This window comes from Chitinophaga barathri (genome assembly GCF_003807585.1).
GTDB classification, from domain to species: Bacteria; Bacteroidota; Bacteroidia; order Chitinophagales; family Chitinophagaceae; genus Chitinophaga; species Chitinophaga barathri.
On the sequence record NZ_RMBX01000013.1, the window covers coordinates 173,015 to 230,561 of the forward strand.

Genomic DNA, 57,547 nt, shown 5'->3' on the forward strand with positions numbered 1-57,547 from the left:
AATCCCCGGCCATAGGGCCGGGGACCTGGAAAATATATGGATCAGCCAGGGAGCAACTGTGGCAGCTCCCGGCTACTTAGCTTCGTTATCAGCTGAAGATATCCTTCACTTTTTCGAAGAATCCTTTCTCGCTTTTTTCAGGGTTCGGCTTGAAGTTGCCGGATTCCTGCATTTTTTCGAGCATGGCTTTTTCTTCGGAAGTAAGGGCCTGCGGGGTCCATACGTTCACATGGATCAGTTGGTCGCCTTTTTCGTAGCTGTTCACGGAAGGGAAACCTTTGCCTTTGAGGCGGAAGATCTTACCGCTTTGTGTGCCAGGCGGTACTTTGATCTTGGCTTTCCCGTCTATGGTGGGCACTTCGAGCGATACGCCAAATGCCGCGTCGGGGAAGGAGATGTGCAGGTCATAGGCCACGTTCAGCCCATCGCGCTGCAGCTCCGGGTGCGGCTCTTCCTCGATGAGGATGAGCAGGTCGCCGGGTGCGCCGCCTCTTTCGCCGGCATTGCCTTTGCCGCTCATGCTCAGCTGCATGCCTTCCATTACGCCCGCCGGGATGTCGATGGATACGGTCTCTTCCCCGTATTGACGGCCTTCGCCTTTACAGGTCGTACATTTATTGGTGATCACCTGGCCTTCCCCGTTACAGGTGGGGCAGGTGGTAACGGTCTGCATCTGGCCCAGGAAGGTCTGGGTCACTTTGCGTACCTGGCCGGAGCCCTGGCAGGTGGTACAGGTCTGGAAGGAGTTGCGGTCCTTCGCGCCTAAGCCGCTGCAGGTGGTACAGGTCACATGTTTTTTAACCTTGATCTTTTTATTGGAGCCTTTGGCGATTTCTTCGAAGGTGAGTTTGATCTTCACGCGGAGATTGCTGCCGCGGGTGCCCCGGCTTCTTCTTGCTCCACCGCCCTGCGCCCGGCCGCCCCCGAAGAAGCTGCCGAAGATGTCTTCACCGAAGATGTCACCGAAGTTGGAGAAGATGTCGTCCATGTTCATATGGCCGCTGCCGCCGTAGCCGCCACGGTTGCCCATGCCTGCATGCCCGAAGCGGTCATACTGCGCGCGTTTGTCCGGGTCGCTCAGCACTTCATAGGCTTCCGCCGCTTCTTTGAATTTTTCTTCCGCCTCTTTATTGCCTGGGTTACGGTCAGGGTGGAACTGCATGGCCACCTTGCGGTAAGCCTTTTTAATTTCATCCTGGGAGGAGGATTTGGAAACCCCGAGTATTTCGTAATAATCTCTTTTGGTGGACATGTTTATACACTTGAATAGCCCACTCCTCTGAGCGGGCTGTGATAGTTATTTACTGCGGTATGCTGATGCGCCGTTATTTTCCAACAACAACGCGGGCATGGCGGATGATCTTGTCATTCAGGTAATAACCTTTCTGTAATACATCCAGCACTTTCCCTTTCAGCTCTTCTGTCGGGGCGGGTATTTCCGTGATGGCATCGTGCAGGTCCGCGTCAAATTCCTGGTGCAGGCTGTCCATAGGCTTCAGCCCTTTGCTTTGCAGTATACTGCTCAGTTTGTTGAACACCAGCAGCACGCCTTCTTTTACGGTATCCACACCGGTGGCCGTTTCAAGCTGTTTGGCGGCTCTTTCGGAATCGTCCAGCACGTCCAGTAAGGCAATGATCACTTCCTTGTTGGCGGTATTTATCAGTTCGATACGCTCTTTGGCGTTACGTTTTTTGAAATTGTCGAAATCGGCGTTCAGGAGCAGGTATTTTTTACGCAACTCTTCCAGTTCACCCCGTAATTTGTCCGCCTCTCCTTCTTCAGTCAGGGCATCATTCAAATGGGTGGAGCCGGCCTGGTTCTCATCAGCATTGATGTCGATGTCATTTGGCCCGTTCTGCCCTTTTGCCTGCATATCTTTGTCTTTTTCTGTCATGATGGTATAAATTATCTGCAAATTTACCATCGTCAATAATTTTGCCAAGGGGTAAAGTGGGGACAATTTGGCAGAAATTTAGGGGACTCCGGCCGTGATTGCCGCTGTTAAAGGGATGTATTACCTTAATTCGTAATGACATGGCATCCGTTTCTTTAGCCTGAGAGTTGTATTTTTGTGCCCGAATTGCAATAAATGACTAAAGTTTTTTTAAAGAAGAAGATACAGAACCGCGTGCTGCTTGGGCATCCATGGGTTTTCGGGAATGAAGTAGGCCAGATCGAAGGCGAAGTGAACGCCGGGGATACCGTGGACGTATTCCTGCACAACGGCTCTTTCCTCGGCAGGGGCTACATCAACCCCCAGAGCCAGATCCTCGTGCGCCTGCTCACCCGCGACCGCAAAGAAGAGATCAACGAACAGTTTTTCCTGAACCGCCTCCAGAAGGCCTGGGATTACCGTAAAAAGATCGGGTATGTGGAAAACTGCCGCCTTGTTTTCGGCGAAGCGGATGAGCTGCCCGCCCTCGTGATCGACAAATTCAACGATTATCTCGTGATCCAGACCCTCGCATTGGGGATAGACCGCTGGAAACCGGCCATCGTGGACGCATTGAACAAAATATTCTCCCCCAAAGGCATCTACGAGCGCAACGACGTGCCCGTACGTGAACTGGAAGGGCTGCCCCAACAGAAAGGGTTCCTCAGCGCCCCCTTCGATACCAACATCATCCTGAACGAAAACGGCCTCAAATTCCATGTGGACATCGAAAATGGCCAGAAAACCGGCTATTTCCTGGATCAGCAGGACAACCGCCGGGAGATCAAAAATATCGTGAAAGGGGCGGACGTGCTGGAGGCTTTCTGCTACACCGGCACCTTCAGCTGCCATGCCGGCCATTACGACGCCAAAAGCGTGCTCGGGCTGGATATTTCCGAACATGCCGTGGCCACCGCCCGCCGCAATGCCGAGCTGAACAACCTGCAGGATATCTGCAAATTCCAGGCGGTGAACGCCTTCGACCAGCTGAAACAGTGGACCAAAGAAGAAAAGAAGTTCGATGTGGTGATCCTGGACCCCCCGGCCTTTACCAAAAGCCGTGAGAACATCCAGAAGGCCATTACGGGATACAAAGAGATCAACCTGCGCGGGATGAAGTTGTTGAAGCCGGGCGGCTTCCTGGTGACCGCCAGCTGTACGAACCTGGTAAACCCTTCCATGTTCCTCGAAACCATCGATATGGCGGCGAAGGATGCGCGGAAGAAGCTCAGGCAGGTTACTTTCCAGACGCAGGCGCAGGATCATCCCATTCTTTGGAATATTGAGAATACGACGTATCTGAAGTTCCTGGTTGTTGAGGTACAGTAAACAAAGGGAAGGTAGGATTGGGGTACACTGGTGATATTTTCACCTGTTTCACGAAGCGCTCTCCTATATCTCTCGTATAAGTATCCTATATCTATCGTATATGCTCGCCGGTTTGGTTAATATAATATTAAAAAGGCCGTCACTGATTGTCAGTGACGGCCTTTTTGTTTATAAAGAGTAAATTATTTCACAACATTAAATTTCCCCGATTCTACCAGCGTTCCGTTCTTCTCACGTAACTGGAAAATGTATAGTCCGCTGTAGTAATTGTCGAGGGGTACCTCAGTCCTGCCTGCCAGATTTTTGATGTGATCCATTTTTTTGCCAAGGAAGTTGTATACAATAATCTCATAAACCTTGTCGTTATTACGCTGGATTTCGAAATAGATCTTGCTGGTTGCGGGATTAGGATATGCCTTAACAACTTTACTCGCACCCTCCGTCGTTTCTGGAAGGGATTTGCTTTGAGACCAGGCCGGGAAGGACAAGGTACAGAGCACAATAAATATGATGAGAGTAGAGTTTCTTAACATAGTATCCAAAGATAATGATTTTTTTAAATATTAAGCCAAATGTTTCTGGTTTTGGTTCTATTATAAAGATAACAAACGGCGAGCCAAATTGTGTGGATAAATTGTGCTTTTTTTGAAAAATTTAACGCTTGTTAACGGAACCGCCCCAAATCCTCATTTCTTCAAATAAACCGCCCTTTCCTCTCCTTAAATTAACAATCGCAAAGTGTTTTAGAAGCTCGGGCAGGTGACGCTGTTCAGCGTTGTGTTCCTGCTATTGAGGAAATTTTTGAACACCATGCTGATTTCAAAACCACCCATTGCCTGGCTGGCGGTCCGCAGTTTGGACACGTTCACGTCATAACTCAGCCCGATCTCGTAAGCCCCCATATCCAGCCTGATCACCGGCACCACGGCATCGTTCCAGCGGAAGAACAGGCCGCCGTAAAAGCCCCTGTCCGATTCCAGCCCCTGGTCCATCAGCCCGTAGCCCAGCAGGGCCCCGCCGATAAACTCCGAGTAGGCGCCCTGGTGGATCTGGTTGTAATGCGCCACCACCTTCACCCTTTCGGACACGGGGATGGTTATACCCATATTAAAGCTCAGCTTCGCATCCAGCTCCACTTCTGAGTCGTTGTAGAAAGACACCTTGGGGTTGTTGAAATGATAATAAGCCGCCCCGATGTAATAAAAAGTGCCTTCACTCAGCTCGCTGTTATAACTCATGCCCACACCCATATCCCAGTACCCGTAACCGATCTTGGCCAGCCTGCCTTCTTCGCCGGTAGGGGCAAAGGGGTCGAAGCGGCCCGCGGTGTACTGGTTGTTGAAAGTGAGGTGCGTGGGGTCAAACTGGCGCTGTACGAAGCCACCCATAAAACCCAGGGAAAGGAAGCTGGCTTTGTCTTCATTCAGCGATTTGTGGTAGTTGATGGCGGGGAGTATCTGTACGGAACGCAGGTTGGACGCGCCTGCCTTGTCGTAGGTGAGCTGCAGGCCGGCCGTTACGTGGTCGTTGTAGTTCCCTACCGGGAATTTCATTTCCCCGCTCACGGTGCCCGTTTGGTACGGAATGGTCACACTGTTCCACTGGTTGCGGTATACGCCCTGTATACGCACGTCCCCCTTAAAGATCCCGATCAGCCCCGGGTTTCGCAGGATGGGCGTTTCCGCGAACTGGGACAAATGGATATCCTGCGCCTGCGCACCCAGTGCTCCCGTTGCCAGGAGGGCGCTTAACCACAGTTTTTTCATGCTTTGCAGCGTTTTCATGTTTATCGTAATAAGGTTACATTTCCTTTTAATTCAAACCGCTCTCCTGAATCGCACAGGCCGTCGAACAGCCAGATGAACACATCCGAAGCCAGCGGCTGGCCTTTAAAAGTGCCGTTCCAGCCCTGGCTGATATCGTCAATATTGAAATTTTCTCTCCTGAATACTTCCTGCCCCATGCGGTTGTAAATGCGCAGGGAATGGATGATGCGGATGCCTTTGCCGCGGGGGTAAAAGATATCGTTTATGCCGTCCCCGTTGGGCGAGAAGCCGTTCGGGAAAAACACCACGCCCTGGTCGCAGAGCAGCTTTACGTTCATTACATCTGTTTTTTTACAGCCCTGGTTGTTCGTCACCTCGAAGGCATAGTCCGTCGCGATACGCGGCGTGGCCACGGTCTGCGGGCAGGTGGCGCAGTCGATGTTCGTATTGGGTTTCCATTCGCCGCTGATTACGTCCGCGCTGAAAGTGGCGGTGAGGTACACCACGCTGCCTACGGTCACTACCTGGTCCGGGCCCGCATTTACGGTAGGCGCCGGTTTCACGGTTACGGTCACCTGTGCCGCCGCGGAGGGGCAGGCGGCGTCATGGCCCGCTGTTACGGAATAAGTGGTCGTGGCTTCGGGTGTTACGATGGGCATCGCCGTGTTCGCCCCGCTGATGGTGTTGGGCGTCCAGCTGTAGAAGGTGGCGCCGGCCGCGCGCAGCTGTGCGCTGGTGCCCTGGCAGATGGCCGTATCGGGGCTCATCACGAGGGTTACCGTGGGCACTACTTTGATCTGCACCGTGTCTTCGGTGGTGCAGCCGAAGTTGTTCGTGGCGATGGCTTTGTAGACCGTGTCTGTCAGCGGGGTGGCTACCGGGTTCGGGCAATTGGTACAGCTCAGCTGGTAGGCGGGTTGCCATTGTACGTTGCCGTTACTTACCCCGGTGAGCTGTACGCCCGAGCCTTCGCATATTTTGGATTGTGAAGCCACAGCGTTGATAAAAGGAGTGGGGTTCACGGTGATCTGCCGGGTGGTGGAATCCATACAATTCCTGGCGTCCGTTACCACCAGCTTCACGGTGAAGTTGCCGCTGGCATTGTAGGAGGTGGCCACCGGTACGGATTGGGTGGACTGTGTGCCATTCCCAAGGTCCCATTTCCAGTTGGACAAAGGGATGTTCGGTGAAGGTTGGGACAGCTGGCTGAATGTAACCGCCTGGCCTTCACAGGGATTGGCGGCCAGCGCAAAGTCCGCCACCGGCGCGATCACCTGGAGGTGATTCGTTTTGATGATCGTATCCGGGCAATAAGCAGGGTCCTTGTACCGGATGATCAGCATATCGGAAAAAGTACCGGTCACTTCCACTTTTTTCAGGATGTCCACATCGGTGGTCACCAGTGTGGTGCCGTCCCCGAATCGCCAGTCGTAGCTCTCCACCAGCGTATGCGGCACATGTACCACGCCGTAAGGCACGTTGCTGCTGCGGCAGATGGTGCCCACGCCGGTATGGAAGTCCGCGGAGAATACCTGTATGGTATGATAGATGGAGCTGATGCAGTTCTGCGCCGTGTTCCGCACGGTCAGCCGCACGTTGTAGGTACCGGGCTGGCTGAAAGTGTGGATGGGATGCGCAGCGTTGTCCACCGGTGTATTATCGTCGAAGTACCATTCATAGGTATCTGTGGGAGAGCCGGAGGAAGTATTGGTAAAGTTGAAGGTGTTGCGCATATCGCAGCGGCGCGCAAAGCTGAAGCTCGCCACAGGCCCGGTGCTGCTGACGGTTACGGGCACGGCCTGGGTATAACATCCATTGGAGCCCGCGCTCAGCCGGATGGTCACGTTGCCGGCTGTACGGAAGGCGTGGTTCACATCGTTTTCCGGCCCGTCGTATGCCGTGCCGTCCCCGAAATCCCAGCGGTAATAATTGGCGTTGGTGGCAGTGGCCAGCAGCCGGGCGCTGGTGCCGGCACAGTTGTCCGGCCGGGTAATGGAAAAACTTACGTTCTGCGGCGCTACACCCGCTTTTACATGCTGCGGGAAGTTTTTCACCACGGTGCAGCCCTGCCGGGTGGTCACGGTCAGGCTTACATTAAAGGCGCCGGCCGTATTATAAACGTGAGAAACATCCGCGGTAGGGGAGTTGATGCTCTGCCCGTCCCCGAATATCCAGGAGTATTGTGTTACAGGATCGTTGTTGCTGGAAGTAACGGTTACGTCCATGTTCGCCGTGAAAGGGATACATCCTTCCAGCGGCAGCGTGTTCATGCTGATCACCGGTGAGGCAATCATGATGTAGCCGTTTTTGGTAAGGGTGGAGGAACAACCGGTGGCGTTCGCCACGGTGAGTTTTACGTCAAACGTATCTACCCGGGTGTACTGGTGCTGCACTACCGCGTCTGTAGTCGTCACTGGCGCGGAGCCGTCCCCGAAATCCCAGGTGCGGTGATGCCCGCCCGGGGTATTGTCTGTAAAAGTGGCGGTATAAGGCCCGCAGCCTTTCTGGTTATCTACCGAAAATGCCACCATGGGCATCGGGTATATGTCAAAGTTCCTGGTAGCTGTGGCGGTAGCCAGCTGGTAATAGGCCGTCAGTTTTACGGATACAGGCCCTGGTGTGGTAAAGGTGATCATCGGGTTCGTTTCGGTGGACGTGCGTCCGTCTCCGAAATCCCAGAGATAGTTGAGCGGGCTGCCGGTACTGGTATTCTGAAATGTGACCTTTACCGGGGCGCATTGGCTCACGGGTTCGGCAGTGTAGGTAAATCCCGCCTGCTGGGCATGCAGCAGGGCCGGACAGGCCAACAGGCTGAAAATGAGTGCATAGAGGTTTTTCTTCTTAGGTAACTTCATTTTTCACGGATATGGGATACTATAGGTTATGGATTATACAAATCTATAATATTATTTCTATATAACCATCAGTTATCGCAACAGCGTTATATTTCCCTTCAAAAGCATCTGTTCATTCCCGTTACAAACCACCTCCACGTAATAGATGTACACGTCCGGGTTCAGCAGGGCACCTCCAAACTTTCCGTCCCAGCCGCAGGAGGCGTCGTCGCTCTGGCAGTTGTTCCTTTCAAATACCATCTGCCCCCAGCGGTTATAGACCCTGAAGGATTTCACCGCGCTGATACCTTTGCCGCGCACATAAAAAATGTCGTTCTGGCCGTCCCCGTTCGGGCTGAACGAGTTGGGAATAAACGCGCTGCTGCCGTCGCAGATCAGCCTGACGGACAGCGCCGTCACCGAGGTGCATCCAAACTGGTTAGTGGCGGAGATATTGTAGGTCACATTGGATTGAGGCGTCACTTCCGGGTTCGGGCAGGTATAACAATCCAGGTATTTTTCCGGGAACCAGCTCCAGCTGGTGATGTCATCGCTGCCATTTACGTTCAGCACCAGGGATGTACCGGCGGCTACGATTTTTTCCGGCCCCGCATTGATTACGGGGGCCGGGTGTACGGTCACGGTTACGAGGGCGGTGTCTGTAAAACAGGCATCATGTCCATAACCTACTAACTGGTAGGTGGTGGTTTGGGCCGGGCCGGCCATCGGGCTGGCCACATCGCCGCGGCTGAGGCCCGTAGCAGGTATCCAGCGATAATGTATTGCGCCGCTGGCGTGCAGTTGTGTGCGCTGGCCTTCGCAAAGCACTGCGCTGGTGGACTGCACGTCAAAAGGATGGCTCACGACCACCCGCATGGAATCGCGGCGGATACAGCCAAAGCTGCTCACCGCCAGTACCTTGTACATGGTATCCTGTACAGGGCTGATGGAAGGATTGGGGGCTGCAGGGTCTGAGATGTTGTAATCTGTCCAGCTGTATTGGGCGGGTGAACCATGGGATTGTAACTGGAGGCTCTGGCCTTCGCACACCACTGCGGTCTTCGGTGTCACGTTCAGCGTGGGCAGCGGGTTCACGGTGATGTTCAGTTCCGCAATGTCCGGGCAGGTGCCTTCATCGTTGCGGATCACCAGTTTCACATTATGGGTGCCCGGTTGGTCAAAAGTAATTTTTGGTCCCGCCGGGCCGGTCACGGATGGTACATCGTTCACCAGCCAGCTCCATTGTGTGTTCGGCATGTTTTTGTTTTCCAGGCCGCTGAACACAAGGGTCTGCCCTTCGCATACCGGCCCTACAGGGCGGATGGACGCATCGGGCTGCGGGGCTACTCTTACCGGCATCGTTTTGCTGTCCACACAGCCATACCGGCTGGTGGCGGTAAGGGTGACGGTGTAAGAGCCCACGGCGGTATAAAGGAACGCCGGGTTTTCGTCCCCGCTCACGTCGTCTGTGCGGTTGGTTACTCCAAAATCCCAGGCATAGGTAAGCGGATCGCCATGGTTGTCTTTGGACAGTGCGGTGGTGGTGTTGTTGAACATGATCCGCGCCTGGTCGCATGCCTGGCTGTCGTCCAGCGTGAAGGATACTTTTACGTCATCCACAATGACGCTGTCCCGCGGCCCTTGTGCGGGCACTTTGCAGCCCTGTGCGTCTTCCAGCACCACGCGCGGGTAATACACGCCGGGATTGTCGTATTTGTAGGTGAAAGAGCTGGTCGTTGTCGTTTGTACGGTACCGTTGTCCAGGTCCCAGATGTATTTGACGGTATTGGGCGAAGCGGCGGTAAGCGTGATGTCGTGCGGTGCGCAGCCCGTGAGCGGCGAAACGGTTTTGGTGCCGATAGGGCCGTCTATTTTGATCTGCTGTGTGCTGGACGAAGGGCAGTCCCCCTCTGAATATACCTGGAGCGTGATCGTGTAAGTGCCGGGGAGGTTGTAAATATGCGAGGGTTCTTCCAGGTCTGAACGGCTGCCGTCGCCAAAGTCCCATACAGAACGGTCAAATTCGGTGCTTTCATTTGTTAGCTGCACCAGCGCGGGCGGGCATACATTTAGTGTGGACGGTACCGTGAATTTCGATTGCGGGTCGGGCACGGTGATGTATTCGTCTTTCTGGATGGACGAAGAGCAGCCTTCGTTGTCCGAGATATTCAACTTCACGGTGTATTTGCCGGGCGCGGTGTAGGTCTTTACCGGATGCAGCGCATTGTCGGTCGTGCCGTCCCCGAAATCCCATGCGTAGGTAAGGTTGGCGCCGCTGGACTGGTTGCTGAACTGCATGCCGGTGTTCTGGCAGGCGATCTGTGATGCAGTACCGAACTGTGCATTCACCGCGATCACGGCAATGGGTTTGGTGATCGTGGTTTCGCAGCCTGCCGCGTCTTTTACGGTGAGTGTCACATCATAGGTGCCCTGGGTGTTGAACACGTGTTCGTAATTCTCTGGTTTCACGGTTACATTCTCAGCCGGTGTGCCGTCGCCAAAATTCCAGGCCCAGGAGGTGATGCCATAACCGTGCAGCGCGGTGGATGCGTCCGTGAACAGCCTGTCTTCGTTTACACAGCGAAGGCCGCTGGCATTGAAGTTCGCTATGGCGCCATTCACCTGGATGGCCAGTGTGTTGGATTCGGATAAACAGTTGTTGCGGTCCATGATACGCAGCACTACGTTGTAAGTGCCGGGATTGCGATAGGTTTTTGAAATATCGTTGCCGCCGTTGGGGGAATAGGTGCCGTCACCCCAAAGCCATTCCCAGCGTTCGATCAGATCTTCATTGAGGTCGTTGCGAGAGATCACGACAGACTCTCCCGCGCAGATCTCCCCTTTATCGCTGGTGATCACCGGTTTTTCGTCTATCACTTCCAGGGCCAGGCGGGTAACGGATTCGCAGTTCCCGTCGGACACGGTGAGGGTGATCTCGTACAGCCCCGTTTGTGCGTATACGTGAGTAGGCGATTGTGCGGTAGAAGTGTTCCCATCCCCGAATTCCCACTTCCAGGATCGTGGTGAACCGACGATCGGGCCAAAGTCCGACCGGTCCACGAACTGTACGGAGTAGCGGTCGGCGCAGCTGCGGGTGAACGTGAAATCCGCCACGGGCGGTAATATCCTGATGAAATCTGTTTTGGTGAGGCTTCTGCGGCAGCCGAAGTTGCTTACTTCCAGCGTTACGTCGTGGAGGCCGATGCGGCGGAAGACGTGGGAAGGGTTTTCGGCGGTTTCCGTGCTGTTGTTGTCTTCCGGGAATGTCCACAGCCATTCCGTTCCGCGGGGGACGGAAAGGTTCGTGAACACAACCGGCACATCCGCGCAGGGCGCTTTGGGCGTTGCATCAAATTCCACGACGGGTATCTCGCCCGCGCGCACGGTACCCTGCGCTACAATGCGGCAGCCGCCGCTGATCTCCAGCGTTACGGTGACGTTGTAAATACCTTGAACAGTATAAGTATGCGAGGGGGTAGGCAGGTTGGATGTGGTGCCATCGCCAAAATTCCAGGTATACCCTACAATGTTTCCTGCTGTGGTAAGGAATGCGCTGAAGCTGGTGGAATGTGGGAGGCAACCCTCGGGTTGACTGATGAACATCTGTCCCTGCGGCTCTTCCAGCCTGATGTAATCCATCAGCGTTACTTCATCCGTACAGCCTTGTGCGCTGGTAACCAGCAGCGTTACATCGTAAGAGCCGAAGGCCTGATAGGTATGGCCTGGATTGGCGCCTGTGCCGGCCGTCTGCCCGTCTCCAAAATCCCAGCGGTAGGTGGCTGCGTCAATGGATTGGGAGGAGAACTGTGTGGTGAAAGGCACGGCGCATCCCTGTTGGGGATTGGCGGTGAAGCTGGCCTGCGGGCCGGGATGTACGGTGATGGTTTTTGTGATGGTTTCCTCGCAGCCGGGAGGGCCGGAGGTAAGCGTCACGTTATAGCTGCCGGGTGTGGCAAAGGAAAACGATGCATTGGTGGAGCTGGAAGTACGTCCGTCGGGCAGCGTCCAGAGGCTGGTGGTGGCCGCGGGAGTGGTGGTGTTGCGCAGTGTCACGATGGATTCCGCGCAGGCGGTGCCATCCACCACAAAGTCAGGTTTCGTTTTTTCTATGATGATGTAAGCCGGTTTGGTCACTACTTTTTCGCAGCCCAGGTTGCTCCTGGCGGTGAACGTAACGGTGTATCGGCCTTCACTTTGGTAAGTATGGGAGGGGAACTGGTCCGTGGAGGTATTGCTGCCGGAAGCGGGGTCTCCGAAATCCCAGGCGAAGGTGGCGCCGCCGCTGCCCAGGCCGCGGAAGTTCACGGCATGCGGGGTGAGGCAGCTGCCGGTGGCGTCCGCTGTGAAGTCCACATCGGGCGTTTCGTCCGCCTTGATGATATTGGGGAGGGTCACGCTTTTTTTACAGCCGAAGCTGTTTTCCACGATCGTGGTCACGGAAAAGCTGCCGCCCACGGTATAAGTGTGCGACGTTGCGGCTCCCTGCGCCGTATTGCCATCGCCAAAATCCCAGGTGATACTGCTGATGGTGCCTGAGCCGGGTGTGCTCTGGTCCGTGAAAGAGACGGCCAGCGGGGTACAGCCGGTGGTGATGGAAGGCGTGAAGGCGGGTGCGGGTACGTCGTGTACCGTGATGAGGGTGGAAAAGGTCCGGGCGCCGCCGGGATATGTAACTGTTAATGTAACGTTATACGTGCCGGGGTCCGTGAATACTTTACTGGCATTACGCGTGGTGGCGTGCGCACCAAGGCCGAAGTTCCAGTCGTAGGCGGTGGAGCCGTTATCTGATTGATTTGTAAATGAAACGGTAAGAGGGGCGCAGCCTGAAGTCACATCCGCGGTGAAGCGTGCGGTTTGTGCATAGGCGGGCGAAACAGCAGTCAGGATGGCCAGCAGGAAGCCCAGCAGGGACATCTTCCAACGGCCAGGACGAAGTTGGTAGTTCATAGGTTGATCCTGGTGTGTAGGTGTATGGTCGCAGTATTCCTGCCGATTATAAAAGCTAAAAGTAATATTTAAAAAACAATTATCTGTTTATATTAACATTATGTTTTCAATGTGTTAACTGATTTATTACTTATTTGCCAAAGGGTAGGAGTGTACTATTTACATGAACGCCCATAAAGCAATCAGTACAAACAGTATATGGATATGCAAGCATTGGACAAAGCTTATTGGAACGCACGCTACGAACGCGGCGAAACGGAATGGGATATGGGGACCGTATCCCCCCCGTTGAGAGACTATATCGATCAGTTACCGAACAAGAACCTGCGCATCCTGATCCCCGGCGGCGGCAACAGTTACGAGGCCCGTTACCTGTGGGATAATGGCTTCAGGGACATCACCGTGCTGGACATTTCGTCCGTGGCCGTAGAGCGCCTGAAACGTGAGCACCAGGGCACAGGCATCAAGTTTGAAGTGGGCGACTTTTTTGAACACGAAGCGGAGTACGACCTGATCATCGAGCAAACCTTTCTTTGCGCTTTGGATCCCGCTTTGCGCCAGGCTTACGCGCGGCACATGTACGATCTTCTCTGGGAAGAAGGCCGCCTGGTAGGAGTGCTGTTCAACCGGGAGTTTGAGCAGCCGGGCCCTCCTTTCGGTGGCGGCATCAAGGTATACCGCCGGATGTTCGAACCATATTTTAATTTTAAAACCTTCGCTCCCTGCTACAATTCACACCCCGCCCGCCAGGGTAAAGAGGTGTTCATCAATTTCAGGAAGCTGGACGGCCTCGCAAGACGGCGCAACTGATACCCGCAGCAAATTGCTTACCTTTAGGGGTGTTATTATTCTCCATTAAAAGACAAAACCAGGATGAAAAGAATGATATGGACCGCCTGCATTATGCTGGCCTCAGTGGCTGCATGGGCGCAGGAATCGGTCAAACCTGACGCATTTGAAAAAGGTATGAAGCAACCGGGTGTACAACTGCTGGATGTACGTACCGCGAAAGAATTCAGTACCGGCCACCTGCCGGACGCGCTACTGGCGGACTTCACCAAAAAAGACGAATTTTTCCACCGCCTGGAATCTGTGGACAAAACAAAACCCGTATACATATACTGTCTCAGCGGAGGCCGCAGCACGGCTGCCGCTAAATGGATGCGTGAGAACGGTTACAAAGAAGTGATTGAGCTGGATGGCGGCGTAATGGCCTGGAAGCAGGAGGGCAAGCCGCTCAGCGGCACGGAAAAAAGCGGCCCGCAGATGAGCACTGCCCTCTACGACAAATCCGTTGCCAGCGGCAAATGGATACTGGTGGACGTTGGCGCGGGATGGTGCCCGCCCTGCCGTAAGATGGCGCCGGTGGTAGCGCAGTTCGTAAAAGAAAATAAAGTGAAACTGGTGAATGTGGACGGCGAGCACGATACGCATGTCATGCAGAAGATCAACGCGATAACGCTGCCAACATTTTTGCTGTATAAAGACGGGAAGGAAGTGTGGCGGAAAGAAGGGATCGTGAGCCTTGAAGAGTTTAAGGCAGCGATGAAATAATTAAAAAGGCGCTTCGTTTGAAGCGCCTTTTTAATCAGTCAAATCCTTCGAGATCGGGATAATACACAACTATTTTCGAAACCGCATTTCCTGCTTTATTGATGCCGGTAATCCGGAGGTATATTTTGTGCAGCACCACAACGGCCGCTCCTTCCGGCAGGGTCTTGATATCCTTTACCAGATCGTAATATTCCTGCCCGCATCCCGTCAATACTTCATTCTTCAATTCGTCAATATTTACGTCGGGGAACAGCTTATGTTCGTCTTCCGTATATGTCTTGAGGGTATACGCATCGCGTTCGTCGGGTATTAATGTCTGCTCTTCCGACTGGTATACTTTCCAGCCTTCCAGGAGGCAGGGCTCTTTTCCGGCTACACCGGCCACCGTTTCGTAAGACTGTGCAACGATAAGGTCTTCCAGGCTGTCTGAGGCGACCATAAACTCATCGCCGTTTTCCATGGAAACTCCGTATTCCTTTGTGGACAGGAAGATGGTGTCTTTATTCTCCCGTATATCCATTTCAATATCGCAGGAAAATACAAGTGATCTATCCGCGAAATGGATCTTGTGAGCGCCTGTCACATAAGCTGCCTGCTTTGCGGAAGCGTCAAAATCATCATCGTCTGTGCTTGCGGAATCCATCGTTTCCACAGTGAGCGTATCCGTTTCTTTTGCAGCAGGTTGCGCGGAATTACAGGCGGTTATTGTTACCGCAAGGCATAGGTATAGGATAGTTTTCATACTACAATTTATAAATCCCGCCGAACTTCTCAGAGGCATATTCCAGGAAATAACGGAAATCCAGTTTTTCCCCCGTCACTTTTTCGCATAACTCATTGGAAGTCCAGAACCTGCCGTGACGATGGATATTTTCACGCAGCCAGTGCAGCAGGGTATCGTACACGCCGGATGCAATATCGTTCTCCAGGTTCGGTATCTGTTTTTTGGCGGAAGCAAACAGCTGGGCCGCGTAAAAACTGCCCAGGGAATAAGTGGGGAAATAACCGAAGCTGCCGTGGCTCCAGTGGATATCCTGCAAAATGCCGTGCATATCGTCCGGCACTTTTACCTGTAAAAAATCTTCATAGTATTTGTTCCATACGTCCCGCAGATCGCTGGTTTTGAGATTGCCCGCGATCAGTTCTTTTTCAATTTCATAACGGATCATCACATGGAAGTGATAAGTGAGCTCATCCGCTTCCGTCCTGATCAGCGAAGGCTGCACAAGATTGATGGCCCTGTAGAAATCCTGGATGGGCACGGCCAGCAGGTTGCTGCGGAACAGGCCCTGGAGCTTACCGTAGTGATGCTGCCAGAAAGTGAGGCTGCGGCCTACATTGTTTTCCCAGAGCCTGGACTGTGATTCGTGAATGCCCAGGCTGGCGGCTTCGCCGCATGGCAGGCCATATTCTTCGATGGGCAGGCCCTGCTCATAAAGGGCGTGACCGCCTTCGTGGATGCAGCTCCAGGTCATATTGCCAAGGTCCTGCTCGTCTATCCGCGTGGTGACGCGTACGTCCTGCGGGTTGAAGCTGGTGGTGAAGGGGTGTTCGGACACGTCTTGCCGGCCCGCTTTGAAATCATAACCCATGTCCTTCAGCAGACCCAGCCCAAATTCCCATTGCTGGTCTTTCGGGTAATGGCGGGAGAGGAATTTCCGTTCCGGCACATCCTGCAAGGCGATCTTTTGCAGCAGCGGCAGCAGGGAGCTGCGCACGCTGCTGAAAATCGCGTCCAGCATGGCTACGTCCGCGCCTTTTTCATATTCGTTCAGCAGGGCGTCGTAAGGATGGCCGGTGAAGCCCAGGATGGCGGCTTCCTGCTGTTTGAGGGCGACCATCTTTTCAAGCGCCGGTTCAAAGACCGCGTAGTTTTTTTCCTTGCGGGCGCGTATCCAGGCATGGTAGGCGGTATTGGTGGCGTTGGAAAGCTCGGCTACAAAAGCGGCCGGATATTTCCGATTCTTTTCATAATCTTCCAGCGAAAGGGTCACATTCCTTTTCTGGATGGCGGTAAGGTCGTGACGCCCATGCAGTTCCCGCAACAGGTTGCCCAGGTCTTCCTGGCTGAACAGCTCGTGTGCGAGGCTGCTGAGCGTGGTGAGCTGCTGGCCCCTGAAGGCGGCCCCCTTTTCCGGCAGGTAGGTTTCCTGGTCCCAGCCTAATACGGCCATGGCGTTGCGTACATCCGCTATCTGCTGCATCTTTGCTTTGTACTGTTCGTAAAGCTCCGCTGAAGTTTTTTGCACTGTCATGAAAAGGATTTTATTTTACAAATCTATCAACCTGCCTGCATAGCAACAAAAGGCATGGCAGAATGTTGATAACAATTAAGATATGACCATCCGCGATATTATACAAGTCATAGAAACATTTGCCCCCCTGAGTTACCAGGAACACTACGACAATGCGGGCCTGCTCTTCGGGCGGCCGGAATGGGAGGTGAAAGGCGTGCTGCTCACGCTGGACGCCACAGAAGCCGTGCTGGACGAAGCCCTGGAAAAGGGTTGCAACCTCGTTATTGCCCATCACCCGATCGTGTTCGGGGGGCTTAAAAAGATCACCGGCCGCAATTACGTGGAAAGAGTGGCCATCAAAGCGATCAAAAACGACATTGCCGTATATGCGGCGCATACTAACCTGGACAATGTAAGGGCCGGCGTAAGCGCCATGATGGCGGGCCGGCTGGATCTCACCCATACCCGCGTGCTGGATCCGAAAAGGGAGCTGCTGCGCAAACTTTTCACCTTTGTGCCCGTTGCGGACGCGGAGATCGTACGAGGCGCCCTGTTTGCCGCGGGAGCCGGGCATATCGGCAAATACAGCGAGTGTTGTTTTTACCACGAAGGCACCGGCACCTTCAAAGGTGCGCCGGATACGGACCCGTATGTGGGCAAGCCCGGAGAAAGGCACTCTGAAGGGGAGGTAAAGGTGGAAGTGATCTTCCCGGCCTGGATGGAAGGGCAGGTCGTGCAGGCCATGCTCAAGCACCACCCCTACGAAGAGGTGGCGTACGATATCGTGAAGCTGGAAAACAGCTACGCCGAGGTAGGCTCCGGCCTGGTGGGCCTGCTGCCGGAGGAAATGGACGAAATGGACTTCCTGCGGCTCGTAAAGGAGCGTTTCCAGACCGGCTGCGTGCGGTATACCCCCCTCAGGGGCAAAAAGGTGCATAAAGTGGCGGTTTGCGGCGGGGCGGGGAGCTTCCTCCTGAAACAGGCCAAAGCGGCCGGTGCGGACGCTTATGTGAGCGCCGACTTTAAGTATCATGAGTTTTTTGATGCTGAAAATCAATTAATTATAGCAGATGTGGGACATTTTGAGAGCGAACAGTTCGCGGTAGACTTATTTTATCATATATTGACCGAAAATTTCCGTAACTTCGCGCCTCTAAAATCTACCATCAACACAAACCCGGTAAATTATTTGTAATACATGGCTACTGTTAAAGAATACAACGTTGAGGAAAAGCTGGTTTCTGTAATGCGGTTACAGAAGTTCGATTCCAAGTTGGATGAAATCCAGATTCTGAAGGGTGAGTTGCCGATCGAAGTGCGGGACCTGGAAGATGAGATTGAAGGTTTGAACCACCGCCAGGCTCACATCGAAGACGAAGTGAAAGGTATCCAGGATTTCGTAGCTGCCAAAAAAGCTGCCATCAAGGAAGCTGAAGCGCTGGCTAAAAAATACGAAAAACAACAGGATAATGTAAAAAACAGCCGCGAGTTTGAAGCCATCTCCAAAGAGATCGAGATGCAGAACCTGGAGATCAAACTGGCTGAGAAACATATCAAAGACGCCAACGAAGAGATAAAGGAAAAGTCCCGCTCCCTGGAAGTGGCCAAAAAGGCTGTGTCCGACAAGGAACTGAACCTGAAGCACAAAAAAGGCGAACTGGAGAAGATCATCGGTGAGACTGAAAAAGAGGAGAAAGCATTCGAGAAACAATCCCAGGATGCCCGCGAGAAAGTAGATCCCCGCCTGCTGGCTGCATACGAGAAGATCCGTAAAAACTACCGCAATGGCCTGGCTGTTGTAACCGTTATGCGCGACTCCTGCGGCGGCTGCTTCAACGCTATCCCGCCGCAAAGGCAGGCTGAGATCCGCCAGCGCAAAAAGATCATCGTTTGCGAACACTGCGGCCGCATCCTCGTGGACAACGACCTGGAAGCTACCGTGAGCATCTAAACGATCCGCAAAAAGATTATAAAGGAACTCCGCGCATCTCCATTGCGCGGAGTTCCTTATTTTTGTCCCTATGCGTTTCATTTTCCTTATAGCCTTCTTTTGCAGTATATCCATCAACGTGAGTGCGCGGCAAAAGAAGTACGAATTTAATGCCCGTTGCCAGCAAGCTTACAACGCTATCATGCAGCTGCGGCTGAGCACCGGCAAAAGCCTCCTCGAAGAAGAGAAACGCGCCAACCCGGACAATCTCATCCCTTATTTCATCGAGAACTACGCGGACTTTTTCACCCTCTTTTTTAACGAAGACCCGGCCGTATACGCCCGCCAACGTAAGCAACGCGCCGCCCGGCTGGACCTGCTGGCCCAGGGCCCCGAAGATTCGCCCTATTATCTTTACACACAGGCCGCTGTCAAATTCCAGTGGGCCATGGTGAGAGTGAAGTTCGGCGAAAAGTGGGATGCCGTATGGGAGATCCGCAAAGCATACGTCACCCTGAAAGACAACCAGCGCAAATTCCCCGGCTTCCTGCCGAACAATATGCTCACCGGCTCCATGCAGACCGTATTCGGTACTATTCCCGAAGGGTACAAATGGATCACGAACATCCTGGGGTTAAGGGGCAGCATCAAAGAAGGCATGGCCTCGCTGCAAACCGTGATCGACAGCAATGACCCCACCGCCCTGCTTTTTAAAGAAGAATCCTACTATTATTACTGTTACCTGAAGCTGTTCATCGAAAACAAACCCGAGCAGCTCTGGGCTTTTATACAACGCAAGCAGCTGGACACCAAAAACAACTACCTTTTTGCGCTTATGGTGGCCAACCTGAGCCTGAACAACCAGAAGGCGAGCCAGGGCATCAAAGTGCTGGAAGAACGCGTACAAAGCCCTGAATACGCCGAAATCTGGTACAAGGAATATGTGCTGGGCCTCATGAAGCTGGAGCGGCAGGATGCGGACGCCATTGCCCACCTAGAGCGGTTTGTGAACAACTTCAAAGGGAAATTCTACGTAAAAGAGGCCCTTCAGCGCCTTAGCTGGGCCTATTACATGAAAGGCGATATGGCCTCGGCCAACCGGTACCGCAGTCTTATTTCCCAACGCGGCAACACGGAAACCGATGCTGACAAACAGGCGCAGAAAGAAGCCAAAAGCGGCAAATGGCCGGACCCCGTGCTGCTGAAAGCCCGCCTCCTCAGCGACGGCGGTTTTTACGAACAGGCGAGGGAGCTGCTGCTTACCAAAAGGGCGAACGACTTCCAGACAGTGGAGCTGAAGCTGGAATATGCCTACCGCCTCGCCCGCATCTATGACGAAATGGGGATGGATACCAGCGCCATCAAACTATACGACGCCACGATCAAAATAGGCAGCAACCGGCCTGAATATTTCGCCGCGCGCGCGGCACTGCAATTAGGCTATATTTATGAAAAAATGGGGGATAAGGCCAAAGCGAAACAAAGTTTCCAGACCTGCCTCGATATGGAAGGCCATGATTACAAAAATTCGCTCGACCAGCGCGCAAAATCCGGGATGCTTCGCCTGGAAGGGAAATAATTCGCAATTAATTAAGAACTTAGACCTGGAAAATCTTATATGCTATACCGCTTAGTAATTCAGAATTATGCGATCATTGACAACCTGGAGGTGGATTTCTCCCGGAACCTCAATGTGATCACCGGTGAAACAGGCGCCGGGAAATCTATCCTGCTGGGCGCGCTCAGCCTCATCCTGGGGGAGCGGGCGGACCCGGCGGTACTGTTTGACAAAACACGTAAATGTGTGATCGAAGGCATGTTTAAAGTAAAGCCGCAGCAGGTGCAGGCTTTTTTTGAAACAAACGAGCTGGATATGGAAGAGGCGGTGATCATCCGCCGTGAGATCAGCTCCGCCGGCAAAAGCCGCGCTTTTGTGAACGATACGCCCGTGAACCTTTCCCAGCTGAACGAGCTGAGCAGTTTGCTCGTAGACCTCCACCAGCAGTTCGATACGCTGGAGCTTGAAAAATCCGGCTTCCAGCGCGAAGTGATAGACGCTTTGGCCGGCCACCAGGAACAATTACATGCGTATACCCGCCAGTATCAGCAATATGCACGCCTTCTGAAGGAACTCAAAGACCTTCAGCTTCAGCGCGAGAATGCGAACAAAGAATCAGACTACAACAAATTCCTCCTGGACGAGCTGCTGGAAGTAAATCTCCGGGAAAATGAAATAGAAACGCTGGAAGCCGAACAGCAGGTGCTCAGTCATGCCGAAGAGATCAAAGGCACGCTGAGCCGGGTCTATTTCCAGCTGAAAGAAGACGAAACGCCGGTATTGCAGCAGTTGCGGCAGTTACAGACATCGCTGCAAACGCTGGTCGCCTTTCACAAAGATGTGCCCGCGCTGGCGGAACGCCTGCAAAGCTCTTACGTAGAGTTGCAGGACATTGCCTCCGAAGTGGAGCGGTTGAACGACCAGGTGCAGTACGACGGGGAGCGGATGGAACAGTTGAACGACCGGCTGGCTGCGGCTTACAGGCTTTTAAAGAAACATAACGCGCACAATACGGCGGAGCTATTGCAGATCCGGGACAATCTTCAGCAAAGCCTGGAAGGCGTGCTGAACCTGGATGACCGCATCCTGGCGCTGGAAAAACAAAGCGCCGAGGCATTTGCGTCGCTGGAAAATACGGCGGTACAGTTGTCTGAACAGCGCAAAGCGCAGACCGCGCCGTTTGAACAGAAGGTGAACGCCTTGCTGGCGCAGGTTGGTATGCCGAACGCCCGCATAAAAGTGGACATACAGGAATGCCCGCTGCACGCTTACGGAAAAGATAACATAGAATTTCTCTTCGACGCCAATAAGAGCAATAACTTCGGGCCTATCCGGAAAGTGGCGTCAGGTGGCGAGCTGAGCAGGCTGATGTTGTGCATCAAGAGCCTGGTGGCGCGTTCCGTAGCCCTGCCCACTCTCATATTCGACGAAATCGACACCGGTATTTCAGGAGAAGCCGCCAAACAGGTGGGCGTGATCATGAAAGAGCTGGCCCGCGGCCACCAGGTGATCTGTATCACGCATCAGCCGCAGCTGGCGGGTAAAGCCGATGCGCATTACTTTGTGTATAAACATATGGAGGAAGACAAGGTGAAGACGCACGTGCGGCTGCTAACGCAGGATGAAAGGATCACAGCCATCGCCAAAATGCTGGGCGGCGAACAGCCCACAGCCGCCGCGCTGGAGAATGCGCGGGAGATGGTTACGCAATAACATTTCAATTTTCGACTTTAACTGCTAAATTTGCCCAAATTTTAATCAATGGCCCACAACTTATTACAAGGGAAGAAAGGTATCATCTTCGGCGCGCTGGACGAGAATTCCATTGCCTGGAAAACTGCAATGCGCTGCGTAGAGGAAGGCGCACAGATCGTGCTCACCAATGCGCCTATCGCATTGCGTATGGGCGAGATCAACAAGCTTGCCGAAGCCTGCAAAGCCCCGGTAATACCGGCTGATGCGACCAGCCTGGATGACCTGAACAATCTCTTCACCAAATCCATGGAGCACTTTGGCGGCAAGATCGATTTCGTGCTGCACTCCATTGGTATGAGCGTGAACGTAAGAAAAGGCAAACCCTATACAGACCTGGATTACGACTTTTTTCATAAAGGGCTGGACATCTCCGCGATGTCTCTCCACCGTGTGTTGCAGACCGCTTACAAGCTCGATGCGCTGAACGAATGGGGATCTGTGGTGGCGCTCACTTACATCGCCGCACAGCGTGTATTCCCCGACTACAGCGACATGGCCGACGCCAAATCCATGCTGGAATCCATTTCCCGCAGCTTTGGTTATCACTATGGCGTGAAAAAGAAAGTACGCATCAACACCATTTCACAGTCCCCCACCCGGACCACCGCAGGCAGCGGCGTGAAAGGTTTCGGCGATTTCATCAGCTACGCTGAAAAAATGAGCCCGCTGGGCAATGCTTCCGCGGACCAGTGCGCTGATTACACCGTAACGCTGTTCTCAGACTACACCCGCATGGTAACCATGCAGAACCTGTTCCACGATGGCGGTTTCTCCTACACGGGCGTATCCCAGGCCGTGATAGAATCCATGGGCGAATAAGACACGAAAAGGCTTAGTCCTGAAAAATAAAAACCGTCCCGGTAGTTCTTTACCAGGACGGTTTTTATTTTTTCCAGCATAGGCACACGCTGAAGGGGTAAATGATAACGGGGCGCAGGGGTACGGGACTAATACTCGTCTTCGTTGAAGAAGAAGTCGTCTTGCGACGGGTAGTCAGACCAAATATCCTCTATGCCTTCATAAATTTCACCCTCATCCTCCAGTTCCTGCAGGTTTTCGATAACTTCGATGGGTGCACCGGAACGGATGGCGTAATCTATGAGTTCGTCTTTTGTGGCTGGCCATGGAGCATCCTCCAGGTACGAGGCCAATTCTAAGGTCCAGTACATCGTATATAAATTTTTACTTTTCCAAATTTTCGCAAAAGTATTATTTAATTTGAAATAAACAACTATTACTATTTTAACGGCTAATTTACTTCGCTTGGTTATGCTTACTGCTCGCAATGTTACCAAAAATTATTCCAACCTGCAGGTATTACGGGGGGTGGATATTTCTGTCAGTAAAGGAGAGATCGTTACCATCGTAGGATCGTCCGGTGCGGGCAAAAGCACCCTGCTTCACATCCTTGGCACGCTGGACAGCCCTTCCGGCGGCGATATCTCCATCAACGGGGTACAGACCAGCACTTTGCAGGGCAGGCGCCTGGCGGACTTCCGGAACCGGCATATCGGTTTTATTTTCCAGTTCCACCACCTGCTGCCGGAATTCAACGCGCTGGAGAATGTATCCATACCAGGCTACATTGCCGGGGCGAAGAAAAGCGCGGTAAAGGAGCGGGCGGAATACCTCCTGGAGACCCTGGGCCTGAAAGACCGGATGGATCACCGGCCCAAGGAGCTGTCCGGCGGGGAACAGCAGCGGGTGGCCGTAGCCAGGGCGCTGATCAACAGCCCCGCAGTGATCATGGCAGACGAGCCTACCGGCAACCTGGACTCGCGCAATGCGAGGGAGCTGCACCAGCTTTTCCTCCAGCTCCGCGACCAGTTCAACCAGACTTTTATCATTGTGACCCATAACGAGGAACTGGCCACGCTCAGTGACCGCCAGCTCGTAATGAAAGACGGGAAAATAGTCAGCTAACCCTATTCCCGCGGATAAAACCCTTGCAAAACCAGCCCGGTTTATTTTTTCCGGGTGAGGGCAGATCGTCAGCCCGGGGATCACTTCCCGAGGCAGACTGCCAAACTGTCCTTCCAGTAGGGTATCTCCAGTCCGAAAGCCGATTTGATCTTTTCCTTGTTTAAGACGCTATAAGCGGGTCTTGGTGCCGGGGTGGGGTACTTGTCCGAAGTGATGGGATAAACCGCGCATTTGGCCCCTGTGAGCTCTTTTATGGCTATTGCAAAGTCGTACCAGCTGGCCACGCCTTCGTTGCTGTAATGGTATATCCCTCCTTCCGCGGCGGCGGGATGCCCGAGAATGGTCAGGATAGCGGCGGCAAGGTCCGGCGCGTAGGTGGGGGTGCCCGTCTGGTCAAATACGACGTTCAGGCTTTCTTTTTCCTGCATCAGCTCCTGCATGCGCAGCGCGAAATTTACACCGGTGCGGGAATACAGCCAGGACGTGCGGATAATGATGGCACCCGGGTGGTAGCCCAGTACCGCAGCTTCCCCGCGGACTTTGGACGCTCCGTATATGCTCTGGGCGGAAGTTTCGTCTGTTTCAGTATAAGGCCTGTTGCGCCGCCCGTCAAAAACATAATCCGTTGAAACATGGATAAACGCGCTGTTGTGCTGCACTGCGGCTTCCGCCAGTATCAGCGGCGCCTGGAAGTTCAGCAGGAAAGCGGTTTCCTCATCCTGTTCCGCTTTATCCACAGCTGTGTAGGCGGCACAGTTGATCACCGCGTCCACCTGGCGGCCGGCAAAAAAAGCATTCACCGCGTCTGCGTCCGTGATATCCAGCTCCTCCTTGTCTGTGAGGATCAGTTCGAAGTCAGGATACTGAGCGGCGGCGGATTGCAGCGCCTGGCCCAATTGGCCTTTGGCGCCTGTTACCAGGATATGTTTCATGTTTTCGTTTATTGCTGATAGGTAAAATTATGTTGAACGTTTGCGAAGAGCGGCAATACTTTGTCTTTTTCAGACACCACCGCGTCAGAAAGCGGTATGCCCCAGTCTATCCCCAGCGCGGGATCATTGTAAAGAATGCCTCCTTCGCTGGTTTTGTTGTAAAAGTTGTCGCATTTGTACATCACTTCCGCGGTGGGGCTCAGTACGGAATACCCGTGGGCAAAGCCCTGGGGTACCAGCAGCTGGAGTTTGTTCTCGGCGGACAGTTCGATGGAAAATACCTTGCCGTAAGCGGGCGAGCCGGTGCGAAGGTCCACCACCACATCCAGGATGCGGCCTTCCAGGGTGCGTATCAGCTTGGTTTGCGCATACGGGCCTAACTGGAAGTGCAGGCCGCGTAACACACCATAGGTGGAGCGGGCCTGGTTGTCCTGTACGAATTGAATCTTGATACCTTCGTCACCAAAGGTATTGGCGTTGTAGCTCTCGAAAAAATAGCCTCTTTCGTCCCCGTGTACCCGCGGTTCGTACACAAGGAGATCGGGAATTCCTGTAGGTCTGAATGGCATTATCGTTGCTGGTATTGTTCGTTGTAATATTGTTGATAAGCTCCGCTGGTAACGTGTTGCAGCCATTCTTCGTTGGCTAGGTACCAGTCTACGGTTTTTTCCAGCCCTTCTTCGAATTGCAGGCTGGGCGCCCAGCCCAGTTCCTTGTTCAGTTTGGTGGCGTCTATGGCGTAACGGAGATCGTGGCCCGCCCTGTCCTTTACAAAAGTGATCAGTTTTTCCGAAGTGCCGTCCTCACGGCCCAGCTTGCGGTCCATTACCTGGCAGAGCAGGCGTATGAGGTCGATGTTCTTCCATTCGTTGAATCCACCGATGTTGTAGGTTTCGCCAAGGCGGCCGTTGTGAAAGATGGTATCTATTGCACGGGCATGATCTTCCACAAACAGCCAGTCACGTACATTTTCACCTTTGCCGTAAACGGGCACCGGTTTATTGTTTTTGATATTGTGAATGGCCAGGGGGATCAGCTTTTCGGGGAAGTGATTGGAACCATAGTTGTTAGAGCAGTTGCTCAGCACCACGGGCAGATGATAGGTGTGGTAATAGGCTTTCACAAAGTGGTCTGAGCTGGCTTTGGAAGCGGAATAGGGAGAGCGCGGGTCATAAGCCGTCTCTTCCGTGAAGAAACCTTCTTCGCCAAGCGAACCAAACACTTCGTCTGTGGATACATGATAGAAACGTTTGTTCTCCATGTTGTCTTTCCAGTATTTCCGCGCGGCGTTCAGCAGTACCGCAGTGCCCAGCACATTGGTCCTGATAAAGGCGAGGGGATCGAGGATAGAGCGGTCCACGTGGCTTTCGGCGGCGAGATGGATCACTCCGTCGAACTGGTATTTTTCAAAGAGCGCGTTCACGGCATTTTCGTCCGTGATGTCCACTTTTTCAAAAATATAATTAGGACGGTCTTTCACGTCAGCCAGGTTTTCGAGATTACCTGCGTAGGTGAGCGCGTCGCCATTCACAATAGTGTAGGCGGGGTATTTATTCACAAATAACCGGATCACATGGGAGCCGATAAAACCGGCTCCACCTGTGATCAGCAATGTTTTTTTCATACGGAAGTTATTTTCCAAGTGCCTGTTTGAAGTATTCGTACGTGATCTTTAATCCTTCCTTACGATCCACTTTAGGTTCCCAGCCCAGCAGTTGTGAAGCTTTGGTGATATCTGGTTTCCTTTGTTTCGGATCATCTTTGGGGAGCGGGTGAAACACGATCTTCTGTTTGGTGCCGGTGAGGGAAATGATCTCTTCGGCGAATTGCAGAAGAGTGATCTCTGCCGGGTTGCCGATGTTCACCGGCATATGGTAATCGCTCAGCAGGAGGCGGTAAATACCTTCCACGAGATCGTCCACATAACAGAAAGAACGCGTTTGTGAGCCGTCTCCGAACACGGTAAGGTCCTGGCCGGTGAGCGCCTGGCTCATGAAGGCGGGCAGTGCGCGGCCGTCATCGAGGCGCATACGGGGACCGTAGGTATTGAAGATACGGATGATGCGGGTTTCCACGCCATGGAAATTATGATAAGCCATGGTGATGGATTCCATGAATCGTTTAGCTTCGTCATACACACCACGGGGGCCTACGGGGTTCACATTGCCCCAGTATTCCTCCGGCTGCGGATGCACGTTCGGATCACCGTATACTTCCGAGGTGGACGCCACCAGGATGCGCGCGTTCTTTGATTTGGCCAGGCCCAGCAGATTGTGTGTGCCCAGGGAACCTACTTTGAGGGTCTGGATGGGCATCTTCAGGTAATCGATGGGGCTGGCGGGGGAGGCGAAATGAAGGATATAATCCAGCTCGCCCGGCACATGTACGAACTTGGTCACGTCATGATGATAATATTCAAAATCCTTAAGCGGGAAAAGGTGCTCAATGTTTTTGATGTTACCTGTCAGGAGGTTGTCCATGCCGATTACATGATAGCCTTCTTTAATGAACCGGTCGCAGAGGTGAGAGCCCAGGAACCCGGCAGCACCGGTGATCAGTACGCGTTTTTTTGTCATAGTTTTTAGGGTTTAGTGTTCGCCGGCTGGCGGCCTACGCTTTCATAATGAAAACCAAGTTCCTCCATGCGCGTCACTTCAAAAAGGTTACGGCCGTCGAAGATGGTGTTGTTTTTCAGGCCGCTTTGTATTTTATCGAAGTCAGGTGTGCGGAACACGCTCCATTCTGTAGCGATGATCAGCGCATCTGCATCCTGCAATGCTTCGTACTGGTGTTCCGCGAATTTGATCTTATCGCCCACTACCTGTTTCACGTTCGCCATGGCTTCAGGGTCGAAGGCGGTAACGGTGGCGCCCGCGGCTGTCAATGCATCGATGATGTATAAGGCCGGCGCTTCGCGGATGTCGTCTGTATTGGGTTTGAAAGCCAGGCCCCACAGTGCGAAGTGTTTCCCTTTCAGGTTGTTCCCGAAATAGGCTTCGATCTTGGGGAGGAGGAACAGTTTTTGTTTTTCGTTCACATCCATCACTGCTTCCAGTATCTTAAAATCATATTTTGCTTCCTGTGATGATTTCACCAGCGCCTGCACGTCTTTCGGGAAGCAGCTGCCGCCGTACCCGATGCCGGGGAACAGGAAACGTTTGCCAATGCGGTCGTCGCTGCCGATGCCGCGGCGTACCATGTCCACGTCCGCGCCCAGCTTTTCGCAAAGGATCGCGATCTCGTTCATGAAGGAGATCTTGGTGGCGAGGAAGGAGTTTGCGGCGTATTTGGTGAGCTCGGCGGACTTTTCATCCATGTAGATCACCGGGTTGCCCTGGCGTACAAAAGGCGCATACAGGTCGCCCATGATCTTGCGCGCTCTTTCGGACTGGGTGCCTATCACCACGCGGTCCGGCTTCATAAAGTCTTCCACGGCCACGCCTTCACGGAGGAACTCGGGGTTGCTCACCACATCAAATTCCACGCTGGCGTGTTTCGCGATAGCGGCGTGCACTTTGTCCGCGGTTCCCACGGGCACGGTGCTTTTGTCCACGATCACTTTGTAATCTTTCAGGATCTTGCCCAGCTGGTCCGCTACGCCCAGGATGTAGGAAAGATCGGCGGAGCCGTCTTCTCCCGGAGGGGTGGGCAGTGCCAGGAAGATCACCGCCGCGTCACTGATACCTTCCTCGAGGTCGGTCGTGAAATGCAGGCGTTCTTCTTTCAGGTTACGTTCAAATAACTTTTCCAGCCCGGGTTCGTAGATCGTGATCTGGCCGGCGGAGAGTTTGTTTACTTTGTTGACATCTATGTCTACACAGGTTACATCATTGCCGGTCTCGGCAAAACAGGTACCGGTAACGAGTCCTACGTATCCGGTGCCTACTACGGTAATTTTCATGCGGGGGCTAGTTTAAAAATGATTTAATCGAATAAATGATATGGTCTAACTGGTCACGATCCATTTCCGTGTGGACGGGCAGGGAAATACATTTCCCGGTCAGGGTGTCTGTTACCGGCAGGTGCTGGTTGATAGCGGTCATGCCTTCGAACATTTTCTGACGGTGCGCCGGAACAGGGTAATAGATCATGGACGGCACTTGTTTTTCTGCCAGGAACGACTGGAGCTTGTCGCGGTCCGCTCCTTCCAGCTGAAGGGTGTACTGATGGAAAACGTGCAGCTGGTTGGGCGCCTGGTAGGGTGTTATGATCTGCGGAATGTTGGCAAAGGCAGTATCATAAGCGTTGGCAACTTCCCTTCTGGAAGCGATATATTGATCGAGTAATTGCAGTTTGATGCGGAGCACGACGGCCTGCATGGTGTCCAGCCTGCTGTTCACCCCCACGGTATCGTGGTAATAACGCTGGCTCTGGCCGTGATTGGCTACCATCCTGATCCTGGCGGCCAGTGTATCGTCATCGGTAAAAATGGCGCCGCCATCTCCGTAACAACCCAGGTTTTTGCTGGGGAAAAAGGAGGTGCAGCCGATATGGCCAAAGGTGCCCACTTTTTTGGTGGTACCGTCTTTTTTCGTGTAATGGCTGCCGATAGCCTGCGCATTGTCTTCGATCACGTGCAGGTTATGACGTTCGGCGATGTCCATAATAGCCTCAATGTCCGCGCTGTGGCCGTACAGGTGCACCGGCACAATGGCTTTGGTTTTGGGCGTAATGGCTTTCTCAATCTCCTGTGGGTCAATGCAATACGTTTTCGGATCAATATCAACGAACACGGGTTTAAGCCTCAGAAGGGCTATCACCTCGGCGGTGGCGATAAAAGTAAAGGAAGGGGTGATCACCTCGTCCCCGGGCTCAAGGCCAAGGGCCATCATGGCGATCTGGAGCGCGTCTGTTCCGTTTGCGCAGGGGATCACGTGTTTGGTGCCAAGGTATTGGCCCAGTTCCTGTGAAAACTGCTGTACGGGCGCTCCGTTAATAAAAGCGGCACTCTCCAGCACATCCATAATGGCTGCGTCTACCTGCGGTTTAATTTTGCTGTACTGGCGTTTCAAATCCACCATCTGAATAGGAACCATGTAGGATATCATTTTTTAGGTCCGCAAATTTACAAATTTTGGGATAGGTGTAGGGACTATCTTTGCCAAGCATTCGATTTATTGGATTAATTATCAATTCCGTGAGTTTATCGACTTTTTTCTATAACACCGGCATCGGCATCTACCGGGCGGCCGCAGGGTTCGCCGCGGGCGTCGGGGGGAACAAAAAGGCGCAGCTGTGGCTGAACGGCCGTAAAGACCCATGGCCCGCTCTGGAAGCGGCTTTTAAGGGAAATGAACGGGTGCTTTGGGTACATGCAGCCTCCCTGGGAGAGTTTGAACAGGGCCGGCCGGTGCTGGAGGCCATCCGCAAGGAATACCCCGGCCTGCGCATCCTGCTCACCTTCTTTTCGCCCTCCGGTTATGAAGTACGGAAAGATTACCCCGGCGCGGATTATGTGTGTTACCTCCCGCTGGACACTCCCCGGAATGCCAGGCGGTTCCTCGACATCGTAAAACCCTCCCTGGCTATTTTTATCAAATACGAGTTCTGGTACCATTACCTGAGCGGTATGTATACACGGAAGATCCCCGTGATCCTGATTTCCGGCATTTTCCGCCACAACCAGGTGTTTTTCAAAAGATACGGCGGCATGTTCCGGAAGCTGCTGGAGCGGATGGACCACCTGTTTGTACAGAACGATGCATCCCTTCACCTCCTGCATATCCATGGCATCAACCAGGTGACGGTGGTGGGCGATACCCGGTTCGACCGGGTGTGGCAGCTCCGCCAGCACCCCGTGAGCCTCCCTGACATAGAGCGTTTTATCACCGTGGAAAACACCGTGGTGGCGGGCAGTACCTGGGAAGCGGACGAAAAAGTGCTGGCTGAATGGTGGTATGGCGGCGGCCGGGAAGGGCGCCAGCTGGTAGTGGCCCCGCACGAGATCCATGATGCCCACATCGAAAACATCAAAGCCCTGTTCCCCGACGCGGTGAAATATTCTGAATTCGCGGCCAGTGAAGCCGGTCCGGCGGCTGTGATGATCATCGATAATGTCGGTATGCTCTCCGCCTTGTACCGTTACGGCCGTATTGCCTACGTGGGCGGCGGTTTTGGCAAAGAAGGCATTCATAATCTCTTGGAGCCTGCCACGTACAGCAGGCCCGTGATCATTGGCCCCGTCTTCCACCAGTTCCTGGAAGCGGAAACGCTGGTGCAGACACGCGGCGCGATCGTGATCAATAATGCGGCGGAATTAGGAAGGGCCGTGGAAGCGCTGAAAGACCCCTATTATTATGAGCAGACGGCGGAAATAACCGGCCGGTTCGTGCAGGAGAACCAGGGCGCTACGGATAAGATCATGCATTATATTCAGGAAAAACGTTTCCTCACCAAAGTATAGAACTGGTTCACCGCCTGGTCCGATTCATCCCATCCCAGCTTGATCTTCAGCTCACGCTCGATCCAATACTCGGCATCCTGCAGGGAAGCGGATTCGTTGATGGTTTTGAGCGAACGCTCGTACATGTCTTTGTCCCCGCGGAACAGTTCCTGGATAAACTGGAACTTGTCATTGATGCCGATGGCGCCACGGAGGTCCTTGATGCCAAGGCCGCCGAGCTTTTCCCCTACTTCAATATTATTTTTGCGGAGCGTATCATTCACTGAAGGGGATTGTTTGCCCACCAGTTCGTTCAGTTCCTTACGGATGGCGTTGCCGTTGGTATTTTCAGCGGCCTGCCTGGACGGCTGGTTGTTATACTGGGGCGCAGCGGGTTTAGGCTGAGGTGGAGGAGGATCGAAGAGGGTGGCAACGGCGGGTTTTTCCGCCTGTTTTTCCACAGGTCTGTCTTCAGGGCGCGACTGTTTTACAGGCACGCGGTCCGGTGCGTAACCGTTGGATTGCAAAACCTTTTCCTGTACGGGCTGGCTTTTTTCCGGAGCCGGGGCCTCTTGCGGGGCGGGCGGCTGGGCCGGGGGAGGAGGAGAAACATGTTTTTCCACAACAGGCATATGCGCGGGCATGATCACGGCTACGTGGCCATTGCCCCTGATCTCCTGTTGTTTCTGCACATTGCGCTGGTGAAGTAACTCCGCCTGAAGCAACTGCGTATAGTAGGATATGGTTTGCAAACCGGCAGCTGAATTTTTCAGTTCCTGCAGTTTGTCAATTAATGCATTTATCTTTTCCATGCCTTAATTGTTAACGCCATCTGATAGAAATTATTTTAATTGCACTAAGTTATACTTTTTTAACAACTTAGTAATCAAAATACTATAATATGTTTATTGAACCTTCTCTTACGGGAGGTCGCCGCGGATGGATAGAGGTTATCTGCGGCTCCATGTTCTCCGGCAAAACGGAGGAGCTGATCCGCAGGCTGAAACGCGCACGGTTTGCCAACCTGAGCGTGGAGATCTTTAAGCCGGCTATGGATACCCGTTATGATGAAGAGCAGATCGTGTCTCACAACGAAAACAGGATATTGTCCACCCCGGTGGACAGCTCGCAGCAGATCCTCCTGCTGGGCCAGGGGGTAGATGTGGTGGGCATAGACGAAGCGCAGTTTTTTGATCTGGAGCTGCCCAATGTATGCGACCAGCTGGCCCTGTCCGGCATCAGGGTAATAGTGGCCGGGCTGGATATGAATTTCCAGGGGCAGCCTTTCGGCCCCATCCCTGCATTGCTGGCCAAAGCGGAATACATCACCAAACTGCACGCCATCTGTGTGCAATGTGGCAACATCGCCACCCATTCCTACCGCAAAAGCAAAGATAAAAATACCGTATTGTTAGGGGAAAATGGCCTGTACGAGCCCAGGTGCCGGGTTTGTTACAACCGGGGAGACGAGCTCTCCGCTACGGCTCGACCTTCACTTTAAAAGTGAATTTTTTCTGCGTGATATAACTGAAAGACACAACGATCACCGTGGTCAGTATCTTGGCAATGGTCGGATAAAAATTACAATACTCCACAAACAGCTTCATACACACATAGTTCAGCAGCAGGCACACGCCTACCAATATGAAGTACCGGATCAGCTGCACTCTCCCGCGCAGGTTGGAGTCTGAGAATACAATGTATTTGTTGAGCAGGAAGCCGGTGGGGAAACTCACCACAAACGCCATGATCAGCGCGGCGATATACGGGCTGATGGTGATGAAGGGGAGATGTACCATCTGCTGCCGCAGGATAAAGTTGTAGCTGATAAAAAACAGGAAGATATCCAGCAACGTATTGCCTCCCCCACAGGCGATGTAGCGGAAGGTCTGAAAGGGCATTACTTTCGCAAAAGGCTTGTGAAAGAACGCCAGGATATTGAATATCAGCTGTTTCATATTAAAACGCTGCAAAGCTACAAACGGATTTTTAATTATAACATACGTGACCGGGATTTTAACATCACTATAATGATGCCTCGCACATTCCGGCCGGCTGGTATAGGATGAACTGCCGGGCTGGAATTGTTGGGGTTGTCTGGGCGGTTCCCCCTCGGCCCGTTACCTGAGCGTCCTCCGCAATTTCCATTTCGAAGCAGGGGTTTCAGCCGTACCATTCAATGCGGTGGCGGGCTTCACGGCCGTCTGCCACAACTGGGCTGCCAGGATGGCTGCCGCGCGGGCGGTTTCCTCGTCTGTATTCTCCAGTGACTGCGGGGTGAAATATTTTGCAATGAAGTTGGTATCGAATTTTCCTTCAATGAACGGCGCCTGCTGCAGGGCCCATTTACCAAAAGGCAGGGTGGTGCGGATGCCCGTCACACGATATTCATCGATGGCCCTGATGAGCCGTTCCCTGGCTTCTTCGCGGGTGGCGCCCCAGGCGATCAGTTTGGAGATCATCGGGTCGTAGAAGATGGGGATGTCCATGCCTTCTTCATAACCATCGTCTACCCGTACACCATACCCTTGCGGGCGGATGTAAGTCTCCAGGCGGCCAGTATCCGGCAGGAAGTTGTTCGCCGGGTCTTCCGCGCAGATGCGCAGTTCGATGGCATGACCGTTGATCTTCAGCTCTTCCTGCGTAAAGGGGAGCCTGCCGCCGTCCGCAATGCGGATCTGCTCTTTCACCAGGTCCAGCCCGGTGATCATTTCCGTGACAGGATGCTCCACCTGCAGGCGGGTGTTCATTTCAAGGAAATAGAAGTTCAGCGAATCGTCCACCAGGAACTCCACGGTGCCGGCGCCATAATAGTTGCAGGCGCGGGCCACGCTCACGGCGCATTCGCCCATGGCGGCGCGGATGGCCGGGGTGAGCACGGACGAAGGCGCTTCTTCGATCAGCTTCTGGTGGCGGCGCTGGATGGAGCATTCCCTTTCAAAAAGGTATACGCAGTTGCCATGCTGGTCTCCCAGCACCTGTATTTCTATATGCCGCGGGGCGGTCACGTATTTTTCGATAAAAACGGCATCGTCTCCGAACGCGCTGAGGGCTTCGCTTTTGGCGAGGCGTATCTGTTCTTCCAGCTCGTTTTCCTGCTGCACTACCCGCATGCCTTTGCCGCCGCCGCCGGCGGATGCTTTGATGAGGATGGGGAAACCGGTCTTTTTCACTACTTCCCGGGCTTCTTCGATGCTGCGCAGCGGCGTTTCCGTACCGGGCACCATGGGTACGCCGAATTGCTGCGCGGCCTGTTTGGCCGCCAGCTTGCTGCCCATCACCTCAATGGAGGCGGCGGAAGGGCCGATGAAGATAAGGCCGGCGTCCGTCACTGCTTTGGCAAAACCCGCGTTTTCGCTGAGGAAGCCGTAGCCGGGATGGATGGCATCCGCGCCTTTTTCCCTGGCCACTTCAATGATCTTGTTGCCCAGCAGGTAGCTCTGGCTGGAGGGGGCGGGCCCTATACAAACGGCTTCGTCCGCATATTGCACAAAAGGCATCGTACGGTCCGCTTCCGAATACACGGCTACGGTGGCGATGCCCATTTCCCTGGCTGAACGCATGACGCGAAGGGCTATTTCCCCGCGGTTGGCTACTACGATCTTCTTCATTGGCTTTGTTCGCTGGTTGAATAAAGGGCTAAAGTTAATGGATTTCAATTTCGCCCGGCAAAGTTATCTTTGCAACCGTGAAAAGTCCTTTATCGCAGATTATAGCGCTTGTAAAAAAAGACCTGTTGCTCGAATGGCGGCAGCGGCACGCCCTGTTTGGCATCCTGCTGTACGTGTTCTCCACGGTGTTTGTGATCAACCTGATGGTGAAGGAGCCGGAGGATAAGATGTGGAACGCCATGTTCTGGGTGGTGCAGCTGTTTGTATGTGTGAACGCCGTGGCCAAAAGTTTTCTACAGGAGAGTCGCGGGAGGCTGCTGTACTTTTATTCGTTGGTCCATCCGCGTTATTTTATCGCGGCCAAACTGATCTATAACGTATTGCTGATGACGCTTTTCAGCGTGGTGACGCTGGTGTGTTGTATCCTTTTCCTGGGCAACCCGCTCACGCATGGCTTGTATTTCCTGGGGGTGGTATTGCTGGGGGGCATCAGCCTGTCCCTGCTTTTTACCATGCTGGCCGCCATCGCGGCCCAGGCCAGCCAGAATGCGGCGCTGATGGCAATTATGGGTTTTCCCCTCATAATGCCCATCCTGATGCTGCTGAACAATATTTCCCAGAGCGCCTTCGCGCCGGTGGTACAGCCGGGCCTGGCGGGCATGTTCCTCCTGCTGGGGGGCATGGATGTGCTGGTGATCGCCCTGGCGCTGATACTTTTCCCTTTCCTCTGGAAAGAATAAATTTTAACAAATACCCCTCTGTGGTATAGGTTTTTCAATGATCGGGGGTGCTGTTGCACGAACGTCAAAATCAGCAAATTGCTTTGCCGTTACCTTTAAAACCTGTAGGTTTGCCCCCACATATTTCAATTGAATAATGGCTAAAAACTGGTGGAAAATCGCCTGCGTCCTCATCCTCCTCTATGTAATCATCGGAGGTTTCAGCGTCAAAGTGCCGTCTATAGGCAATAACCAGCAGGCTGCCCGGAGCATCTTCTTTCACTTGCCGATGTGGATGTGTATGTACACATTGCTGGCAATTTCCGTTGTTAATTCTGTCTGGTACCTGGCTACCAACGATCTCCGCAGGGATATCAGGGCGTCCAGCGCGGGCAGCATCGGCGTGCTTTTCGGTATGATGGGCTTTGCCACAGGCATGCTCTGGAGCACTTATACCTGGGGCGGCACCATCGTAAACGATCCCAAACAGATGACCACGGCCATTGCCCTCACCATTTACATGGCTTACCTGGTATTGCGCCTCTCTTTCACCGACCTGGACAAAAGAGCCCGCGTATCCGCCATCTTCAACGTTTTTGCCTTCGCATTGCTTATTCCGCTTACGTATATCATCCCGAGAATGGTGGAATCGCTCCATCCCGGCAGCGCCACCAGCCCCGGCTTCAGCTCCCAGGATACCGCCGGTACCATCAAAATGGTGCTGTGGCCCGCGTTCCTCGGCTGGACACTGCTCGGCATCTGGATCTATACCTTACGGAACCGCTACAAAAGATTAGTGCTTAAAAATATCCTTCATGGTTAAAAGACTTTCTTATCTCCTCTTCGCCTGCTTTATGCTCTCCCTTACCAGCGTTTTCGGACAAGACACGGCGCGCACGGTAACGGAAGCCGTTCAGCAGCAGAATACCGAAACCGGCCCTGTGAACGAGTTCTTCCGCAGCAACGCAAAGATTTACGTACCTATGGGCATTCTTGTGATCATTTTTATCGCGATCGTGTTATATCTGGTACGGCTGGACCGGCGTTTGACAAAGCTGGAAAAGGAATAGGCCCCGCATATTTATAGAGAACCTGCTTACAACAACACCAAAACAACATATCTAAACCGTTTTTTATGGCTAAAGCAAAAGCGCTGACGCAAGAACAGCACTATAACTTTTTCCACAGCGTGGAAATGAGCTTCGACAAAGCCGCTCATTTCACCAAGTGGGATAAAGGAATATTGGAACAGATCAAAGCCTGTAACGCTGTATACCGCATCAAATTCCCGGTAAGGGTAGGGGATAGTATCGACGTAATTGAGGCATACCGGGTGCAGCACTCCCACCACAAACTGCCCTGTAAAGGCGGTATCCGCTTCAGCGAAGAAGTGAACCAGGACGAAGTGATGGCCCTGGCCGCCCTGATGACCTATAAATGCGCCATTGTGAACGTGCCTTTCGGCGGCGCAAAAGGCGGCATCAAGATCAATCCCCGCAACTATACCCCCTTCCAGCTGGAAGCCATTACCCGCCGTTATACCGCGGAACTGGTGAAGAAAAACTTTATCGGCCCCGGCATTGACGTGCCCGCCCCCGATTACGGCACCGGCGAGCGCGAAATGAGCTGGATACTGGACACTTACATGAGCCTCCGCCCCGGGGAGATCGACGGTTACGGCTGTGTGACCGGCAAACCCCTGCCCATGGGCGGCGTTCGCGGCCGTAAAGAAGCCACCGGCCTCGGTGTGTTCTATGGTTTGCGCGAGCTGTGCAATGTGAAAGAAGACATGAAAAAACTGGGCCTGGAACCTGGCATCGAAGGCAAAACCGTCGTGGTGCAGGGTATGGGCAACGTAGGTTACCATGCCGCCAAATATTTCCACGAAGCCGGCGCGAAAGTGATCGGCATCATCGAATACGATGGCGCCATCTATAACTCCAAGGGCATGGACCCCGACGCCGTGCTGAAACACCGCAACGAAACCGGCTCCATCACCGGCTTCCCCGGCTCCAAAAACCTGAAAAAGAATACGGACGGCCTGGAGCTGGAATGCGACATCCTCATTCCCGCCGCGCTGGAAAACGTGATCCACGAAGAAAACGCACCCCGCATCAAGGCAAAGATCATCGGCGAAGCCGCGAACGGCCCGCTGACGCCTGAAGCGGACGAGATCCTCGCCAAAAAAGGCGTGATCGTGGTGCCGGATATGTTCCTGAACGCGGGCGGTGTGACCGTTTCTTATTTCGAATGGCTGAAAAACCTCAGCCACGTACGTTATGGCCGCCTGGGCAAACGTTTCGACGAAAACATGAACGTGCACATCCTCGGCCAGATCGAAGAGCTGACCGGCAAAAAAGTGTCTGAAAAAGAAAGGAAATTCATCGGCCATGGCGCTGATGAAGTGGACCTGGTATATTCCGGCCTGGAAGAGACCATGATCACCGCCCTTCACGAAGTACGCGAGAAATCACTCGAACATAAGAAGATCAAGGATATGCGTACCGCGGCGTACGTTTGCGCTATCGACAAGGTGGGCGTGGCGTATGAGCAGCTGGGCATTTTCCCCTGATCTGATATTTTTATTTTTAAAGGCGGAAGTGGCCGGGCGTATGCCTGGCCATTTTTCGTTTAACCAGGCTGATGAACTTATCATGATACTGACATGCTGCTGACATTCCCTACTAAACCACTATAGTACTGGGCCTTCTCAAAACCGCCATGGTATTGTATTTAACCCATGGCCCTACTGACATCCTCCTGCCATCCTTCGGTGATCCTTCGGTGGTGTTCGGTCGTGGTACGGGTTTGAGGGTGTTTCACCGAAGGATGACCGAAGGATCACCGAACGGTCACCGAAGGATCGAACTTCCATCACGCAGGAAAAGCCATTTCCGGGCGCCGGGGTGTTAAGTCGTTTTAGGAAAAGGTTAGGTGGGAAGAACTTGTCAGGCTTCGTTCACTTCCGGAGGTATAACAGGCGGGTAATCAGGCAGATCGCTTTCGAATTGCCAGCTGCCCGCATCGGTGTTCAGCTTGCAGCACCAGGTATTGGTGCCGTTCGTGATCACGAGGTAGGGGACCGGCAGCGCCATGTGGTACCGTACGATCTGCTCCAGTACGGGCTGGCCCAGGGGCACGCCCATTTCCTTGCATTCCACGATCATCCAGGGCGCGGCTTCGCGGGTGTACACCACGATGTCGCAGCGTTTTTTCAGCTCCCCCAGGTTCATTTCCTTTTCGATGCTGAGCAGCGCGCCGGGGTATTGCCGGCTTTTTACCAGGTAATTGAGGAAATTCTGCCGTACCCACTCTTCCGGGGTCAGGCTCACGTATTTTTTGCGGAATGGGTCAAAAATCATCTCCTGACCGTTGCTGGCAGTGATCTTAAAATCATGCGGGGGGAACTGGATCGCGATCATATTGTAAAACTATGCAAACGCGGCGTTTTCGGGAAAAAACATTACATTCACTTGTCAAAAAGCTATGAAGACGAAAGAAGAGATAGTAGCTAATTGGCTTCCCCGCTACACAGGAGAGAAGCTCGAGAACTTCGGCTCACATATCCTGCTCACTAATTTTTCCAATTATGTGACGATGTTCGCCAAATGGAACAATGCCAAGATCGTTGGTGCGGACCGGCCTATGCAGTGCTGCACTTCCGGCGACATTACCATTATCAATTTTGGCATGGGCAGCCCCGGAGCCGCCACCGTGATGGACCTGCTCAGCGCCATTTCGCCCAATGCCGTGCTGTTCCTCGGTAAATGCGGCGGCCTGAAAAAGAAAAATGCCATCGGTGACCTCATCCTGCCTATTGCGGCCATCCGCGGAGAAGGTACTTCCAATGACTATTTTCCCGCTGAAGTACCCGCCCTCCCGGCCTTTGCCCTTCAGAAAGCGATTTCCACCACCATCCGCGAATACGGCTGCGACTACTGGACGGGCACCTGTTACAGTACGAACCGACGGGTGTGGGAGCACGATGCCGACTTCAAAAAATATCTTGAACGCATCCGCGCCATGGCGATAGACATGGAAACGGCCACTATCTTCTCCGTAGGGTTCTACAACAAGATCCCCACCGGCGCATTGCTGCTGGTATCGGACCAGCCGATGGTGCCCGAAGGCGTTAAGACCGAAGAAAGCGATAAAAAGGTGACCACCGAATACGTGGAGCGCCACCTGAAAATAGGGGTAGATTCCCTCAAAAATCTGATCAACAGTCACCAAACCGTTAAACACCTGCGCTTTTGAGTTCAGCTCCGCTCGTATCCATCAGCAATCTGGAAGTTACATTCCGTACGGAAGAAAGCCTGGTAACGGCCGTTAAAGGCATATCGCTGGATATCCGGCCGGGAGAAATATTGGGTATTGTAGGCGAATCCGGGTCCGGGAAGTCTGTTACCGCGCTGAGCCTCATGCGGCTCATTACCGCCCCGGGCAGGATCAGCGGAGGGAAGATACTGTACCAGCCCCCGGGGAAACCGCCGGTGGACCTGCTGAAACTTCCCGCCACGGACCTGCGCGGCTACCGTGGCCACGAAATAGCCATGATCTTCCAGGAGCCGATGACCTCGCTGAACCCCCTGCATACCTGCGGCCGCCAGGTGGCCGAAGCCATCAGGCTGCACAAAAAGGTGTCTGAAGGAGCGGCAAAAAAACAAACCATCGCTTTATTTGAAAAAGTAAGGATACCTGATGCCCGAGAGGCATATGACAAATACCCCCACGAATTATCCGGCGGGCAGAAGCAGCGGGTCATGATCGCCATGGCCATTTCCTGCGGCCCCCGCCTGCTGATAGCGGATGAGCCTACCACCGCCCTGGACGTGACGGTGCAGAAAACTATCCTGTCGCTGCTGCGTGAATTGCAGGAGGAGATGGGCATGAGCGTGATCTTTATCACCCATGACCTGGGCGTGATCGCCGAGATAGCCAGCCGCGTAGCGGTAATGTACAAAGGCGAGATTGTGGAAGAAGGCGCCGTAAAAGATATTTTTGACACCCCCCGGCACCCTTACACCAAGGGCCTGCTGGCCTGCCGCCCCCCGCTGGACCTGCGCCTGCGGCGCCTACCGGTAGTACGGGACTTTACAGAAGATGGCCGGGCGGCCGATGTGGACGCGTTTGTACGTTCGCTCATATTGCCGGAAGCCGAGCAAAAGGCCCGGGAGGAGCTGCTGAGCACCCGCGCGCCCCTGCTGAAGGTGGAAGGCCTCAGCACCTGGTTCCCGGGCAAACGCAGCCTGCTGGGCAAGGTGCATCATTATACCAAAGCGGTGGATGACGTGAGTTTTGAAGTGCGCGAGGGGGAAACCCTTGGGCTGGTAGGAGAATCCGGTTGCGGTAAAACGACCCTTAGCCGCACGCTGCTCCGGCTGATAGAACCTACGCACGGCAGCATCCAGTACCGCGGCAGGGACCTCCGCAGCCTGAGCGCCAAAGAGATGCGTGCCATGCGCAAACATATCCAGCTGATCTTCCAGGACCCTTATTCTTCCCTCAACCCCCGCCTGACCGTGGGCCAGGCCATCCTGGAGCCGATGAAAGTGCATGGTTTGTATGAAAATGACCGGGCGCGGAAGGAAAAAGTGCTGGAGTTGCTGGAAAAAGTGAACCTCCTGCCGGAACATTACCACCGTTACCCCCACGAGTTTTCGGGCGGGCAGCGGCAAAGGGTGGTGATCGCCAGGGCGCTGGCCGTGAACCCGGAGTTCATCATCTGCGACGAATCCGTATCCGCCCTGGATGTGAGCGTTCAGGCACAGGTGCTGAACCTGCTGACCCAATTACAACAGGAGTTTAATTTCACGTATATATTTATTTCACATAACTTATCCGTCGTGCATTTTATGAGCGACCGGATGATGGTGATGAACAAGGGGAGGATTGCGGAGATCGGCGATGCAGGCGAGGTTTACCATCACCCGAAGTCTGCGTACACCCGTGAGCTGATCGCGGCGATACCAACCTTTTTTCGTAAAATATGTTATATTCCGTACCTTTGCACACTTTAAATTCATTCATACCGTAATATGAAATTATCACAATTCAAGTTCGATCTGCCCTTAAACCTGATCGCACAACATCCTTCCAAGACAAGAGACGAGAGCCGCCTGATGATCGTAAACCGCGCCACAGGTAAAATTGAGCACAAGGTATTCAAAGACATCCTCGGTTATTTCAACGACAAAGACGTAATGGTGGTGAACAACACCAAGGTATTCCCCGCGCGCCTGTATGGCCGTAAAGAGAAAACCGGCGCTAAGATCGAGGTATTTTTGCTGCGTGAGCTCAATAAGCAGAACCGTCTCTGGGACGTGATCGTTGATCCCGCAAGGAAGATCAGGGTGGGAAACAAGCTGTATTTTGGAGATGATGAGAGCCTGGTAGCAGAAGTGATCGACAACACCACCTCCCGCGGCCGTACCATCCGTTTCCTGTTCGAAGGCAACGATGACGAGTTCAAAGCCGTGCTGGACAGCCTGGGTGAAACGCCCCTGCCCAAGTACATCAAACGTAAGCCGGAAGAAGATGACAAAGAACGTTATCAGACCGTTTACGCCAAGTACGAAGGAGCTGTGGCCGCGCCTACCGCCGGTCTGCACTTCAGCCGCGAGCTGATCAAACGCCTGGAGATCAAAGGTGTGAAATTTGCAGAAGTAACCCTGCACACAGGTCTTGGTACTTTCCGCCCCATTGAGGTGGAAGACCTGAGCAAGCATAAAATGGATGCGGAATATTTCCACATCGATGAATATGCGGTGAAGATCGTGAACAAGGCGAAGGAAGACAACCGCAAGATCTGCGCTATCGGTACCACTACCGTTCGCGCCGTAGAATCGTCCGTAACTGCCCAGAACCATCTGAAGGCAGCCGAGGGCTGGACGAACACGTTCATCCACCCGCCGTACGACTTCTCTATCCCGAATGCACTGGTGACCAACTTCCACCTGCCCAAAACCAGCCTCCTGATCATGGTGTGCGCCTTTGCCGGCTACGACCTGATCATGGAAGCATACCAGCAGGCCATCAAGGAAAAATACCGCTTCTTCAGCTATGGTGACGCGATGCTCATCATCTGATGAAACACAACATTACCGGAAAGGCAAACAGTATCACGCTGTTTGCCTTTTTTTATAAAAATTGTTTTACTTCGTATTCATGGCAGACAGGATCAAAGTAGCCGTTATAGTTGCCGGAGGTTCCGGTACCCGCATGGGCAGCGCCACGCCGAAACAGTTTATGGAAATAGGCGGTAAGCCCCTGCTGTATCATACCATCAATGCTTTTTTGCAGGCGTACGACGATATGCATATCGTGCTGGTGGTGCCGGAAACACACCAGGCGTATATTGCCACACTGCTCACTGCTTTTGACAGGCCGCCTTCCGTTGCCCTGGTTCATGGCGGGGAAACGCGTTTTCATTCTGTAAAGAACGGGCTGGCAACTATCCGCCAGCCAGCCGTCCTGTTTGTACATGATGGTGTGCGACCTTTGCTGAGCCCTTCGTTGATCCGCCGATGTTATGAAAGCGCGCTTGCGAAAGGCAATGCCATTCCGGCGGTGGAAATGAAAGACAGCCTGCGTGAAGTGGACGATGAAGGAAATATGGCGGTGGACCGGAGCCGCTTCAGAATTATACAAACGCCCCAGACATTTTTATCCGAAGTGCTGTTGCCTGCATTTGAGCAGCCATACGATCCCTTATTTACAGACGAAGCCAGTGTAGTGGAAAGGGCCGGTGAAGAGATACACCTGGTGGAAGGAGAGGAGCAGAACATCAAGATCACACGCCCCGTGGATCTTGCGATAGCCAATGCTTTCCTGGCCGGGCATGGGTTGTAGACGGTTATTGTTTGACAAACCCCAGTTCTTCCGCTTTTGTAACATCGCTCTCCCGCACGCTGATCCTGATCTGGTAATTGGAAGGGCTGGAACAGGAGGCATACATTCCTTCATCACCGGTCTTGACATATGCTATTGTCTTTATGCGGATACCTCTTTTGTCTTTCAGCCATTGAGTGAGCCTGTATTCGTAATTGTCGCGGCCGACAACCTCGGAGGACCAGGGGTTGGCGCATTGTGTTTCATTGATTGCCATGCTGATATAAGGCGTGGTGTCCTGGTTGCGTTTACAGGCGGTTGTGCATAACATCAGTGCCAGCATACTCCATAGTATAGTTTTCATCATTTGAGGTTTAGGATGAAACGGGAGCGGGGGCGAAAAGGTTACAGTACTGGCTGGAATGGGATTGCGCCGCGTCGGTTCCCCGCTTTAATGAAGCGGGGCGGCGGCAGGTCTTTGGTTTAGCGTGCCGGTTACTCCGATTGCTGCTGCCCTTTCCCGATCTTATAGAGTATCTGGTGCGCGGCGTCAAGCGCCTGGAAACCATCTATGATGTTTACGGGCACGGGTTTGTTTTCCAGGATGGCGTCGCGGAACAGCTCCAGTTCCATGCGGATGGCGTTGGATTGTTTGATCTCGGGATTGGCGATGGCGATGGTCTTTTTGCCGTTGTTCGTGGCAATGTCCAGCGTAAAGAGGCCTTCGTCCGCCGGGGTTTTGAGTTTGATGATCTCGGTCTTTTTATCCAGGAAGTCGATACCAATGTAAGCGTCTTTCTGGAAGAGGCGCATCTTCCGCATCTTTTTGAGGGAGATGCGGCTGGAGGTGAGGTTGGCCACGCAGCCGTTGTGAAACTCGATGCGTACGTTCGCAATATCGGGGGTGTCGCTCATCACGGCCACACCGCTTGCGGAAATGCGGCTGATGCTGGATTTCACGATGCTCAGCACGATGTCTATATCATGGATCATCAGGTCAAGGATCACGCTTACGTCCGTACCGCGCGGGTTGAATTCCGCGAGGCGGTGCACTTCGATGAACATAGGATTGAGATACACTCCTTTCAGTGCGAGGAATGCGGGGTTGAACCTTTCCACATGCCCTACCTGGAATTTGATATTGGCTTCTTCCACCAGCTTAAGCAGCAGTTTGGCCTCTTCCATGGTATTGGTCATGGGTTTCTCTACAAATACATGTTTCCCGTTGCGGATGGCCATTTCGCACAGTGAAAAGTGCTGGGTGGTAGGGGCCACGATATCTACCGCGTCTGAAGCCATGATCAGCTCTTCGGCGGAATCAAAACGTTTGATCTCGTATAGGTCGTGAACGCCCCGGGCATTATCCTCACTGGGGTCAAAAAATCCCACCACTTCCACATCTTTCATTGTCGCAAGCTGGGATAAATGGATCTTGCCTAAATGCCCTACACCGAACAAACCTATTTTGAGCATGATTTGATTGAGTTTTTATGGAAAATTCCTGCAAATGTAACAAAACCGCATGTTATTACTTTATATATTAATTCTATATTGCCTCAATTAGTTCCATGCGTTTTTTCTTCCTGATCATATTGCCCCTGATGCTGACGGTAAACCATGCGTTTGCGCAGGCCTGTCCGCAGATGGGGCAGACTCCTCAAAGTGCATTTCCCATCTGCGGTACGAGGGAGCTAAAACAGGCGTCTGTACCGCTTTGCGCGGGCCGGAGGATCAATATGCCTTCCTGCCGGGACGCTGTGCCGCCGACCGAATTCACTGACAGGAATCCTTTCTGGTATAAATTCACCTGTTACCAGGCGGGCTCGCTGGGTTTCACTATCACGCCAAACGATCTCGGGGATGATTACGACTGGCAATTGTTTGACGTCACCGGCCGCAATCTGAACGAGGTGTACACCAATGCATCCATACAGGTAGCAGGCAACTGGAGTGAAATAGAGGGTCTCACCGGCGCGAACAATACCGGCACGCGCCTGATGAACTGCGAAGGCAGGGCCTATCCTAAATGGAGTAGTATGCCTACGTTGCAGGTAGGACACGAATATCTTTTACTGGTAAGCCACTTCACCAACACACAAAGTGGTTATGAGCTGGCCTTTGGCGGCGGATCCGCCGTGATCACCGATCCCAAACCCGGGGAGTTCGCCAATGCGGAATACCGTTGTCTCAATAACAGGATCACGGTCAAGCTGAACAAGCTATTCCGCTGCAATACCCTGGCCGCGGACGGCAGCGACTTTGTACTGACCGGAAGCACTGCCGGTATCACCAGTGCGGCAGGCGTGAACTGCGGAACCGGTTTTGATATGGATTCCGTGGTGCTTACGCTGGACCGGCCTTTGCCCGCCGGGAATTACACCCTCCAGGTAAAAACCGGCTCCGACGGCAATACTCTCCTGGACGCCTGCGATAATCCCATTGCCGCGGGCCGGAGCATTGCCATCAGCGTGCCCATTCCGCAGGCGGTACCTTTTGACAGGATCGAACAGGTAGGCTGCAAGCCGGACAGGATCAGGGTGCTGCTCAGCGATCCCGTGCTGTGCAGCTCCGTAGCCGCCGACGGCAGCGATTTCAGGATCAGCGGTACCGGTCCGGCGGTGAGCGTCATAGCGGCCACTACTACCTGTGCCGGCCAGCTGACGGATACGATCGACCTGTTGCTCAACGGCCCGGTGTACCTGGAAGGCAATTTCAGGATAGACCTGGTACGCGGCGCGGACGGCAATACGCTTATCAGCGAATGCAGCGTGGAAACCTCGCTCGGCCAGATGGTGCCTTTTATTACAAAAGACACGGTGAATGCCCGCTTCGATAACCGGGTGAGACTGGATTGCGTATACGACACGATTTTCCTTCACCACAACGGCGCCCATGGCGTAAACTCGTGGAACTGGGCTTTCGAGGATGGTGATACCCGTACGGACCAATCACCGGTGAAAGTGTACACCTTATTCGGTCAGAAAACGGTGATGCTGAAAGTGAACAACGGCGTCTGCGAAGCGGAGCATACAGAAAACATCCTGTTGAACAATACGCTGATCGCGGCTTTCAGGATAGGTACGCCTGTCCTCTGCCCGCTTGATATGGCAACTTTTACCAACGAAAGTATCGGCAACATCACCGGTCATCGCTGGGATTTTGGTTTTGGCCCGGGTACGCGGCTGGTCACGCCACAGCCGCTGCGCTTCCCTATAGCGGGCCGGGAGCAGGTATACCAGGTGAGGCTGATCGTGACGGACGATCTCCGGTGCGAAGACACGGTGATCCATACGCTGAAAACCGTCCCGAGCTGCCGGGTGGCGGTGCCTACGGCCTTCAGCCCGAATAATGACGGTGTGAATGACTTCCTGTACCCGTTGAACGGGTATAAGACGGCCGACCTGGTGTTCCGGGTATTTGCCCGCAATGGCCAGCTGGTGTTTGAATCCCGTAGCTGGTCGCAAAAATGGGATGGCAGGATCAACGGCTCTCCTGCTGCGGTAGGCACCTATGCCTGGATGTTGGAATATACAGATACGGAGTTAGGCAACCGGGTATTCCAGAAAGGTGTGGCGACGTTGTTGCGGTAGCCTGGGTCATTTTCCGTCCGTCCGCCGTCCCCGGCGTCTCATTTTCTCCATCACTATCAGTCATCCATCAGGCCATCTTCAAGCAGGCTGAAATATCCGGCATCGGTGACGATGATGTGATCCACGACGGCTATATCCAGCATTTTTCCGCCTTCTTTCAGTTTCCGGGTGATGCTCACGTCTGCCCTGCTGGGCCGCAGGTTGCCGGAGGGATGGTTGTGTACCAGGAAAAGCCTGGTGGCCTTGTGGCTGAGGGCGGCTCCGAAAACAATCCTGGGATCTACGGTAGTGGACGTGATACCGCCCGTGCTGATGCAGGCGTGATGGAGCAGGCGGTTTGCCTGGTTGAGGAAAAGCACGTAAAAGCTTTCGCAGCAATGATCTGCAAGTAACGGCCGCAGCCAGGCGGAGGCTTCCCTTGCCGTACGGACAAGTGGTTTCCGGAGCAGGGGGCTTATTTGTTTGCGCCGGCAAAGCTCCAGGGCGGCCAGTATCCGGACGGCCTTTTTGATGCCGATGCCGTGAAAACGCTGCAATTGTGCAACTTCCAGGCGGCTCAATTCGGAGAGGTTATTGCCGCAGCTGCAAAGGATCTCTTTGGCCAGTTCGAGGGCGGATTGTGTTTTGTTGCCGCAATTGATGAGGATGGCCAGGAGCTCCGCATGGCTAAGCGTCCGGACGCCGTTGTGAAGGACCTTCTCACAGGGCCGGTCTTCTTCAGCCCAGTGTTTGATGGCCGGCAATAAACGTTTGGGCGGCAGGTACGTACTAATAGGGGGCAACAACCCGGGGCTAACAATCATCCTTTTTTCCATACCACCAATTTACAACTTCCCTTCTGGTTTGCTAACATTTTTAGCATTTTCTTTTCCACAACCCCTCCGGATTTTTTTTACGCATATCCACTATAAAAGTCATAGTTTTGCAACCTCTTTCTTTATCATGAATCCATCGGTAAAAATCTTTACAGGGAACAGTAATCCCGCGCTGGCAGAGCGCATCGCCGCCAGGTATGGAAACGGGCTGGGCAAGGTGAATATTCAGAAGTTCAGTGACGGCGAGTTTCAGCCGGTATTTCTGGAAAGTATCCGCGGCCACTACGTTTTTCTCGTACAGGGCACCAATGCGCCTTCTGACAATCTCATGGAGCTGTTGCTCATGATAGACGCCGCCAAACGCGCCTCCGCGGGTTACATTACGGCTGTTATTCCTTATTTCGGGTTTGCCCGCCAGGACAGGAAAGACAAACCGCGCGTGGCCATAGGCTCCAAACTGATAGCCAACCTGCTCACGGCGGCGGGGGCTAACAGGGTGATAACCATGGACTTGCATGCTCCCCAGATACAGGGGTTCTTTGACATCCCGGTGGACCACCTGGACAGTTCGGCCATTTTTATCCCCTATATAGAGAATCTGAAGCTGAAAAACCTTACCTTTGCGTCCCCTGACGTGGGTTCTACCACCCGTGTGCGCGAAGTGGCGAGCTATTTCAACGCTGAAATGGTGATCTGCGACAAACACCGTAAGAGAGCGAATGAAATCGCTTCCATGGTGGTGATAGGAGATGTGACCGATAAAGATATTGTGCTGATAGATGACATCTGCGACACGGCGGGGACCCTTACCAAATCAGCCGCCCTGCTGATGGAAAAGGGAGCAAGGAGCGTAAGGGCGTTCTGTACCCACCCGGTATTCAGCGGCAAGGCGTATGAGAACATTGAAAATTCGGTGCTGGATGAACTGGTGGTATGCGATACCATCCCGCTCAAACAGCAGAGCTCTAAGGTAAAAGTGATCAGCGTGGCAGACCTCTTTGCAGTGGCTATCCGCAACATGCACGAGAACAAGTCCATCACCAGCCTTTTTGTTCACAGCAACCGCCGGATGCAATAAACCAGTATATTCTTTTATATCATAAATGTTTAAACAATGAAAACAATAACCATCGAAGGACAACTCAGGAGCGAATTCGGCAAACAAGCCACCCGCCTTCTCCGTTCTGAGGAAAAAGTGCCTTGCGTTATTTACGGGGGTGCGGAAACTGTGAGCTTCTCAGCTCCTGCGACTGCTTTCAAAAACCTGGTGTACACTGCTGAGTTTCAGCTCGCTGAAATCAAAGTGGACGGTAAAACTTTCCGTTGCATCATGAAGGACCTGCAGTTTGACACCGTTACAGACGAGCTCACGCACGTGGACTTCCTGGAACTGGTAGACGACAAAAAAGTAGTTGCCACCCTGCCGCTGAAACTCACCGGCCAGTCCATCGGCGTTAAAGGCGGTGGTAAACTGGTAGTGAAAATGAAGTCTCTGAAGGTGAAGGCCCTGCCTAAAGACCTCCGCGAGAACCTGGAAGTGGACATCACTAACCTGGACCTCAACGAAAACATCCGTGTTGAAGACGTGAAAGCGGAAGGCGTGGAAATCCTCAACTCTCCCCGTATCCCGGTTGCTTCCGTTGTAATGACGCGTCAGCTGAAACAGGAAGAAGCTGCTGCCGAGAAGGATGCCAAGAAGAAATAAATTGGCAAAATATTTATATAATGAAGCCCGGCGTAAATTCAGCCGGGCTTTTTATTTTTGGCATCCTGTTATCGCAAACCGCGTAACAATTGTAGCATGAAATATCTGATTGTAGGATTAGGAAACATAGGAACGGACTATCATCACACCCGTCACAACATTGGTTTTGATGTGGCGGATGCATTCGCGGCAAAACACGGCGCCCTGTTCAGAAGCGACAGGCTGGCCGATGTAGCCGAGATCAAATGGAAAGGGCGCATACTGGTAGTGATAAAACCAACCACTTATATGAACCTCAGCGGCAAAGCCGTGAAATATTGGATGGACAAAGAAAAGATCCCGGTGGAAAATACGCTGGTGATCCTGGATGAGCTTGCACTGCCACTTGAAGCGATCCGCCTCCGCCCCGGAGGCAGCGATGCCGGCCACAACGGCCTCAAAAGCATACAGGAATCCATTGGTACCAACCAATACCCCCGCCTCCGCTTCGGTATCGGCAACGATTTTCCGAAAGGCCGGCAGGTGGATTACGTATTGGGAAGATGGACCGCAAAAGAGGAACCTGTGGTGCAGCAAAAGATCGATAAATGCACAGAAGTGATCGAAAGCTTTGCTTCTATTGGTTTACAACGATCTATGAACAATTATAACAACCTTACTTTTCCATTATAGAAGTAAATTGTATATTTCATGCCTGAAAGGTACCCCTACCTTAACCGCTATAGGTCATGATCCGTGTACCACTGATCGTTATATCACCTGAGCATTGAAGATGCCAATCCGGATGATAGTACGCACAGTGGGCAATGTATTGTGGACTATGGGTCAAACCATAGGCTTTATTAACCTTACAAAATACACGCATTATGAAAATTATCTGCGTTGGAAGAAACTATGCCAAACATGCAGAAGAATTGAAGAACGAAGTGCCCTCCGAACCCGTGATTTTCATGAAACCAAAGAATGCCCTGCTGCAGAACAACCATCCTTTCTATTATCCGGAATTCACGGATAACCTTCACTATGAATGCGAACTGGTGTTGCGGATATCAAAAAACGGGAAACACATTCAGGAAAGATTTGCCAGTAAGTACTACGACAGTATTTCCGTTGGGATCGACTTCACGGCCAGGGACCTCCAGGAAAAACAGAAATCGAAAGGCCTGCCCTGGGAAATAGCCAAATCGTTCGATAATTCCGCTGTAGTAGGTAAGTTCATTCCCATTACGGAAGAAACAGATCTGAAAGACCTGAACTTTTGCCTTTACAAAAACAAGGAAATTGCACAACAAGGGAACACAAAGGACCTCCTGTTCACGTTCGACAAGCTTATCGCCTATATCTCAAGATTTTTCACGCTCAATATCGGTGATCTCGTATTTACAGGCACTCCCGAAGGAGTAGGCCCGGTTGAGATCGGAGACTCTCTTGAAGCATTTATTGAGAATGACAGCCTGCTTGAATTTATGGTAAAGTAGCCCTGAATGGAAAAAGTTAAAATTAAAAAGTTAAAAGGACGGGCTTTTTCCTTTTTAATTTTTTCTTTTTAAGGGATATTGGCATAGATCACGTCCAGTATCCGGGTCAACTCGTTATAATCTCTCTCGCTCAGGTTATTCCAGCCTGTTTTCCTCATTTCCAGCACCAAAGGGCGAACGTCCTTGTACTTATTCACGCCCTGCGGCGTCAGCTGCACAAATACCTTCCGGCGGTCGTCCGTAGACCCCTGCCTTTCTACCAGGTCTTTTTTCACCAGCAATTCAATGATACGCGACACCGTTGTGATATCCTTCGAGGTGAGACGGGCTAACTCATTGTGGGTTATTCGTTTATGCTTATACAGGTTCTCGATCAGCAACCACTGGTCCACCGTAATGTCCATCTGCCGGGCATCAAAATTCTTCTGCCAATAGTTACGAATTTTTTTGAGGGTAGCATCCAGCTTAAAAAAAGATGGATTGCTCACAAAAGTGTCGTGCATATTAATTAATTTGCAGTAGCAATAGTTGTTATAGCAACTAATATTCAGTCTGGCTCTACATACACCAAAACGCTGTTACGTGCTTAAAGATAACATAAGCCTTCCGACTTTTAAAGCCACTATTACTCACCGGGAAAGGGACCAGGAGTTCCAGGCCTTGCTGCTGCGGGTTTACCGCCTCATGTTCACCGCCCGGACCATGTCTGAAAAGTACGAAGCCAACCGTTCCATCTGCAAATACGTGCATTCCACCTCCGCAGGGCACGAAGCCATCCAGATAGCCGCCGGTATGCTGCTGAAAGCCTGTGATTATGTGAGCCCCTATTACCGGGACGACAGCATGATGCTCGCCATGGGTTACGCGCCCAAAACGCTGATGCTCCAGCTACTGGCCAAAGGCGACGATCCTTTCAGCGGCGGGCGTTCGTATTATTGTCACCCCAGCGGCCGCCAGCCGGGCAAGCCCACTATTCCACACCAGAGCAGCGCCACCGGTATGCAGGTGATACCCACCACCGGCATGGCCCAGGGTGTGCAGTACCTGGAAAACGCCGGCCTGCTGGACAGCACGGACAAACCAGTGGTGCTCTGTTCCCTCGGAGATGGCAGCGTTACCGAAGGAGAGGTGAGCGAAGCCCTGCAATTTGCCGTGTTAAAAAACCTTCCCATCATCTACCTCGTGCAGGACAATGAATGGGGAATTTCCGTGAGCGCGGAAGAGGCCCGCGTGATGGATGCATTTGAATATGCAGCAGGCTTTAAAGGCCTGGAACGCATCCGCGTAGACGGTAGTGATTTTGAAGCCAGTTACCATGCGATGGAATCCGCCATACGTTACGTACGCTCCGCGCGCAAGCCGGTACTGGTGCATGCCACCACACCGCTGCTTGGTCATCATACTTCGGGCGTAAGAAAAGAATGGTACCGCACCGCTGAGGATTATGCCAAACACGTTTCCCGCGACCCGCTGCCGCGGCTTAAACAGTTGCTGGCAGACCAGTCCGATATCCGGCTGATAGAAGAAGAGGCGATAATTGAAGTAAATGAAGCGTTTGAAGAAGCCGTGAACAGCCCTGATCCGGCTATTTCCACGGTAAAAGGCCATGTGTTCGCGCCTACTCCCGTAACGGAGGAGACGGGTACCCGCACACCTGCCGGCGGCAGCAAAGTGGTAATGGTAGACGCTGCGCTGCATGCCATTGAAGAGATCATGAGCGTTTATCCCGAATCGATCCTTTTTGGCCAGGACGTAGGCCGAAGGCTGGGCGGCGTATTCCGCGAAGCCGCTACACTGGCCGAAAAATTTGGTGATCACCGTGTTTTTAATACTGCCATCCAGGAAGCATATATTATCGGCAGCACCGCGGGATTGTCCGCCGTGGGTGTGAAACCTATTGTGGAAGTGCAGTTCGCGGATTATATCTATCCCGGCTTCAACCAGCTGGTAACAGAAATCTCAAAAAGCTGTTATTTATCCGTGGGCAAATTTCCCGTGCAGACGCTCATCCGTATCCCCATCGGCGCGTACGGCGGCGGAGGGCCTTACCACTCCGGCTGTATTGAAAGTACGTTGCTGACCATCAAAGGCATCAAGGTATGTTACCCTTCCAATGCCGCGGACCTGAAAGGCCTGATGAAAGCCGCTTTCCTCGATCCAAACCCGGTGATCATGCTGGAGCATAAAGGTCTTTACTGGAGCAAAGTGCCCGGCACGCTGGAAGCCATGACCATCGAACCGTCTTCCGATTATATTCTCCCCCTCGGCAAAGGCAACACGGTGACGTCCGCAGATGAAGGCATGACCATCGTCACATACGGAATGGGTGTATACTGGGCGAAAGCCGCCGCCGCAAAATTCCCCGGCCGCGTAGAGATCATCGACCTGCGCACGCTATACCCGCTGGATGAAGAGCTGGTATTTTCTTCCGTGCGCAAACTGGGCAAATGCCTGGTGCTGACGGAAGAACAACTGACCAACTCCTTCGCGGAATCCTTTGCCGCGAGAATTTCCAAAGCCTGCTTCCGCTGGCTGGATGCGCCGGTATATACACTCGGCGCGCTGGACCTGCCGGCCGTTCCGCTAAACATGACGTTGGAGAAAGAGATGTTGCCGACGGCGGATAAAGTGACGGAATGCGTGCGGGAAATACTGGAATTTTAAGTTTCCTTTTTTTATCTTTGGCCTTCCAAAAATTGGCGAGGTAGCTCAGGTGGTTAGAGCGTTGGATTCATAACCCAAAGGTCTCGGGTTCAACTCCCGATCTCGCTACGAGGCTCCCTTAAAGGGGGCCTTTTTTTATGCACCGCCTATGACATATACCGTTACACCTTTTACTCTCGAAAATTAAACCTCTTAAATACACCACAACAACGTGCCGGATTCATATCCGCCGCGTGCAGGTTTAGCTCGCTGGTGTACTCAGAGAGTGTAAAAATCATTTTGGGGAGAACAAATTAGTGCGTCCGCTACGGATTAACGCGGGCTAAATTGGAGAGACGCCACTATGAAGAAAATACTGGTGTTCTTCTCCTGACTTGTCAATGTAAAAGAATATGCCAGTCACCTGCGGATCGCCCATAGTAATAAAATACCATTGTTCCCGCTCAAATTTTATTGGACAAATCGCATGGTCACCAAATTTGTTGAGCCACCACAACTCGTTTGTTGTATCCAACGACGCTCTTGATAAACCATCATGGATGTACCGCACCTTAACAGTATCTTCATCCCATGAATAGTTGCCAGGCTTATCAAACTCTATCCTGTTGGGCGGATCAGGCGGTCTGCCTATCGGGTGATGTATATTGCAGGAAGTCGTGTAAATGACGGTATATTTAACCGGATGGTTTTTGTCACCTATTAAGTCAACCTGAATTTTCTCAATTGAAACTCCGTTAATGAAGTCTCGATTTGTCGAAATACAGTTCTTTGTTATTTTTATCTCTGGCGGCGCAAAGGCGCTAAAAAAAGAGTGAAAAAAATAAAGCCCACCTGCGATAACCAAAGCTATTACAGAAAGCCTAATGGCAGCCATCTTAGTTTTTTTTGTCATGATGGAAGATTTAGATCGATCTCGCAAGTTGAATCTCCTAACTTTTTTATAATATTATGCATTCAAACTGGAACTGATCATGCTGTTGTTCCCTCCTCACACAGTCTTCCGGGACATAAAAACAGACCAAACAATTCAATTCTTTCCAGATACGGAAGGTAACAAATTGATATGGAAAACTCCTGGTGCTGATAGATTTGGCACATACCAGTTGCTCAAAGATCGCCTGGAAATTTCATTTAATTATGCCAGGGAGGAGACATACCTGCTTATTATTCTTCAAATGGAAGAAGATACGATCACCGCTTTCAGATTAAAAGACCGCTTGGGAAGGGAAACTGATTTCCTGAAAGTGGTGTAAAGGAAAATCTGGCGCGCTTATACGCGTATCGGATTTCTCCGGAGCAGGAGGTTGAAGTATTTCTGGTTTATCGGCTGAAGGTGATTCCAAACCCTCTTTAAAAGAAAAAGGGAACACCATCAAACGATGTGTTCCCTTTAACAATATCAAATGTAAGTTGACCCTAATTACGGCCTCCACGTGCGCTCCGGGTATATTGTATACTCCTTTGCGGTGTGGTGGACGAACGTGAGCCGCGGTTAATCTGCCCTCCCTGCGGTCTTGCGGCCGGGGCCGAACTGCGGTTGAACTGACGCTGCGGGCGGTCTGCTGAGCCTGAACTTCGGTTTATCTCGCGGCGTGGTTCTGAAGAAGAACCGCGGTTATATTCGCGCCGGGGGCTGGTAACCGGAGAAGAACTGCGTTCTGCCGGCGGCCTTGTAGTGCGATCAAACTGCCGTGATGGAGTACTCCTGTTCACATTCGGATCACGATCAAACTGGCGTGACGGAGTGCTTCTGTTCACATTTGGATCACGATCAAACTGACGGGGTGTACTCCTGTTCACGTTTGCTTCACGATCAAACTGCCGTGGCCGTGTACTTCTGTTCACATTGGCATCCCGGTCAAACTGACGGGGTGACGTGCTCCGGTAATTAGTACGGTAGTTGTTCACCACCACGCGGTTCCTGCTATACACACTTGCAGACGTTACACGCATCGGGCGATAGATACGCGGGGCCCGCACAACGCGGTGCGTATGTACCACGACATACCTTGGCCGGTAATGATAGCAGATAGGCTGGTAAACATGCCATGCCAACGGCCTCCAGGGACGCCACCACACAGGGTAATGATACCACCTCCAGGGAGATGCCCAAACGGTGTAATAAGGCGCAAACACAAAACGCACTGACGGCCAGAACCACACATTGACGATCACTCCTGATGGAGCGAAAGCGGCGGCATTCGGCCCGTGCGGCCTGTCAGAAAGGGTTTCATCATTAAAAGCAACACTCTCTTCATCCTTGGGCTCCACGATCTTTGATACACCATATATATCCTCGTCCCCCACGATCTGTATCACCGCATGTTCATCTCCTGTTTTCTCCAGTTCTATTACGGCAACGTCCTGGCTTTCTGAGGACGATACCAATGCCTGCAATACAAAGAGCTGCACATCTCCATCTTTTTTATTGACAACGCGGATATAGTCGATATCCCCATCCTGGTTCAGATCAAGATTATTTACACCATTCTCCTTGGTATTCAGCATTTTCTCGAATTCTTGAGGGCTTCCGGCCTTTTTGAACATCTCCAGGGCGCCTTCAAGGCTAAAGTTGTCCCCAGGCAAACCCGTTTCGTCCTGTGCCTGTACACCGGTCGTGAGCAGGAGGCTGATCAGAACGGCTGGCAATGAATGTAATATTCTCATACGATAGGCTGTTGTTTCATTATATAAGACGACTAATTGAGGGAAAAGTTTATACCGGAATTACTGTAGAAATGTTAAATTTTAACTCCAACAGCCTGGTTTAAAGACAATTCTGATAAAATTTTAACCCAATCCCTTCCCATTTCATGAAATTGTCATATTGATGTCCAAAACAGGACGAAGGCAGAGGATGTTTTCAACGTACAAACGACTGGGAGGCAAGGCCCGGCTGCACCGTTGTTTCAAGAAAAAAGAAATGGTATTTTGGAAAAAACTGATTACAAATTACAACCAGCGGCTATTTCCTGAAACCGCCTTAAATAATCATTTCTTACCATGCAAAGGCACACTTCCGTATTCGCAATTGTTATACTCATGTTGGTATCATTCTGCAACAGCCAGGCACAGGATATACAGGTTATTAAAAAACGGGTAGTGGGCGACCTGCTGGAACCTTCGGTAAACAGCAACGCCATTACGCAACTGGTACAATCCATCCAACCGGACGGCACCTGGCCGGGCATCAATTATAAAGATGTGTCCCGCACAGGTTTTCAGCACAAAGACCATTTGGAGAACATGCTGACGCTGGCCCGTGTCTATAAAAAGCCCGGCTCCCCTTTCTTTGGAGACGCTGCGGTAAAAAAGGCTTTCTCAGCGGCGCTTGATTTCTGGCTGGCCCATGACTTTAGGTGCGACAACTGGTGGTGGAATGAAATGGGCACGCCAAACCTTATGATCAATACTTTGCTGGTGATGGACAGCAGTCTTACGGAAAAACAAAGAACGGAGGGGTTAAAGATCGCCCGCAGGGCAAATCTTGAAACCTTTGGCGCCCGCCCTGGCGGCGACCTTATGCCCATTGCCGGCATGTTGGGAAAACAGGCGTTATTCACCAACAGCCCGGATACGCTGAAACGGGTTATAGACGTAATGGCCAGGGAAATAAAAATCAGCACAGGCCGGGGCCTCAAACCGGATATGAGCTTTCACCATCGTACGGACAATGTGATCTCCATCCTTACGTACGGCAGCAATTTTGCCGGCTCTTTTGCCTACTGGGCAGCCAGGATACACGGCACACAATTCTCTTTCCCCGAAACATCCATGAAACTCCTTGTTGATTATTACCTGGATGGCATCTGCCAGGCACTCATCTACGCTACATACCCCGATCCCGGCGCCATGAACCGTGATATCAGCCGCCGGAACGCACTGGAGAAAGAAGATATCAGCCTGCCGCAGAACCTTCTTGCCGCTACAGACTATAGGGCGCCGGAGCTGGAAACCGTCATCCGCGCCCGGAAAGGGGAAATAAGATACAACCGGACAAGGGACCGCTATTTCTGGTATTCGCATTATTATACGCATCAGCGCCCCGGTTATT

General features: G+C 52.7%; 52 protein-coding genes and 1 tRNA gene (1 of these 53 only partly in view). 28 read left to right on the plus strand and 25 right to left on the minus strand.

Annotated features, from left to right (window positions below; genetic code table 11):
* Positions 1-88: 88 nt before the first annotated feature.
* On the minus strand, positions 89-1,252 hold the full coding sequence (gene dnaJ / locus EG028_RS22355) for a molecular chaperone DnaJ (RefSeq protein ID WP_120518504.1): 1,164 nt from the start codon (positions 1,250-1,252) through the stop codon (positions 89-91).
* A 73-nt stretch (positions 1,253-1,325) separates the two neighbouring features.
* Entirely contained in the window at positions 1,326-1,895 is a 570-nt protein-coding gene (locus EG028_RS22360; RefSeq protein WP_241559196.1) for a nucleotide exchange factor GrpE, read from the minus strand.
* A 195-nt stretch (positions 1,896-2,090) separates the two neighbouring features.
* Here EG028_RS22360 and EG028_RS22365 point away from each other — a divergent pair, with 195 nt between their 5' ends.
* Entirely contained in the window at positions 2,091-3,263 is a 1,173-nt protein-coding gene (locus tag EG028_RS22365; protein WP_120518503.1) for a class I SAM-dependent rRNA methyltransferase, read from the plus strand.
* A 182-nt stretch (positions 3,264-3,445) separates the two neighbouring features.
* Here the strand turns inward: EG028_RS22365 and EG028_RS22370 are convergent, their stop codons facing one another.
* The 4 genes from EG028_RS22370 to EG028_RS22385 all read right to left on the minus strand — a co-directional run bounded on the left by EG028_RS22370 (position 3,446) and on the right by EG028_RS22385 (position 12,810).
* Positions 3,446-3,796, minus strand: a complete 351-nt coding sequence (locus EG028_RS22370; RefSeq protein WP_120518502.1) for a T9SS type A sorting domain-containing protein — start codon at positions 3,794-3,796, stop codon at positions 3,446-3,448.
* Positions 3,797-4,006: 210 nt separating this feature from the next.
* Positions 4,007-5,047, minus strand: a complete 1,041-nt coding sequence (locus tag EG028_RS22375) for a PorP/SprF family type IX secretion system membrane protein (protein ID WP_120518501.1) — start codon at positions 5,045-5,047, stop codon at positions 4,007-4,009.
* A 2-nt stretch (positions 5,048-5,049) separates the two neighbouring features.
* Positions 5,050-7,884 carry a PKD domain-containing protein gene (locus EG028_RS22380; protein ID WP_120518500.1) on the minus strand — a complete coding sequence of 945 codons (2,835 nt, stop codon included), beginning with the start codon at positions 7,882-7,884 and terminating at the stop codon, positions 5,050-5,052.
* Between the two features lie 72 nt (positions 7,885-7,956).
* Complete coding sequence (locus EG028_RS22385; RefSeq protein ID WP_120518499.1) at positions 7,957-12,810, minus strand: PKD domain-containing protein; 4,854 nt, start codon at positions 12,808-12,810, stop codon at positions 7,957-7,959.
* Positions 12,811-13,014: 204 nt separating this feature from the next.
* Here EG028_RS22385 and EG028_RS22390 point away from each other — a divergent pair, with 204 nt between their 5' ends.
* Positions 13,015-13,620 (plus strand): methyltransferase domain-containing protein, encoded by a 606-nt coding sequence (locus tag EG028_RS22390; protein ID WP_120518498.1) that lies wholly within the window; start codon positions 13,015-13,017, stop codon positions 13,618-13,620.
* 63 nt (positions 13,621-13,683) lie between these two features.
* Positions 13,684-14,364 (plus strand): rhodanese-like domain-containing protein, encoded by a 681-nt coding sequence (locus EG028_RS22395; RefSeq protein WP_120518497.1) that lies wholly within the window; start codon positions 13,684-13,686, stop codon positions 14,362-14,364.
* Between the two features lie 34 nt (positions 14,365-14,398).
* Here the strand turns inward: EG028_RS22395 and EG028_RS22400 are convergent, their stop codons facing one another.
* A complete protein-coding gene (locus tag EG028_RS22400) occupies positions 14,399-15,106 on the minus strand; it encodes a hypothetical protein (protein ID WP_120518496.1) in 708 nt (235 codons plus the stop codon).
* A gap of 1 nt (position 15,107) precedes the next feature.
* Complete coding sequence (locus tag EG028_RS22405) at positions 15,108-16,619, minus strand: carboxypeptidase M32 (protein ID WP_120518495.1); 1,512 nt, start codon at positions 16,617-16,619, stop codon at positions 15,108-15,110.
* An 82-nt stretch (positions 16,620-16,701) separates the two neighbouring features.
* Between EG028_RS22405 and EG028_RS22410 the strand changes: the two genes are divergently transcribed.
* The 5 genes from EG028_RS22410 (at position 16,702) to EG028_RS22430 (ending at position 22,663) form a co-directional block, all read left to right on the plus strand.
* On the plus strand, positions 16,702-17,796 hold the full coding sequence (locus tag EG028_RS22410) for a Nif3-like dinuclear metal center hexameric protein (RefSeq protein WP_120518494.1): 1,095 nt from the start codon (positions 16,702-16,704) through the stop codon (positions 17,794-17,796).
* A 3-nt stretch (positions 17,797-17,799) separates the two neighbouring features.
* On the plus strand, positions 17,800-18,552 hold the full coding sequence (locus tag EG028_RS22415; protein WP_120518493.1) for a zinc ribbon domain-containing protein: 753 nt from the start codon (positions 17,800-17,802) through the stop codon (positions 18,550-18,552).
* A gap of 70 nt (positions 18,553-18,622) precedes the next feature.
* Complete coding sequence (locus tag EG028_RS22420) at positions 18,623-20,110, plus strand: tetratricopeptide repeat protein (RefSeq protein ID WP_120518492.1); 1,488 nt, start codon at positions 18,623-18,625, stop codon at positions 20,108-20,110.
* Positions 20,111-20,149: 39 nt separating this feature from the next.
* On the plus strand, positions 20,150-21,802 hold the full coding sequence (recN, locus tag EG028_RS22425) for a DNA repair protein RecN (RefSeq protein WP_120518491.1): 1,653 nt from the start codon (positions 20,150-20,152) through the stop codon (positions 21,800-21,802).
* A gap of 48 nt (positions 21,803-21,850) precedes the next feature.
* On the plus strand, positions 21,851-22,663 hold the full coding sequence (locus EG028_RS22430) for an enoyl-ACP reductase FabI (protein ID WP_120518490.1): 813 nt from the start codon (positions 21,851-21,853) through the stop codon (positions 22,661-22,663).
* 128 nt (positions 22,664-22,791) lie between these two features.
* Here the strand turns inward: EG028_RS22430 and EG028_RS22435 are convergent, their stop codons facing one another.
* Positions 22,792-23,013 (minus strand): DUF2795 domain-containing protein, encoded by a 222-nt coding sequence (locus EG028_RS22435; protein ID WP_012794455.1) that lies wholly within the window; start codon positions 23,011-23,013, stop codon positions 22,792-22,794.
* A 100-nt stretch (positions 23,014-23,113) separates the two neighbouring features.
* Between EG028_RS22435 and EG028_RS22440 the strand changes: the two genes are divergently transcribed.
* Positions 23,114-23,767, plus strand: a complete 654-nt coding sequence (locus EG028_RS22440) for an ABC transporter ATP-binding protein (RefSeq protein ID WP_120518489.1) — start codon at positions 23,114-23,116, stop codon at positions 23,765-23,767.
* Positions 23,768-23,847: 80 nt separating this feature from the next.
* On the opposite strand, the gene rfbD is transcribed toward EG028_RS22440, so the two are convergent.
* The 6 genes from rfbD to EG028_RS22470 are packed head-to-tail and all read right to left on the minus strand — an operon-like array spanning position 23,848 to position 29,735.
* A complete protein-coding gene (gene rfbD, locus EG028_RS22445) occupies positions 23,848-24,699 on the minus strand; it encodes a dTDP-4-dehydrorhamnose reductase (protein ID WP_120518488.1) in 852 nt (283 codons plus the stop codon).
* Between the two features lie 8 nt (positions 24,700-24,707).
* The gene (gene rfbC / locus EG028_RS22450; RefSeq protein WP_120518487.1) at positions 24,708-25,268 is read right to left on the minus strand and encodes a dTDP-4-dehydrorhamnose 3,5-epimerase; all 561 of its coding nucleotides are present in this window, start codon (positions 25,266-25,268) and stop codon (positions 24,708-24,710) included.
* Positions 25,268-26,323 (minus strand): dTDP-glucose 4,6-dehydratase, encoded by a 1,056-nt coding sequence (gene rfbB / locus EG028_RS22455; protein WP_120518648.1) that lies wholly within the window; start codon positions 26,321-26,323, stop codon positions 25,268-25,270. Before rfbB ends, rfbC begins: the two co-directional genes overlap by 1 nt.
* Before the next feature lie 7 nt (positions 26,324-26,330).
* The gene (locus tag EG028_RS22460; RefSeq protein WP_120518486.1) at positions 26,331-27,275 is read right to left on the minus strand and encodes a UDP-glucuronic acid decarboxylase family protein; all 945 of its coding nucleotides are present in this window, start codon (positions 27,273-27,275) and stop codon (positions 26,331-26,333) included.
* A gap of 5 nt (positions 27,276-27,280) precedes the next feature.
* Positions 27,281-28,600 (minus strand): UDP-glucose dehydrogenase family protein, encoded by a 1,320-nt coding sequence (locus tag EG028_RS22465; protein WP_120518485.1) that lies wholly within the window; start codon positions 28,598-28,600, stop codon positions 27,281-27,283.
* Positions 28,601-28,607: 7 nt separating this feature from the next.
* Positions 28,608-29,735: a DegT/DnrJ/EryC1/StrS family aminotransferase gene (locus EG028_RS22470; protein WP_120518647.1), complete on the minus strand. Its 1,128-nt coding sequence runs from the start codon at positions 29,733-29,735 to the stop codon at positions 28,608-28,610.
* A gap of 101 nt (positions 29,736-29,836) precedes the next feature.
* Between EG028_RS22470 and EG028_RS22475 the strand changes: the two genes are divergently transcribed.
* Positions 29,837-31,102 (plus strand): 3-deoxy-D-manno-octulosonic acid transferase, encoded by a 1,266-nt coding sequence (locus EG028_RS22475; protein ID WP_162946602.1) that lies wholly within the window; start codon positions 29,837-29,839, stop codon positions 31,100-31,102.
* On the opposite strand, the gene EG028_RS22480 is transcribed toward EG028_RS22475, so the two are convergent.
* A complete protein-coding gene (locus tag EG028_RS22480; RefSeq protein ID WP_120518483.1) occupies positions 31,072-31,893 on the minus strand; it encodes a hypothetical protein in 822 nt (273 codons plus the stop codon). The two genes, EG028_RS22475 and EG028_RS22480, sit on opposite strands and share 31 nt — an antisense overlap.
* Positions 31,894-31,982: 89 nt before the next feature.
* On the opposite strand from EG028_RS22480, the gene EG028_RS22485 reads away from it, so the two are divergent.
* Positions 31,983-32,582, plus strand: coding sequence for a thymidine kinase (locus EG028_RS22485; protein WP_120518482.1), 600 nt, complete (start codon positions 31,983-31,985; stop codon positions 32,580-32,582).
* On the opposite strand, the gene EG028_RS22490 is transcribed toward EG028_RS22485, so the two are convergent.
* On the minus strand, positions 32,560-33,039 hold the full coding sequence (locus EG028_RS22490; protein ID WP_120518481.1) for a GtrA family protein: 480 nt from the start codon (positions 33,037-33,039) through the stop codon (positions 32,560-32,562). The genes EG028_RS22485 and EG028_RS22490 overlap by 23 nt on opposite strands.
* A 162-nt stretch (positions 33,040-33,201) precedes the next feature.
* Positions 33,202-34,692, minus strand: a complete 1,491-nt coding sequence (accC, locus tag EG028_RS22495; protein ID WP_120518480.1) for an acetyl-CoA carboxylase biotin carboxylase subunit — start codon at positions 34,690-34,692, stop codon at positions 33,202-33,204.
* A 77-nt stretch (positions 34,693-34,769) separates the two neighbouring features.
* Here accC and EG028_RS22500 point away from each other — a divergent pair, with 77 nt between their 5' ends.
* From EG028_RS22500 to EG028_RS22515, 4 genes are all read left to right on the plus strand, one after another.
* Positions 34,770-35,432 (plus strand): heme exporter protein CcmB, encoded by a 663-nt coding sequence (locus EG028_RS22500; protein WP_120518479.1) that lies wholly within the window; start codon positions 34,770-34,772, stop codon positions 35,430-35,432.
* A 136-nt stretch (positions 35,433-35,568) separates the two neighbouring features.
* Positions 35,569-36,234 carry a cytochrome c biogenesis protein CcsA gene (gene ccsA, locus EG028_RS22505; RefSeq protein ID WP_120518478.1) on the plus strand — a complete coding sequence of 222 codons (666 nt, stop codon included), beginning with the start codon at positions 35,569-35,571 and terminating at the stop codon, positions 36,232-36,234.
* Entirely contained in the window at positions 36,227-36,481 is a 255-nt protein-coding gene (locus EG028_RS22510; protein ID WP_120518477.1) for a CcmD family protein, read from the plus strand. Before ccsA ends, EG028_RS22510 begins: the two co-directional genes overlap by 8 nt.
* A 65-nt stretch (positions 36,482-36,546) precedes the next feature.
* A complete protein-coding gene (locus EG028_RS22515; protein WP_120518476.1) occupies positions 36,547-37,983 on the plus strand; it encodes a Glu/Leu/Phe/Val family dehydrogenase in 1,437 nt (478 codons plus the stop codon).
* Positions 37,984-38,359: 376 nt separating this feature from the next.
* Here EG028_RS22515 and EG028_RS22520 read toward each other — a convergent pair whose 3' ends face one another.
* A complete protein-coding gene (locus EG028_RS22520) occupies positions 38,360-38,833 on the minus strand; it encodes a type I restriction enzyme HsdR N-terminal domain-containing protein (protein ID WP_120518475.1) in 474 nt (157 codons plus the stop codon).
* Positions 38,834-38,897: 64 nt separating this feature from the next.
* Between EG028_RS22520 and EG028_RS22525 the strand changes: the two genes are divergently transcribed.
* The 4 genes from EG028_RS22525 (at position 38,898) to EG028_RS22540 (ending at position 43,262) form a co-directional block, all read left to right on the plus strand.
* Positions 38,898-39,668, plus strand: coding sequence for an AMP nucleosidase (locus EG028_RS22525; protein WP_120518474.1), 771 nt, complete (start codon positions 38,898-38,900; stop codon positions 39,666-39,668).
* Positions 39,665-41,431: an ABC transporter ATP-binding protein gene (locus EG028_RS22530; protein ID WP_120518473.1), complete on the plus strand. Its 1,767-nt coding sequence runs from the start codon at positions 39,665-39,667 to the stop codon at positions 41,429-41,431. Before EG028_RS22525 ends, EG028_RS22530 begins: the two co-directional genes overlap by 4 nt.
* 18 nt (positions 41,432-41,449) lie before the next feature.
* Positions 41,450-42,499: a tRNA preQ1(34) S-adenosylmethionine ribosyltransferase-isomerase QueA gene (gene queA, locus EG028_RS22535; protein ID WP_120518472.1), complete on the plus strand. Its 1,050-nt coding sequence runs from the start codon at positions 41,450-41,452 to the stop codon at positions 42,497-42,499.
* A gap of 79 nt (positions 42,500-42,578) precedes the next feature.
* Positions 42,579-43,262 (plus strand): 2-C-methyl-D-erythritol 4-phosphate cytidylyltransferase, encoded by a 684-nt coding sequence (locus EG028_RS22540; protein ID WP_120518646.1) that lies wholly within the window; start codon positions 42,579-42,581, stop codon positions 43,260-43,262.
* A 4-nt stretch (positions 43,263-43,266) separates the two neighbouring features.
* Here the strand turns inward: EG028_RS22540 and EG028_RS22545 are convergent, their stop codons facing one another.
* Together EG028_RS22545 and EG028_RS22550 are read right to left on the minus strand one after the other, a co-directional pair.
* On the minus strand, positions 43,267-43,605 hold the full coding sequence (locus tag EG028_RS22545) for a hypothetical protein (protein ID WP_123864763.1): 339 nt from the start codon (positions 43,603-43,605) through the stop codon (positions 43,267-43,269).
* A 131-nt stretch (positions 43,606-43,736) separates the two neighbouring features.
* The gene (locus tag EG028_RS22550; protein ID WP_120518470.1) at positions 43,737-44,714 is read right to left on the minus strand and encodes a Gfo/Idh/MocA family protein; all 978 of its coding nucleotides are present in this window, start codon (positions 44,712-44,714) and stop codon (positions 43,737-43,739) included.
* 95 nt (positions 44,715-44,809) lie between these two features.
* On the opposite strand from EG028_RS22550, the gene EG028_RS22555 reads away from it, so the two are divergent.
* Positions 44,810-46,831 carry a T9SS type B sorting domain-containing protein gene (locus EG028_RS22555; RefSeq protein WP_120518469.1) on the plus strand — a complete coding sequence of 674 codons (2,022 nt, stop codon included), beginning with the start codon at positions 44,810-44,812 and terminating at the stop codon, positions 46,829-46,831.
* A 56-nt stretch (positions 46,832-46,887) separates the two neighbouring features.
* On the opposite strand, the gene radC is transcribed toward EG028_RS22555, so the two are convergent.
* A complete protein-coding gene (gene radC / locus EG028_RS22560) occupies positions 46,888-47,646 on the minus strand; it encodes a RadC family protein (protein ID WP_241559195.1) in 759 nt (252 codons plus the stop codon).
* Positions 47,647-47,773: 127 nt separating this feature from the next.
* Here radC and EG028_RS22565 point away from each other — a divergent pair, with 127 nt between their 5' ends.
* The 4 genes from EG028_RS22565 (at position 47,774) to EG028_RS22580 (ending at position 50,829) form a co-directional block, all read left to right on the plus strand.
* Complete coding sequence (locus EG028_RS22565) at positions 47,774-48,724, plus strand: ribose-phosphate pyrophosphokinase (RefSeq protein ID WP_120518468.1); 951 nt, start codon at positions 47,774-47,776, stop codon at positions 48,722-48,724.
* Positions 48,725-48,760: 36 nt separating this feature from the next.
* A complete protein-coding gene (locus tag EG028_RS22570; RefSeq protein ID WP_120518467.1) occupies positions 48,761-49,351 on the plus strand; it encodes a 50S ribosomal protein L25 in 591 nt (196 codons plus the stop codon).
* A 96-nt stretch (positions 49,352-49,447) separates the two neighbouring features.
* Positions 49,448-50,023: an aminoacyl-tRNA hydrolase gene (pth, locus tag EG028_RS22575; RefSeq protein ID WP_120518466.1), complete on the plus strand. Its 576-nt coding sequence runs from the start codon at positions 49,448-49,450 to the stop codon at positions 50,021-50,023.
* Between the two features lie 194 nt (positions 50,024-50,217).
* Entirely contained in the window at positions 50,218-50,829 is a 612-nt protein-coding gene (locus tag EG028_RS22580) for a fumarylacetoacetate hydrolase family protein (protein WP_120518465.1), read from the plus strand.
* 68 nt (positions 50,830-50,897) lie between these two features.
* Here the strand turns inward: EG028_RS22580 and EG028_RS22585 are convergent, their stop codons facing one another.
* Positions 50,898-51,332 (minus strand): MarR family winged helix-turn-helix transcriptional regulator, encoded by a 435-nt coding sequence (locus EG028_RS22585; protein WP_206614497.1) that lies wholly within the window; start codon positions 51,330-51,332, stop codon positions 50,898-50,900.
* A 79-nt stretch (positions 51,333-51,411) separates the two neighbouring features.
* On the opposite strand from EG028_RS22585, the gene EG028_RS22590 reads away from it, so the two are divergent.
* Positions 51,412-53,493 carry an alpha-ketoacid dehydrogenase subunit alpha/beta gene (locus EG028_RS22590; RefSeq protein ID WP_241559194.1) on the plus strand — a complete coding sequence of 694 codons (2,082 nt, stop codon included), beginning with the start codon at positions 51,412-51,414 and terminating at the stop codon, positions 53,491-53,493.
* A 34-nt stretch (positions 53,494-53,527) separates the two neighbouring features.
* Positions 53,528-53,601 (plus strand) — tRNA-Met (locus EG028_RS22595).
* A gap of 214 nt (positions 53,602-53,815) precedes the next feature.
* Here EG028_RS22595 and EG028_RS22600 read toward each other — a convergent pair.
* On the minus strand, positions 53,816-54,385 hold the full coding sequence (locus tag EG028_RS22600; protein ID WP_120518464.1) for a hypothetical protein: 570 nt from the start codon (positions 54,383-54,385) through the stop codon (positions 53,816-53,818).
* A 79-nt stretch (positions 54,386-54,464) separates the two neighbouring features.
* Between EG028_RS22600 and EG028_RS22605 the strand changes: the two genes are divergently transcribed.
* Positions 54,465-54,746 (plus strand): hypothetical protein, encoded by a 282-nt coding sequence (locus EG028_RS22605; RefSeq protein ID WP_120518463.1) that lies wholly within the window; start codon positions 54,465-54,467, stop codon positions 54,744-54,746.
* A 163-nt stretch (positions 54,747-54,909) separates the two neighbouring features.
* Here the strand turns inward: EG028_RS22605 and EG028_RS22610 are convergent, their stop codons facing one another.
* The gene (locus EG028_RS22610) at positions 54,910-56,160 is read right to left on the minus strand and encodes a hypothetical protein (RefSeq protein ID WP_123864764.1); all 1,251 of its coding nucleotides are present in this window, start codon (positions 56,158-56,160) and stop codon (positions 54,910-54,912) included.
* A gap of 375 nt (positions 56,161-56,535) precedes the next feature.
* On the opposite strand from EG028_RS22610, the gene EG028_RS22615 reads away from it, so the two are divergent.
* On the plus strand, positions 56,536-57,547 hold the beginning of the coding sequence (locus EG028_RS22615) for a polysaccharide lyase family 8 super-sandwich domain-containing protein (protein WP_162946601.1). 1,037 nt of this gene lie beyond the right edge of the window; 1,012 of the gene's 2,049 nt are visible here — the first part of the coding sequence; the start codon lies at positions 56,536-56,538; the stop codon falls past the right edge of the window.

Excerpts from the sequence above, each read along its gene's own strand:
- EG028_RS22400 (WP_120518496.1), bottom strand. The coding sequence starts at position 15,106 with ATGAAAACTATCCTATACCTATGCCTTGCGGTAACAATAACCGCCTGT.
- EG028_RS22525 (WP_120518474.1), top strand. The coding sequence starts at position 38,898 with ATGAAGACGAAAGAAGAGATAGTAGCTAATTGGCTTCCCCGCTACACA.
- EG028_RS22605 (WP_120518463.1), top strand. The coding sequence starts at position 54,465 with ATGCTGTTGTTCCCTCCTCACACAGTCTTCCGGGACATAAAAACAGAC.
- pth (WP_120518466.1), top strand. The coding sequence starts at position 49,448 with ATGAAATATCTGATTGTAGGATTAGGAAACATAGGAACGGACTATCAT.
- queA (WP_120518472.1), top strand. The coding sequence starts at position 41,450 with ATGAAATTATCACAATTCAAGTTCGATCTGCCCTTAAACCTGATCGCA.
- rfbB (WP_120518648.1), bottom strand. The coding sequence starts at position 26,323 with ATGAAAAAAACATTGCTGATCACAGGTGGAGCCGGTTTTATCGGCTCC.
- rfbD (WP_120518488.1), bottom strand. The coding sequence starts at position 24,699 with ATGAAACATATCCTGGTAACAGGCGCCAAAGGCCAATTGGGCCAGGCG.
- EG028_RS22480 (WP_120518483.1), bottom strand. The coding sequence starts at position 31,893 with ATGGAAAAGATAAATGCATTAATTGACAAACTGCAGGAACTGAAAAAT.
- EG028_RS22610 (WP_123864764.1), bottom strand. The coding sequence starts at position 56,160 with ATGAGAATATTACATTCATTGCCAGCCGTTCTGATCAGCCTCCTGCTC.
- EG028_RS22515 (WP_120518476.1), top strand. The coding sequence starts at position 36,547 with ATGGCTAAAGCAAAAGCGCTGACGCAAGAACAGCACTATAACTTTTTC.
- EG028_RS22490 (WP_120518481.1), bottom strand. The coding sequence starts at position 33,039 with ATGAAACAGCTGATATTCAATATCCTGGCGTTCTTTCACAAGCCTTTT.
- EG028_RS22555 (WP_120518469.1), top strand. The coding sequence starts at position 44,810 with ATGCGTTTTTTCTTCCTGATCATATTGCCCCTGATGCTGACGGTAAAC.
- EG028_RS22415 (WP_120518493.1), top strand. The coding sequence starts at position 17,800 with ATGGCTACTGTTAAAGAATACAACGTTGAGGAAAAGCTGGTTTCTGTA.
- EG028_RS22420 (WP_120518492.1), top strand. The coding sequence starts at position 18,623 with ATGCGTTTCATTTTCCTTATAGCCTTCTTTTGCAGTATATCCATCAAC.
- EG028_RS22545 (WP_123864763.1), bottom strand. The coding sequence starts at position 43,605 with ATGAAAACTATACTATGGAGTATGCTGGCACTGATGTTATGCACAACC.
- EG028_RS22465 (WP_120518485.1), bottom strand. The coding sequence starts at position 28,600 with ATGAAAATTACCGTAGTAGGCACCGGATACGTAGGACTCGTTACCGGT.
- EG028_RS22395 (WP_120518497.1), top strand. The coding sequence starts at position 13,684 with ATGAAAAGAATGATATGGACCGCCTGCATTATGCTGGCCTCAGTGGCT.
- EG028_RS22390 (WP_120518498.1), top strand. The coding sequence starts at position 13,015 with ATGCAAGCATTGGACAAAGCTTATTGGAACGCACGCTACGAACGCGGC.
- EG028_RS22430 (WP_120518490.1), top strand. The coding sequence starts at position 21,851 with ATGGCCCACAACTTATTACAAGGGAAGAAAGGTATCATCTTCGGCGCG.
- EG028_RS22380 (WP_120518500.1), bottom strand. The coding sequence starts at position 7,884 with ATGAAGTTACCTAAGAAGAAAAACCTCTATGCACTCATTTTCAGCCTG.
- EG028_RS22485 (WP_120518482.1), top strand. The coding sequence starts at position 31,983 with ATGTTTATTGAACCTTCTCTTACGGGAGGTCGCCGCGGATGGATAGAG.
- EG028_RS22440 (WP_120518489.1), top strand. The coding sequence starts at position 23,114 with ATGCTTACTGCTCGCAATGTTACCAAAAATTATTCCAACCTGCAGGTA.
- radC (WP_241559195.1), bottom strand. The coding sequence starts at position 47,646 with ATGGAAAAAAGGATGATTGTTAGCCCCGGGTTGTTGCCCCCTATTAGT.
- EG028_RS22585 (WP_206614497.1), bottom strand. The coding sequence starts at position 51,332 with ATGCACGACACTTTTGTGAGCAATCCATCTTTTTTTAAGCTGGATGCT.
- ccsA (WP_120518478.1), top strand. The coding sequence starts at position 35,569 with ATGGCTAAAAACTGGTGGAAAATCGCCTGCGTCCTCATCCTCCTCTAT.
- EG028_RS22520 (WP_120518475.1), bottom strand. The coding sequence starts at position 38,833 with ATGATCGCGATCCAGTTCCCCCCGCATGATTTTAAGATCACTGCCAGC.
- accC (WP_120518480.1), bottom strand. The coding sequence starts at position 34,692 with ATGAAGAAGATCGTAGTAGCCAACCGCGGGGAAATAGCCCTTCGCGTC.
- EG028_RS22540 (WP_120518646.1), top strand. The coding sequence starts at position 42,579 with ATGGCAGACAGGATCAAAGTAGCCGTTATAGTTGCCGGAGGTTCCGGT.
- EG028_RS22570 (WP_120518467.1), top strand. The coding sequence starts at position 48,761 with ATGAAAACAATAACCATCGAAGGACAACTCAGGAGCGAATTCGGCAAA.
- EG028_RS22580 (WP_120518465.1), top strand. The coding sequence starts at position 50,218 with ATGAAAATTATCTGCGTTGGAAGAAACTATGCCAAACATGCAGAAGAA.
- EG028_RS22460 (WP_120518486.1), bottom strand. The coding sequence starts at position 27,275 with ATGACAAAAAAACGCGTACTGATCACCGGTGCTGCCGGGTTCCTGGGC.
- recN (WP_120518491.1), top strand. The coding sequence starts at position 20,150 with ATGCTATACCGCTTAGTAATTCAGAATTATGCGATCATTGACAACCTG.
- EG028_RS22600 (WP_120518464.1), bottom strand. The coding sequence starts at position 54,385 with ATGACAAAAAAAACTAAGATGGCTGCCATTAGGCTTTCTGTAATAGCT.
- EG028_RS22550 (WP_120518470.1), bottom strand. The coding sequence starts at position 44,714 with ATGCTCAAAATAGGTTTGTTCGGTGTAGGGCATTTAGGCAAGATCCAT.
- EG028_RS22370 (WP_120518502.1), bottom strand. The coding sequence starts at position 3,796 with ATGTTAAGAAACTCTACTCTCATCATATTTATTGTGCTCTGTACCTTG.
- EG028_RS22360 (WP_241559196.1), bottom strand. The coding sequence starts at position 1,895 with ATGACAGAAAAAGACAAAGATATGCAGGCAAAAGGGCAGAACGGGCCA.
- EG028_RS22405 (WP_120518495.1), bottom strand. The coding sequence starts at position 16,619 with ATGACAGTGCAAAAAACTTCAGCGGAGCTTTACGAACAGTACAAAGCA.
- EG028_RS22410 (WP_120518494.1), top strand. The coding sequence starts at position 16,702 with ATGACCATCCGCGATATTATACAAGTCATAGAAACATTTGCCCCCCTG.
- EG028_RS22470 (WP_120518647.1), bottom strand. The coding sequence starts at position 29,735 with ATGGTTCCTATTCAGATGGTGGATTTGAAACGCCAGTACAGCAAAATT.
- dnaJ (WP_120518504.1), bottom strand. The coding sequence starts at position 1,252 with ATGTCCACCAAAAGAGATTATTACGAAATACTCGGGGTTTCCAAATCC.
- EG028_RS22565 (WP_120518468.1), top strand. The coding sequence starts at position 47,774 with ATGAATCCATCGGTAAAAATCTTTACAGGGAACAGTAATCCCGCGCTG.
- EG028_RS22435 (WP_012794455.1), bottom strand. The coding sequence starts at position 23,013 with ATGTACTGGACCTTAGAATTGGCCTCGTACCTGGAGGATGCTCCATGG.
- EG028_RS22375 (WP_120518501.1), bottom strand. The coding sequence starts at position 5,047 with ATGAAAACGCTGCAAAGCATGAAAAAACTGTGGTTAAGCGCCCTCCTG.
- EG028_RS22385 (WP_120518499.1), bottom strand. The coding sequence starts at position 12,810 with ATGAACTACCAACTTCGTCCTGGCCGTTGGAAGATGTCCCTGCTGGGC.
- rfbC (WP_120518487.1), bottom strand. The coding sequence starts at position 25,268 with ATGCCATTCAGACCTACAGGAATTCCCGATCTCCTTGTGTACGAACCG.
- EG028_RS22365 (WP_120518503.1), top strand. The coding sequence starts at position 2,091 with ATGACTAAAGTTTTTTTAAAGAAGAAGATACAGAACCGCGTGCTGCTT.
- EG028_RS22510 (WP_120518477.1), top strand. The coding sequence starts at position 36,227 with ATGGTTAAAAGACTTTCTTATCTCCTCTTCGCCTGCTTTATGCTCTCC.